The sequence below is a fragment of the Methylacidimicrobium sp. B4 genome, from assembly GCF_017310545.1.
In the GTDB taxonomy this organism is placed as follows: domain Bacteria; phylum Verrucomicrobiota; class Verrucomicrobiia; order Methylacidiphilales; family Methylacidiphilaceae; genus Methylacidimicrobium.
Genome location: NZ_CP066203.1, coordinates 784,725 through 839,744 on the forward strand (window position 1 = coordinate 784,725; position 55,020 = coordinate 839,744).

Here is a 55,020-nt window from a genome sequence, read left to right on the forward strand (position 1 = left end):
CTGCTACCGGCCGGCAGGGATTCCGCAGCCCGGGAAGCCCGAGGATCGAGCGCACAGAACGCCAGGGCGACCAGCCCGAAAAGCCAAGCTCCTCTCTTCATCGTGGAAAGATGTACCATAGGCGGACGTCCGAAAACATGCCAATGATTCTCATAGTCGACTCCGATGAGCGTTGATCGATCCGAGCTCGAAAAGGCGGTGCGCGATTTCCCCCAGGCGCCCGGCGTCTACCTCTTTCGCGATCGGCTCGATCGCGTCATCTACGTGGGGAAGGCGCGCAACCTCCACAAGAGGGTAGCCCAATATTTTCATCCCTCCCGCAGCAGCGCGGCCAACCGGAAGATCCGGGCCATGGTGGACGTTGCCCGTCGCATCGAGTTCCACACGGTCCGCTCGGAAGCCGAGGCGATCCTGCTCGAGGGCAAGCTCATCAAGGACTATCGCCCACGCTACAACGTCAGCTTCCGGGACGATAAGCGCTTCCTCCTGGTGAAGACCAACCTTCGGGAGCCTTTTCCGCGCTTCCAGATCACCCGCCTGCGCAAGGAGGACGGCTGCCGCTACTTCGGCCCCTTTGCCTCCTCGGGAGCGCTACGGACCACGATCAACTGGATGAAGAAGATCTTTGGCCTCCGGTCGTGCGCCCCCCTCGTGCCCGGCGAGCGGGACTACAAGCACTGCCTCGACCGGATCATCAAGAACTGCTGCGCTCCCTGCCTCGGGACGCAGACGCAGGAAGAGTATCGCCGACGGGTCGAGGCCGCCTGCGCCTTCCTCGAGGGCAAATCCCGGGAGATGGCCGAGGAGATCCGCAAGAAGATGGAAGAGGCGGCCGCCCGGTTGGAGTTCGAACGGGCGGCCGACTTGCGGAACCTCTGGGAGGACCTGCGACAGACGACCCGGCCGGTCAAGCGCTTCCTGCGGGCCTACGAGCCCGCCCTCTCTCCCAGCCGGGATTTGGAAGAGCTCGCGGCGGCTCTGGGGCTCACCACTCCCCCGCCCGTCATGGAGTGCTTCGATATCTCGAACATCTCGACCCTCCATAAGGTCGCCTCCATGGTCGTCTTCGAGCAGGGGAAGCCCGCGCGGGGGGGCTATCGGCGCTACCGGATCCGCACCGTGGCCGGCCAAGACGACTTCGCGAGCATCGCCGAAGCGGTGCGCCGGCGCTATCGGCGGGTTTTGACGGAGGGGACGCGCCGCCCCGACCTGATCGTCGTCGACGGAGGAGCGGGCCAACTCTCTTCCGCCCGCCGCGAGCTTCTCGCCCTCGGCTTGACCGACATCCCCCTCATCGGCCTGGCCAAGGAAAACGAGGAGATCTACCGGCCGGATCAGCCGCTCCCGCTCCAGCTTCCGAAGGAATCGGGAGCGATCCGCCTCCTGCAGCGGTTGCGCGACGAAGCGCACCGCTTCGCCAACGCCTACCATCAGCTCCTGCTCCGCCAGCGGGTGCGCGAGAGCCGGCTCGACGACTGCCCCGGAATCAGCCGCAATCGCAAGCGTCTCCTTCTCCAGACCTTTGGCTCGGTCGATCGCCTTCGAAAGGCCTCCGTCGACGAAATCGCCCGAGTGAAGGGCATTGGCCGGAAGCTCGCGGAATCGGTGAGTCGCTACCTCGCCGACGATCGCCCGTCCGGCTAAGGTCGGATGCGGGAGAGCCGGAGCTCCCGGATTCGCCCGATCGAGGAAGAGAAGCGCGTCCTTCTGACCAGAGAATGCGGCATCTTTTGCATTGACGTTATGAAAACCGTACATTTAATATGCCGCGAACAAATATATGTTTGCAAACCTTACCTTCCGGGCGGCGGGGTCGCTCGCGCGCTGCGGCGGCTTCCGTCTCCTCTCCCTCGCCGTTCTCTTTGGATCGCTCGGGCCCCTCGCGGAGGCCAAGACCTTCCCGGTCCCCGCGGCGCCTGCCTTGCGCACGAAGGGGATTGCTTCCTGGTACGCCGAGTCACGCTTCACCTCCACCGGGGAGCGCTACCGGCCGGGTGCCATGACGGCCGCCCATCCGACCCTTCCCTTCGGCACCCTGGTGGCGGTCCGCAACCTGAAGAACGGGAAGATCGCGCTGGTCCGCATCAATGACCGGGGTCCCTACAAAAAGGGTCGGATCATCGACCTCTCCCGCGCCGCGGCCGACCGCCTCGGCATGCTTTCCGATGGCTTGGCCCTGGTGGAGCTCCGGATCGTCCGCTCCACTCCTCGGCTTTTTTCTTCCGCAACCGGCACCCTCCGCCCGGTTTCGAGGCGGGGGCCGGTTCCGTTCTGAGATCCTTCTTCCCGAAGGATCGAGAGCCGGGTCGCCCCTCCCCCCTTCTCCTCCGCGCCTTCCGAGCGCCCCTCCCGATCGGGCCTGCCTCGACTTTCGCGCGCGAAGAAAAAATCCTTTTTCCTCGCAAAGCGGGGTGAGTATGCTTAACCACTCATCGAATTGACCCCGCAACCTACCCATCTCGTTCCGAACGGCCGGCGCCGTCCGGCCCGGTGATTCTGTCGTCGTCCAACTCATGAAGAATGTCCTCTTTGTCTGCACGGGAAATGTCTGTCGGAGCCCCATGGCGCAAGGCTTGTTCCAGGACCTGGTGCAGGGTCGCCAGGATATCCGGGTCGAGTCCGCGGGCATTGGAGCGGTGAGCGGGATCATCCCGAGCGAACAGGCGATCGACGTCATGCAGGAGATCGGCATCGACATCTCGGCAATCCGCAGCAAGCCGCTCTCGGCGGAGCTCGTGCGCCGGGCCGACTTCATCTTCTGCATGAGCTATGCCCATCTCGACTCGATTCTCCTGCTCTATCCCTCGGCCGCCGAGAAGACCTATCTCCTCCTCGAGTTCGATTCCGATCTGCCCCTCTCCTCCCGCGAGATTCCCGATCCGATCGGCAGCCCCATCGAAATCTACCGGGTCTGCCGGGACCAGATGCGCCAAGCGATGCCGAAGATCCTCTCTTTCGTGCTCGAATCGGAGCGCACCACCCACCCGGAAGCGGGCGAGAGCCTGCGGATCGCCTTGGGCTCCGACCACTTCGGCTTGTCCCTGAAGCAGGCGGCGCGCGATTGGCTCAAGGGGAGCCAGCTCGCCTTCGAAGACTATGGCACGATGAACGAGCTTCCCGTCGACTACCCCGACTACGCGGAACGGGTCGCCCGAGCTCTCCTTCAAGGCAAGTCCTCCCGGGGCCTCCTCTTCTGCCAAGATGGGATGGGCATGGAGATCGCGGCCAACCGGATCCCCGGCATCCGGGCAGTGCGCGTTGCCCTCCCGGAGGAAGCGGCTGCCGCTCGGGTCCGCTACTCGGCCAACATCCTCTGCCTGGGGTCCAACACCGTCCATGCCGCCGAGCTCCCGGCCATTCTTCATGCATGGCTCGCCGCCCAACCCGACCCATCGGGACACGACCGGCCGCTTCGGAAGATCGAGCTATTGAGCAAGGTCCCGGCCCGTTCGTCCCTCTCGGCTCCGCCCTCATCGCTGCCGGCCATCGACCCGGAGATCCACGCGCTCATCGAACGGGAGAGCCGAAGGCAGAGCGAGAATCTCGAGCTGATCGCATCCGAGAACTTTACCAGCCGCGCCGTCAGGGAAGCTCAGGGGAGCTGCCTGACCAACAAGTATGCCGAAGGCTATCCCGGCCGGAGATGGTACGGCGGATGCGAGAACATGGACGAGATCGAACGGCTGGCCATCGAACGGGCCAAGGAGCTCTTCGGGGCCGAGCATGCCAACGTCCAACCCCACTCGGGGAGCCAGGCCAACATGGCCGTCTACTTCTCCTGCCTTCAGCCAGGAGACAAGGTCCTGAGCATGGACCTGGCCCACGGCGGGCACCTCACCCACGGCTTCAAGATGAACTTCTCGGGGCGATTCTTCCACGTCGCTCACTATGGGGTCAGCCCGGAGGACGAGCGGATCGACTACGACGGGCTCGCCAAGACTGCGGCGGTCCATCGACCGCGGATGCTCGTCGCCGGGGCCTCTTCCTATCCTGCGATCATCGACTTCGCGGCCCTCCGACAGATCGCCGATTCGGTGGGAGCCCTTCTCTTCGTCGACATGGCCCACGTGGCCGGGCTGGTCGCCGCCGGCCTCCACCCCTCCCCGGTCCCCTACGCCGACTTCGTCACCACGACTACGCACAAGACGCTCCGGGGGCCTCGGGGCGGCATGATCCTCTGCCGGGCACCCTACGCCAAGGAGATCGATTCCCAGATCTTTCCGGGCATCCAGGGTGGGCCCCTCATGCATGTGGTGGCGGCGAAGGCGGTCTGCCTCAAAGAGGCCCTCCAGCCCGAGTTTCGGAGCTACCAGAACCAGGTGTTGCGCAATGCGAGGGCCCTGGCCGAGTCGCTCAAGCGCCATGGCTACCGCCTCGTCACAGGCACCACCGAGAACCATCTTCTCCTGGTCGACCTCCGCCCACAAGGGATGTCGGGGAAGGAGGCCCAGGAGCTGCTCGATCGCGTCGGGATCACCGTGAACAAGAATGCGATCCCCTTCGACACCCTCCCGCCCTACCAGGCGGGCGGCATCCGCCTCGGAACCCCGGCGGTGACCACCCGCGGCATGCGGGAAAACGAGATGTTCGACATCGGCGAATGGATCCACCGCGCGCTCGCCCAGCGGCACGATCCGACCGCCCTCGAGAAGATTCGCGAAGAGGTCTTGTCCTCCACCCTGGAGTTTCCGCTCCCGGGATAGCCGGGATCGCTGCAAACTTTCCTCTCCCCTCGAGAGTCGGTTGACAAGATGAGGGCGGAAAGGCTTAATCGAGGGACTCATTCGCAAAACCCTTATGGATCCCGCCAGAAAACTCCCCTTCTCGCGTCTCTTCCTCTTGACTCTCGGCCTGCTGACCGTAGTGGCCATCACCGGCTGCGACTTTTACGCCAAGAAGAAGGAGAGCCAGCCGCAATCCCAATCGGAGACGAAGAAGGACGCGGCCGATGGACCGGATGCGGAGGCCGGGCTGGAAGAGGGAGCCCCTCCCGCTCCGGAACCGCCGAGCGCCGGCACGCCTTCGACGACCGCCCCTTCTGGGGAGGGAGCCCAACCAAACCCGAACGCTGCGCCCTCCGTCAGCCCCTCCACCGGAGGAGAGCTTCCGCCTCCGGCTTCCTCCGGCACCCCTGCCGCTGGGGGAGACGCCTCCGCTCCGACCCCCCCGGCTCCTCCGTCTCAGGCTTCCTCGGCCGAGCCTACCGCACCGAGCGAGAGCTCTGGCCAGGATGCGACCGCGCCGAAGCCGGCTCCGGAGAATCCGTAAGCACCGAGTCCTCGGTGCGGCGACCGGGCGGATGCCGCCACCTCTTCGCCCGCGCACAAGGGAATAGGTTGCATCCGTTCCCGGACCGCCTAAGATCAAGCTCGCCAGGGGCGGCGGAGCTGCCGGCAGGGTAACCCCGCCAGGTCCGAAAGGAAGCACCGGTAACTTGACCGCGGTTGTCGCTGCTCCTGGTGCTCCCTCCACCGGAGCGACACGACTCATGGCCTACGAAGTCTTTGCCAGGAAGTACCGGCCGCGCAGCTTTGCGGAGATCATCGGTCAGCCGCACATCGTGCGGACGCTCGCCGGAGCGATCCGGCAGGGGCGCGTCGCCCAGGCTTATCTGTTCGCCGGACCCCGGGGGACCGGCAAGACCTCGACCGCTCGCATCCTCGCAAAAGCCCTCGAGTGCACGGGCGGTCCGCGCGTCGATTTCGATCCCTCCGATCCGATCTGCTTGGAGATCGATGCCGGCCGCTCCCTCGATGTCCTCGAGATCGACGGAGCCTCCAACAACGGGGTCGAGCAGGTGCGCGAGCTCCGGGAGAGCGCCCGTTTCGCCCCCGCCCAGTGCCGGTTCAAGATCTACGTCATCGACGAGGTCCACATGCTCACCCAGGCGGCGTTCAATGCCCTCCTCAAGACCCTCGAGGAACCGCCGGCCCACGTGAAGTTCATCTTTGCCACGACCGAGCCGCAAAAGGTTCCGGCCACCGTTCTCTCCCGATGCCAGCGGTTCGATTTCCGACGGATTTCCGAAAGGGAGATCGCCGGCCATTTGTCCTCGCTCTGTGCCGCCGAGGGCCTCACCGCGGATCCAAAGGCGCTCGCCCTGCTCGCGAGGAACGCGGAGGGCTCTCTCCGAGATGCGGAAGGATCCCTTGACCAGCTCGTCGGCTTTTACGGCGGCGAGCTTTCCGAGAAGGTCGTCCTCGAAATGTTCGGCATGGCCGGAACCGGCCCGATCTCGAAGCTTGCCCAACGGATCACCGAAGGGGCAGCCGGTGAAGCGCTCCGGCTGCTGCGCGGGCTGCTCGAATCCGGGAAGGAGGCGATGGTCCTCTCCCGGGAGCTCGTCCACCTCTTCCGGAACGTCGCCGTCTACCAGGCTGCACCTGCCCTCATCCAGGAAGAGCTTCCGGCCTCGGAGCTCGCGGAGGTCGAAGCATTGGCCAGGACCATTTCCCCCGACATGACGCTCTCCCTTCTGGAAGACCTCACCCAATGGGAAGGGCGCCTGCGCTCGGCGGCCAATCGCAACCTCCTGCTGGAAATCGGCGTCCTCGAGCTGACCCATCACAAGGAGAAGGTTTCCCTCGAACGGCTTCTTCGCGAGCTCTCCCCTTCCACTCCCCGGTCGGCCCCCGCCGATCTCGCGAAAGTCCCCTCCGCCCCGAAGGGATGCGCACCCGTTTCCCCAGAGCCGACTCTTCCGCCCGCTCTCTCCGCTGTTCCGACCCCGAAAGCGGAGGCCCTCGTGGAACCCGGGTCTCCGGGAGCGGCCTCGGCTCTCCCGGCATCGGCTGCCACCCCCGCCCCCCCGGAGGAAGCGTGGCGGCAGGCGGTCGACCGTTTCGTCCAGAAACGGCCCCTGGAGGCGGAATCGATCCAGAAGAGCCGTTTCCTCGAGAAACGGGGAGCGATCATCGAGATCGCCCTTCCCAAGGACTTCCGCCAGAAGGCCTCGTACTTCACCGATCCCCAGAACCTTCCGATCCTGGAAGATTCCCTCCGGGAGCTCCTTGGTGAACCGGTGACCGTCGAGTTCCTGCTGATCGATCCTCCGGTTGTGCCGGAACAGAAGAAGCGCCCGGAGCCGTCGGCAAAGAAGGAGAAGAGCGTCGGTCCGCAGGAGCCGGTCACCGAGGAAGCATTTCGCAACGACCCGCTCATTCAGGAGGCGCTGCGGGTCTTTGAAGCACGGATCGTTTCCGCAACCCCCCCTCAACCCAAGACGATATGAACCTGAACAAGATGCTCAAGCAGGCCCGAGAGCTACAGGAGCGGGCCCAGAAGTTGCAGGAAGATCTCGCCTCCCGGCGCTTCGCCGTCGAGGGAGCCGGCGGAAAGCTCCGCGCGGTCGCCAGCGGCGGAGGCGAGCTCCTTGATCTCTCGATCGCTCCTGAGCTCGTCGCCGAAGGGGATGCCCAGATGCTCTCCGAGCTCATCCTGGCCACCGTCCGGGAGGCTCTCGACCAAGCTCGCCAGGCGAGCGCATCGGAAATGCAAAAGCTGGGAGCCGGCTTCGGCATGCCGGGCATGCCCTGAGCCAAACCGAGCGCCCTCCCATGGCCGATTATCCCCCGACCGTTCGCGAGCTGCTGGCCGCCTTGCGCGAGCTGCCCTCGATCGGTCCTCGTTCCGCAGAGCGGCTCGTCCTCTTCCTGCTGGAAGAGACCAAGGGGACCAAGGAGCGTCTCGCTCGCACCCTCCAGGCGGCGGGGACGCGGGTGCATCCCTGCGCGCGATGCGGCTTTTATGCGGAGGAAGAGCTCTGCGAGCTCTGCCGCGACCCGATCCGCGATCCGCTACTCTGGTGCGTGGTCGCCTCCGCTGGGGATGTCCTTCGCATCGAGCGGGCCTCGGCCTTCCGCGGCCTCTACCACGTCCTCGGCCGCAAGCTTTCCCCACTGGAAGGGATTGGGCCCGAAGAGCTCCCGACCAGCCATCTTCTGGCCCGCATCGAGCGGGAACATCCCCGGGAGATCATCCTCGCCCTCGGCACCGACGCCGAAGGAGAGGCGACGGCGCTTTACCTGGGTCAGATCCTCAAGAAGACGGGCGCCCGAATTTCGAGCCTGGCCACAGGCCTCCCCGCCGGAGGCGGACTCGAGTTTGCCGACAGCGTCACGCTCAGCTACGCGCTGGCGGGACGTCGCGAGTTGTAGCCGGATCGGCCATCGTCCCGGCCTTGTCGCGCGATTCCGCACCGGCCTGAGCCGTGCCCACCGACCGCGGCACCCGCGCGATCAGGACAGCGCAAGCCGCCTCTTCGCTGACGCGAGCCGCGACGCTGCCGAGAGCCCTCCCCCAGGCCCCGAAGTGGCCGCTGTGGCCGAGAACGATCAGCTCGAACCCTTTTTCCTCCGCAAACCGGACGATCTCGAACGCGGGGCTCCCGGTCTTTCGGGCAAGGGTCGCGGAATGCCCCCATCGCCGAGAGGCCGATTCGACATCCTTCTCGATCTCGGCGAGGAAAGCCTCCTCCCGCTCCTGCTGCATCTCGATCTCGCGGCCGATGTCGAAGAAGAAATAAGGCACGGGAGGAACGACCCAGAGCACCCCGCACTCGCTGCCGAGCGAGCGCGCCAAGCAGAGCCCCTCGTCGAGGGCGGTCCTTCCCCCTTCGGAACGGTCGTAGGCGACCAGGATTTTCTTGTACATGGCTCCTCCGCTCTTCCTAGTCGAGCGGGAGTCGGCTCGCAAAAAAGATCTTCCCCGCTCGCCCTATCCGAGCGACCCCGGGAAGAGCGCCGCCCAGGCAGCAGGCGGTCGGGCTCCCCGATCCACCGGCCCGGATCAAGGCCGCGGCCTCCTTGCTCTCTCCAGGAGTCGCTTGCGCCAGAAGCGATAGCCGAGAAATCCGAGGATGATCACCGCCACGACCTCCCCGATGCCGAGCGAGGCGAAGCTCTTTGGAGAAGGCATGCCGACGGCGATGGGAAACCGGAGCACGACTGGCTGGCTCGCACCATTCACAACCCCTTGGGGCTTGACCTCCAGGATATAGCGTCCCGGGTTTGAGAAATAGACCCGAAAGGAAGCGATTCCTTCTCGATAGACATGCGCCGGCGCCTCCGCCACCACCTCCCGGCTCGCCTCCCGGACCAGCGTCAGGACGATCGGCATCTTCCAGAGCGGGTGGCTGATGAGATCGAGCACCAGGGTCACCTCGCCGGTCTTGGGAACGTTCTCGCAATAGCTCTCGTACATCTTCATCGGCTCGTACTTGCAGATGTCGAGATGGGCGGTGTAGCCAGCTTCGCTGACGATCCCGCAATCGATCGGTCCCTTCGGACGGTGGCGGTGGGCAAAGGAGGAAGTCGGAAGAAGGAGAGAGGCAGCCAGGAGGCAGAACGCGAGCCGAAGCAGCCAGCCGGAAATTTCCCGACCTCGTCTCCCGCCCGCACTGCCTGGGAGGCTTTCCGGCGCTGTGGATCCGTTGCTCACGTTCTCTCGTCAAGCCTACTCGGGAGCGAAGAACGGGGCAAAAGGAAAAAACGAAAATCCCCGGCAGAAGCCGGGAGGCCCTAGGATCATGCAGGGAAGACCCCCGTCCAGAAACCGCCATCTCTCGCGGCGCCCGGATTCCTTTGCGCAGAAGGGGCAAAAAGGGAGAGCGGCCCTCGACGCAGCGGTCTTCCCACTCTCGCCCGCGGCGGCGAAAGCCAGGAAGCGCGTGGCTTCCCAGGCGGAAGGGAGATGGTTCGCGCATCGGGGAATCTCCTAGGCCAGACGCCATGAAAAGCCGGGAGACTTTCTTCTTGCCGCGACGGCGAAAGTGCTAGTAATTGGTGCATTAGGCTCAAATATTGTCCCGTTCGCCTCTCACGCGGAGCAGGGATCAGCAAAAGGAGAACTCGATGCGGAAGAAATGGCTCACCTTGGGACGGATCCTGGGGATTTCCCTCGCCCTTGCCTGGGGCGCTCAACCGCGCTTGGCCTGGGCGCACGGCGGAGGAAGCGGCGGGCTCGAATGCGGCATGATGCAGCAGGGGGGGTACGCGATTCACATGGATGTCTATGTCTACGGCCACGGCGGCATGGCCGGCATGGGCGGCATGGGGAACTTCAAGACCTATTGCCGGAACGTCCCGACAACCGGGAAGATGAGCCTCGTGCTCGATCTGGTGACCCCGCAGCTTCGGAAGATCCCGATCGAGTGCAAGGTGCTCTCTTCCGACGGCCAGGTGGCCGCCCACTTCCCCGCCCAGATCTACTCGAGCGGAGTCGCCTCCTTGGACCTTGATTTGCCGAACCGAGGGCGATACATGGTGGAGCTCACGCTGGTCGACAAGGCCGGACCCGATGGCAAGCCGCTGGTCTTCCGCTTCCCGATCACGATTGGAATGGGCGTTGTCTGGATGGGGCTTGGGGCTGCGGGGCTGCTCGTGGTGGCAGGAGCTGGTATCCTCGTCTATCGCCGGATGGCGCGCCGGACGAGGCTCGCCGGACCTCCCGGCATCGAGGCGAGCGCCTCCTGAGGCTCCCCTGGCGCGATCGGGCATCTTCGGCTATTGTGAATCAAAAGGATAGAATCCTTCCACCAGTGAACAAGGGGAAAGAGATGCTGCAACCCGTAGGAAGAACGAAGAGGTCGGCTTGGCTGCTCCTGCTCGCCGCAGCGGTCGTCGCCGCCGCCGGGAGCCTGCTGCTTCTCCAGAAACGTGGCGCCGGCCCATCCGGGCATTACGACTTCTCGGTCGATCCCGACGCCTATCCGGGCACGAAGCCTTCTGAGGTGGTCCACCTGAAGGATGGGGAGAGCTTCTCGCTTTCGGCCGTCAAGGTGCAGGAGACGATCGCGGGAGCGAAGGTCAAGCAGCTCGCCTACAACGGCTCGGTTCCTGGTCCCTTCTTCTGGATTCCGCAGGGGGCTCATATCACCGTCTCTTTCGCCAACCAGACCGGGATCGCGACCACGATCCACTCCCACGGGGTGCGCCAGGACAACGCGCAGGATGGCGTTCCGGATGTGACCCAGCCGGCGATCGCTCCGGGAGCCAGCTACGTCTACCATTTCCGCTTCCCAGACCCCGGAGTCTACTGGTACCACCCCCATTTCCGGGATGATTTCGAGCAGGAGCTCGGCCTCTTCGGGGTCTACATGGTCGAGCCCACCGAGAAGGATTATTGGGGTCCGGCCAACCGAGAAGTTCCGCTGGTCCTCTCCGACATCCTGATCAAGGACGGCGTGGTCCCCGAATATCATGCCGACTATATCAACTTCGCGTTCATGGGAAGGTACGGGAACATCCCGCTCGTCAACGGGAAAACGCATGCCGTGATCGACGTCAAGAAGGGAGAGGTCCTTCGCCTCTACCTGGTTGACAGCGCCTCGGCCCGCCCCTTCCGGATCCAGACGCCCGGTGTCCAGATGAAGCTCGTCGGTACGGATGGGGGACGCTACGAGCGCGAGCAGTGGGTCGACGCCGTGGTCGTCTCTCCCTCGGAGCGGCAGATCGTCGAGTGCTACTTCCCGAAGGAGGGGGAGTACAAGCTCATCCACCACGCCGTCGACCCGCTGGTCGGCGCGCGGACCTACGAGCTCGTGACCTTCCGCGTCGGCTCGGAAGAGGAGAGCCAGTCCTACGCCAAGGAGTTCGCAACTCTGCGGGAGAACAAGGCGACCATCGACGAGACGGAGGCGCTGGCTACCCGCTTTCGCGACACGCCTCCGGACAAGACGATCCGCTTTCTCGTCTCGGTCTCAAAGCAGGCCGCCAAGGGGCTCGAGGAGCCGGGGAGCGCCCCTTCTGGCGCTCCAAAGCCGGGTGCCGCCTTTCCCGGGCTCCTGACGATCCTGGCCAAGACCGGAGCCAAGGTCGAATGGGAAGACCACATGTACAATCAGAACAAGGCATCGACCTCGCGCGAGGTACACTGGCAGATCGTCGATCTCGATACCGGCAAGGTCCTGGGACAGAAGATGGAAAAAGGCATGGGCGACATGGGGGGCAACATCGACTGGACCTTCAAGCAGGGAAGCTTCGCCAAGATCCGGATCATCAACGACATCCATTCCCTCCACCCGATGCAGCATCCCTTTCACATCCATGGACAGCGTTTTCTGGTCCTCAACACCAACGGAGAGGATAACCCGAACAAGGCTTGGAAGGACACGGTGCTCGTCGGCGCGGGCGACACGATGGATATCCTGGTCGAGATGAGCAATCCCGGAACCTGGATGGCCCACTGCCATATCCTGGAGCATCTCCATAGCGGGATGATGTTTTCCTTCGCTGTCACACCTTAGCACGTAGCCATCCTATTGCTTCGTGCGATTCCTGCCGTTATGCTCTCTTGGGTAGTCTCGGGAAGAGGAGAGCGCTATCGCTATCGCCCGCTAGGGCTACGAATCGCGATCTGACGAGGATGGAGAGCGCAGAGGAAGAGGAGCCTATGAGAGGAAGTCAGCGAGTCCTGGCGATTGTCTGGATCATAGCCGCTTGGGCATCGGCGGCCGTTGCCGCGCCCCTTCCTCCCGACCTCGACGCGGTGATGCCCCCCTACCTCGCGATGGGAAAGGCGCTCGCGGAAGACTCGCTCAAAGGAATTCCCTCCCAGGCGACTGCGATGAAAGGCCTCGTCGAGCGCGCAGGAAGCGGCTTCTTCCCGAAGGAGCTGCCCCAAGATCTCGATCGACTCGCCAAAGCGGGCGATCTCGATGCCGCCCGTCTCGCATACAAGGACGTCAGCGACCGGCTGATCACCCTCTTCCGGGAGCACAAGGTCCAGACGGGCCGCTACTTCGTCTGCACCTGCCCGATGGCGCAGGCGAGCTGGATTCAAGCCGACAAGGAGATCAAGAATCCCTATTACGGCTCGGCCATGCTTCTCTGCGGCGATGTGACGGAAACTTTTTAGCTTGGCCGCTTTCCGTTACCGCAGGAAAAGCGGCAGGCCCCGCAAACGGATCCGAAGAGAAAAGCCGCTGGGCTGCTGAAGCTCCGTTCGTGAACCGAACTGAGCCGACGGACTAGAACCCCCCCGCTGAGAGGTACGTCGGACCGTGAGCGAGCGTCCTGGATTTGGCTACCCTCGCTCTCGGTAGTCGCTTGCCTTGCTCACTACCCTGCCTGCAGGCCGGCTGCCCGTTTCCGTCCCATTTCTCGGTCGATCCGGGCAGACCGCCTGCAAAATCGTTCCGACTTGTGCGAAGGTGGTTAGCCCTTGATCGCAAAAGCCGCGACGAAAATCAGCATCCAACAAAGGACGAGCCAGATTGCACCCATATATCTCTCCTCCTCTCCCTGCAGCGGGCCACCCGCTTTTCCTCCCACTTCTGGTGGGCGGTGCCGCAGCCCGCTCCGATGCTCCCAACTTTGCCCAACGGACGCGAGGCGCGCAAGAAATTTGTGCTCTTGAACTGCAACGAAGGGAATGGGCCGAATCGACCTTCCGAAAGGTCCGGGAGAACGAGATCGCATTTCCGGAAAACCGCCTTTGTGGCAGGAGACTTTTCCCGAGACGGCTCCGCTCTCATGCGGAAACCGTCCGCAAGGCCAACTTTCTTCTCCGTCTGCATCATTCTTGCATTTCCAAGCCCGGAAACTTTGCTAGGTTAGTCCTTATGGTTGCCAATCCCAAATGGCCGCCCCCGGGAGGAGACGGAAGCGATACGAATTTTCGCAACCTCTTGATCTTTCTTTTCGTCGTGATCACCCTCACCGTCATTCGATTTGCCTACGAGTTGACGGGCGGATTGGGATTTTTTTCGCCCGCCCAGTGGTAGTTCAGCAGCTCCACCGGCGAAGTCCGGAGCGCCTCGCTCCCGCCGCAGGCAATTATGGGCGGTGGCTTCGCGCAAGGAAGGCGAGCACGGCCAGCAGAAAGCAAAGCCCAAGGACCACTGCGAGATCGCCGCGAAGCCGTGCCGGATCGCGCTTCCAACTATAGGCCGCCCGTAGTCCGTAGGCGGCCAAGAGAAAGAGCAGGAGGCCGCCGGCCCCACTGAGGAGCAGACGCCACAGCCTTTCGCTCATCGGTGCTCCCGCGGCCTGCGCGGCAAACCGGGCCCGGCGAACCTACTTCGCCTCATTTCGGGCCGCAATCGGCCCTTTCTTCGCGGAGCCATCCGCTCCGACCGTAAGCTCCTCTCCACCATGGAGCCCATATTGCTCCTTCTTCGCCCCGACCGTCACCGCCGCCTCTCCCGTAACGACCTCCACGACCTCCTTCCCCTCCTTGAGCGCGATCGAGTAGCTTCCCGCCTGCTTGCTCGTCGTCGTCGACTGAGGGGTAGCCACCTCCACATCCTTGCCGGTAAAGCGCATCTTGCCCGCAACGAGCCGGAAGCGCATCGGATTTTCTCCTACCAGCTCGGCGTTGCTCGACGGCTCGACGACAACCTTGTCCGGGCTGCCCGCCCAACCGAGCGTGCAGGTGGCAAAGCTGTTCGTCCGGATGACCCGGCCCGCATCCAGGGTATCCCCCTCGCTGAGCTGGACCGCATAGTTTGACGTCGCCAAGCCGGTCCCCTCGATGGAAAGTACCTGCGCCCCAAAGGTGGCGCAAGGAGCAAGCAGCAGCGCAAGCATTCCCGCCACCGGCAGGCGAGGCGCCCGTCTCCCACTCGTTCGGCCCGACGGAGGATTCCTCTCTCCGCTTCTCTTTCCCATCCTACGCTCCCATTCCATCACACATCCTCCTTTATTTCTTTCCGGTGCCCGCCTCAGCCCTAGACTAGATTGCCCGATCGGGCCGATCCCAGACTCCATTCCGGGAACGTTCCTAATGCATTTGCACGCAACATAGCAATCACGACGTGCACCCTTTGCGCTCTTTCCGGGTGCCCGCCACGGCAGCGCTCTTTGTTCTTTGTGCGCTCCCGCCGATCGGAGTGCGCATTCCGAGGCGGATCAAAAAGAGGCGCGCCCCACCCTCCCCTTCGGGGGGAGGCGCAGGGCGCGCCTGACGCAACTCTTTCGCTGCGGTCGAGCCGTCCTACATCTGCGTCACGCCGAACTTCGGAATCACGAGCTGATCGGCGACGGCGATGATGCTCCGCGCCCCGGTCGGGTCGCTGAAGAAGAGCAGGCCGCCGAACCGATTGGTCGTCTCGTGGTACATCGTCAGCCGCTGGTTCTCCCACTCCGCACTCGCCATCACCACTTCGAGCACCTTGGTCTCTCCGGGCGCAACCGGCTCGGAGGGAGTGATCTTCATCGCACCCCCGTAGACCTCGGGGAAGTCCGGATTCCAGGCATTCCCCGGAACCTGCTCGTTGAGGAAGCGAACGTTGGCGGTGGTGAACTCCTTGAGCACCAACGGGCGATCCCCAGTATTGTGCACCTCGAGCCGGAAGGCGAGCGTACGACTCGGCACATCGTAGGTCGCATCCAGCACCTTCGCCTCCACGCGGGAGGGCTCAGGAGGAAGCGGCTCGTTCCGGATGATCGTCTCCTGAATCGGGATCGTATGCGGGAACTGCGATGCCGTCATCACGTTCGCCACCACGATCAAGCCGATCGTGCCCAGCGCGAAGATGACCGCGACGGTCTTATCCGCACCGCTGATCAGCTCCTTCGCCCGCCCAGCCGCGACCACGCCCAACCGCGTGGTAAAGGGCCTTCCCAGCCAGAACCCGAGCCAGGCGATCCCAATCAGGGTGGTCACCAGGGTCCACATGAGCATCCGGCTCTCTCCATAGTCCTCCAGGTTGACCGTGTTGCCCAAGAGCGTCTTGATCGGGTTGGTGAAGCCCTCGTGGCTGCCATCCACGTCGACGTAGATGGACGGCCCGATGAGCGGACCCGCATCCTTCATGCTCAGCATCACCCCAACCGGCCAGTGACCCGGATACCGCGCCCGGGTGATCGTCTTGTACTCATAGGTGCCGCCAAGCTCCAGCAACTGCGAGCAGGACATGAACCGACCGTTGATCCAGCTGCCCACCCGCAGGAACTGAGGCCCGGGAACGAAGAAGTTGAGCCAGGAAATGCCCGTGAAGGCGATCTCCTTCGGCCAGATCGGCAGAAGCTGAAACTTCCCCGTCACCGTCATCTCGTCCCCAACCTTGAACTTCCGTCCGGAAAACTGGGTGTCATAGAAGATCACCGTCCGCATCCGGAGGAAGGCCTCCTGCGACTTCTCGCCCAGAGCCCAGAGGCGATTCGTCGGTCCTGCCAGGATCATCCCCAGCAGGGCCAAGGCGCCCGCCCGCCCCATCATCCGCATTACTCTCTTTCTCATCGTCTTCCTTCCTCCCCTCAGGCGTTCTTCACCTCGGCAGTAGCCGACTCGTAGTTCTTGAAGAACTTCGTGCTGCCGAAGAAATGAGCACCCATGAGCCACCAGGGCACGTACATGCAGACCGAGCAGAAGGCCGAGAAGAAGGCGGCCACACCGGTCACCCCTCCCGCGAAGCTTCGCATCGTTCCCGTCTCCACGATCCGGAGATACTCCGGCGTCGAGGTGCGGACATACATGTAGTTGATCACATCCGCGATGCTCATCAATGAGCCCTGATACTCGACCGGCACGTGGAATGGCGCAACCATCACCCAGTTGGTCGGATAGAAGAGCCAGCCCCAGAGCTCGCCCCCCACCAGAGCGGTCACAATCCAGTTGCCGGTCAGCATCAACACGATGTCGAGCACGACCGCCGCCGGAATGAAGGTCTCCGGAAAGACGAAGTTGAGCGGATAGTGGGTCCATCCCCAGAAGTTGATGTACCGGTTCATCCACTCCCCAAAGAGCAGCCCCAGGCAGCAGAACGTCGCCCCGATCGGCATCCGGAACTTCGTCCAGAGAACCGCCTGCACCGCCGCCGGGAAGGTGATCTCCAGGACCGGAGCCACAATCGGCCACCAGTTCCGATCTTTCCAGTCGATCCAGAACGACCAGTCTCCCGCCACCAGCATCTGGTGGACATGGAAGCCCGCGATGAGGACCAGGAAGGTCGACATGATGACGACCAGGTCGAACTTGCGTGCGACCGCCTTCGCCTCCGCGTCTACTTGCGAATATTGCATTGGTTACTTTCCCCCTCTGCAAGAGTGGGGGCGGGGTGGCACCCCGCCCCTCCTCTTGCTTTCGTGTTTTCTTCTTTTTCCGATTCTCTCGGTCCCTGATCGGTCCGCTTATGCGCGCCTAGAGCACGCAGGCAACGCAAGCAGCGGGATCGCACGAGCTTTGCGGATCCCTCATCACCTCGGCCGGGCTCTGAATCGGCTTGCCATAGTAGATGTGGTTGATCAGCGCCAAGACCCGCGGGCAGACCTGCAACCAGGTTCCGAGGATCGCCAGCGCACCCCAGCCGAACGTCACGAAGCCCCAGTGGAGCGGAGCCACGAAGAGCTCCTCCATGAACCACCGGGTGTGGCCGAACTCGTTGAGTCCGACGTTCGGGAAGATCATCAACGGAGCGCCCACCAGTACCGCGTAGGGCAACGAAAATGCCTTGGCGAACTGGGGCAACCGGGTCATCGCGTAGACCAGCGAGCCCACACCGAAGATGATGTAGATGGGATAGCTCTGATAGAACTCGATCACATGGCTCGGGGTGAAGTCGGTATCCCGAATCACGGTCTGGTGCCAGGTGCCGTCCTGCTCCGTGAAGTAGCTGGCACCCGCATATGCCGCATAGGTATAGGTCAGGACAAAAAGTCCCAAGGCCCAATACCGCTTGAGCTCTTCCGCCGGAGAGAGGCGCTCGAGCGCCCGATCCCGCGTCATCCAGAGCCAGCCCCAGAGCGCACCCGCCGTGACCGCTTCCATGACCAGCTCCGCAAAGAGCATGCTCATCCAGTAAGTCGTATAATCCGCCGACGTGTAGTCGAGCCCTTTTGCCAGGGCGTAGAGCCTCTCGTACACGTTGATCAGGACGTCAAAGACGATCAACGCGCCAATCGCAACGACCGCACTCTTCCAGGAAAAGGCGGTGAGCGGCGGACGCGCGACAGCCGTTGCCGTCGTTTGTGTCTGTGCCATACGTTTGATTTCTCCCTTTCTACCACTCTGCTTCTCTGCGCCCCGGATACACCTTCCAAGGCGCGACCGCCAACCTCCGGGGAGGGCGATCAAAAACCGCGTGACCTTTCGCCAAACGGTGTTTCGCAAGCAACCGTAACGCAAGACCATGGGTTGGCAAGAAAATTTGCGTATGAAACGTATAACGTAGTGCCTACCAATATACTACGAATATCATTCTTCTTCGTGCGTGCTCTCGCTTGGCGCGCTCGTATTAAGGAGTTTCCATTAGCATCATTAAGGCACTTGCCCGATCCTCGATTACGTTTTTCCCTGATGGTACGTTTCGGAAAAAGCACGCGCCCTTCGTCCCCCGGAAAGGGAGGCGAAGGGCGCGCTCGTTTTGGTTCTTTTGAATGAACCGGAGGAACTTACATCTGCGTCACGCCGAACTTCGGAATCACGAGCTGATCGGCGACGGCGATGATGCTCCGCGCCCCGGTCGGGTCGCTGAAGAAGAGCAGGCCGCCGAACCGATTGGTCGTCTCGTGGTACATCGTCAGCCGCTGGTTCTCCCACTCCGCACTCGCCATCACCACTTCGAGCACCTTGGTCTCTCCGGGCGCAACCGGCTCGGAGGGAGTGATCTTCATCGCACCCCCGTAGACCTCGGGGAAGTCCGGATTCCAGGCATTCCCCGGAACCTGCTCGTTGAGGAAGCGAACGTTGGCGGTGGTGAACTCCTTGAGCACCAACGGGCGATCCCCAGTATTGTGCACCTCGAGCCGGAAGGCGAGCGTACGACTCGGCACATCGTAGGTCGCATCCAGCACCTTCGCCTCCACGCGGGAGGGCTCAGGAGGAAGCGGCTGGTTCCGGATGATCGTCTCCTGAATCGGGATCGTATGCGGGAACTGCGATGCCGTCATCACGTTCGCCACCGCGACCAAGCCGATCGTGCCCAGCGCGAAGAAGACTGCGACGGTCTTATCCGCACCGCTGATCAGCTCCTTCGCCCGCCCAGCCGCGACCACGCCCAACCGCGTGGTAAAGGGCCTTCCCAGCCAGAACCCGAGCCAGGCGATCCCAATCAGGGTGGTCACCAGGGTCCACATGAGCATCCGGCTCTCTCCATAGTCCTCCAGGTTGACCGTGTTGCCCAAGAGCGTCTTGATCGGGTTGGTGAAGCCCTCGTGGCTGCCATCCACGTCGACGTAGATGGACGGCCCGATGAGCGGACCCGCATCCTTCATGCTCAGCATCACCCCAACCGGCCAGTGACCCGGATACCGCGCCCGGGTGATCGTCTTGTACTCATAGGTGCCGCCAAGCTCCAGCAACTGCGAGCAGGACATGAACCGACCGTTGATCCAGCTGCCCACCCGCAGGAACTGAGGCCCGGGAACGAAGAAGTTGAGCCAGGAAATGCCCGTGAAGGCGATCTCCTTCGGCCAGATCGGCAGAAGCTGAAACTTCCCCGTCACCGTCATCTCGTCCCCAACCTTGAACTTCCGTCCGGAAAACTGGGTGTCATAGAAGATCACCGTCCGCATCCGGAGGAAGGCCTCCTGCGACTTCTCGCCCAGAGCCCAGAGGCGATTCGTCGGTCCTGCCAGGATCATCCCCAGCAGGGCCAAGGCGCCCGCCCGCCCCATCATCCGCATTACTCTCTTTCTCATCGTCTTCCTTCCTCCCCTCAGGCGTTCTTCACCTCGGCAGTAGCCGACTCGTAGTTCTTGAAGAACTTCGTGCTGCCGAAGAAATGAGCACCCATGAGCCACCAGGGCACGTACATGCAGACCGAGCAGAAGGCCGAGAAGAAGGCGGCCACACCGGTCACCCCTCCCGCGAAGCTTCGCATCGTTCCCGTCTCCACGATCCGGAGATACTCCGGCGTCGAGGTGCGGACATACATGTAGTTGATCACATCCGCGATGCTCATCAATGAGCCCTGATACTCGACCGGCACGTGGAATGGCGCAACCATCACCCAGTTGGTCGGATAGAAGAGCCAGCCCCAGAGCTCGCCCCCCACCAGAGCGGTCACAATCCAGTTGCCGGTCAGCATCAACACGATGTCGAGCACGACCGCCGCCGGAATGAAGGTCTCCGGAAAGACGAAGTTGAGCGGATAGTGGGTCCATCCCCAGAAGTTGATGTACCGGTTCATCCACTCCCCAAAGAGCAGCCCCAGGCAGCAGAACGTCGCCCCGATCGGCATCCGGAACTTCGTCCAGAGAACCGCCTGCACCGCCGCCGGGAAGGTGATCTCCAGGACCGGAGCCACAATCGGCCACCAGTTCCGATCTTTCCAGTCGATCCAGAACGACCAGTCTCCCGCCACCAGCATCTGGTGGACATGGAAGCCCGCGATGAGGACCAGGAAGGTCGACATGATGACGACCAGGTCGAACTTGCGTGCGACCGCCTTCGCCTCCGCGTCTACTTGCGAATATTGCATTGGTTACTTTCCCCCTCTGCAAGAGTGGGGGCGGGGTGGCACCCCGCCCCTCTCCTTGCTTTTCGTGTTTTCTTCTTTCCGATTCTCTCGGTCCCTGATGCGGGCCTACATCGCGCAGGCAGCGCACGCAGCGGGATTCACCGAGCTCTGCGGATCCTTCATCACCTCGGCCGGGCTCTGAATCGGCTTGCCGTAGTAGATGTGGTTGATCAGCGCCAAGACCCGCGGGCAGACCTGCAACCAGGTTCCGAGGATCGCCAGCGCACCCCAGCCGAACGTCACGAAGCCCCAGTGGAGCGGAGCCACGAAGAGCTCCTCCATGAACCACCGGGTGTGGCCGAACTCGTTGAGTCCGACGTTCGGGAAGATCATCAACGGAGCGCCCACCAGTACCGCGTAGGGCAACGAAAATGCCTTGGCGAACTGGGGCAACCGGGTCATCGCGTAGACCAGCGAGCCCACACCGAAGATGATGTAGATGGGATAGCTCTGATAGAACTCGATCACATGGCTCGGGGTGAAGTCGTTATCCCGAATCACCGTCTGGTGCCAAGTGCCGTCCTGCTCCGTGAAGTAGCTCGCGCCGGCATATGCCGCATAGGTATAGGTCAGGACAAAAAGTCCCAAGGCCCAATACCGCTTGAGCTCTTCCGCCGGAGAGAGGCGCTCGAGCGCCCGATCCCGCGTCATCCAGAGCCAGCCCCACAGCGCACCCGCCGTGACCGCTTCCAGGACGAGCTCCGCGAAGAGCATACCCAGCCAGTAGGTATTGTAATCCGCCGACGTGTAGTCGAGGCCCTTCGAAAAGGCGTAGAGCCTCTCGTACACGTTGATCAGGACGTCAAAGACGATCAACGCGCCAATCGCAACGACCGCACTCTTCCAGGAAAAGGCGGTGAGCGGCGGACGCGCGACAGCCGTTGCCGTCGTTTGTGTCTGTGCCATACGTTTGATTTCTCCCTTTCTACCACTCTGCTTCTCTGCGCCCCGGATGCACCCTCCGAGACGCGACCGCCAACCTCCGGGGAAGGCAGCCAAAAGACCGAACGGATTTACTCGAAACGGCCTTTTAGCAGTGATCGTAGTCCAAAGGATAGGGATGGCAAGTAGATTTACGGCCCTTTTTCTAAGGCGTTCCCCTACGTAATCTTCGGTGCTCTTCCCTCGCGATGGATCGAGATCATCCAGGAAGGCGCGGGCGTCCCGGAGGGAGAGAGGATGCGTAGATCGCCAGCATTTCTCTGAACCTGGACGGGGATAGTTCTGGACAGGACGCTCCGCCGTTGCTGCAATTCCTGCCATGGAGGAAATCCAATCATCGGCGCGCTACTTCGAGGAAGTCGCTGCGGAATGGGATACGCTCCGGAAGGGGTTTTTTCGAGACGCGGTTCGGGAAAAGGCGCTCGATCTGGCAAAGGTCCAGGCGGGCGAACGAGCGGCGGATATCGGGGCGGGGACGGGTTTTCTGACCGAAGCCCTCCTCAAGCGGGGCCTGGAGGTCGTCGCCGTCGACCGTTCCCCCGCCATGCTTGCGGAGCTGACGAGGAAGTTCGGCGGTCGATCCGGCTTCCGGTGCATGCCAGGCGAGACCGATGCGCTGCCGCTCGAGGCGTCCGCCGTGGACTGCTGCTTTGCCAACATGGTGCTCCACCATGTCGAGAGCCCGGAAGCGATGATCCGCGAGCTCTTTCGAATTCTCAAGCCCGGCGGCCGGGCGGTCCTCACCGATTTCGAGCGGCATGGCTTCGATTTCTTCCTGAGCGAGTACTACGACCGCTGGCCGGGATTCCCTCCGCCCGAGGTGGCTTCCCTCTTCCGGGAGGCAGGCTTCGCCACCGTGGAGGCAGGCCCCCTTGGCGAAGTCTGCCAGGCGGAAAGCTCCACCGGCATCCGGGGGATTGTGCCAATCTTCTTTGTCCGGGCGGTGCGATAACCCCTTGGTGATCGGGCTTCGACCGAAAAAGGCATTTGCGGACAACGCGTCCGGGTTTTATACTATTTTCCGATGGAGAACAGCCAGCCTCCTGAAGGACAGGGCGAGGAGAAGGACAACAAGACCCCAAGCTCCCAACCCAGTCCAGAACCAACTCCAAAAGAAGGGAAGCCGACCGACAAGACCTTCTATTGGGTCGTCGCGTTGGCTTCTCTCTTTTTCCTCTATCTCTTCTATTCGGTTCTCTTTCACGACACCGTCAATATTCACGGCCACTGACCTTGGTGCGCGTCAAGCCCCGTCCTCCAGGGCGGGCAAGGAGGGCGCGGCCGTCTTTGGCCTTGGCTGGGTGTCTGTTGCTGGGTGGAGTCGCCGCCGGACATTCCACAGAGACCAAAAAAATGGACGTTTGCATCGATCATAATACGCCCGTATGATTGAGCACAATGCGGCGGCTCCAAGCGTTCAAGTTTGAGCTCAGGCCGGATGGCCGCCAGGAGCGGCGGATGCGTCGTTTTGCCGGAGCATGCCGCTTCGTATTCAACGAGGCGCTGGCGTTGCAGAAGAGGCGTCAGGAGCAGGGTGGGAAGAGGCTTGGCTACGCCGGGCTCTGCAAGCTGCTTACCGGCTGGCGCAACGGATCTCCGTTGCCGAGCGGGGGTGTCGCGGCATGGCTGGCCGATGCGCCTGTTCATCCCTTGCAACAGACGCTCAAGGATCTGGAGCGGGCCTATGCCAACTTCTTCGCCAAACGCGCCGACTTCCCGCGCTTCAAGAAGAAGGGCTGGTCCGCGAGCTTCCGCTATCCCGATCCGAAGCAGATCAAGCTCGACCAGGACAACAGCCGCGTCTTTCTGCCGAAGCTCGGCTGGTTGCGCGATCGCAACAGCCGGGGCGTGTTGGGAGAAGGGAAGAGCGTCACGGTGAGCCTGTCGGGCGGCAGGTGGCGTGCGAGCATCCAGACCGAGCGGGAAGTGGCGCAGCCCATCCCGCGGGGTGAGGGGGTCGGCATCGACATGGGCATCGCCCGTTTCGCGACACTTTCGGATGGCACGTTCTATGCGCCGCTCAAGAGTTTCAGGCGGCATGAGGCGGCGTTGCGCAAAGCGCAGCAGTCGATGAGCCGCAAGGTGAAATGCAGCAATCACTGGAAGAAGGCGAGAGCACGAGTTGAGAGGATTCCTTGTTGCATTGGCAACGCTCGGCGCGACTACCTGCACAAGGCTACGACCACGATCAGCAAGAACCACGCGATCGTGTTCATGGAGGACCTGCAGGTGGGGAACATGTCCCAGTCGGCGTCTGGCACGGTTGAGAATCCAGGAAGGAATGTTCGGGCCAAGTCTGGCCTGAACAAGTCGATTCTCGACCAGGGATGGTCCGAGTTCCGGCGGCAGCTGGAGTACAAGATGGAGTGGAGAGGCGGCTGGCTCCCTGTCGTGCCGCCGCGGAACACGAGCCGGACCTGTCCGTGTTGCGGCCATGTGTCGGCAGCCCATCGGCAGACGCAAGCCCGGTTCGAGTGTGTGGAGTGCGGTTTTGAGGAAAACGCCGACGTGGTCGGCGCGATCCATGCCCTAAGGGTGGGACACGCCCGGATCGCCTGTGAAGTGGGCGGCACCGAGTCGCCCGCAGCCGCCCGCCGAAGCGGCTCATTCCGGTGCAAGCCCGGATTGAGCGCCGTAGGAATCTCCGGACTTTACGCCGGGGAGGATCTCAACGCTCCCCGAGCCTCGGGCCCGGCGGGACGAAGTGCGAGTGGGTATTGCGCCGGGCCGGGCTAGGCTTATATTGCGTTGTAGAGCAATGGGGAGGGCAGAGCAAAAGGAGGCCCTATGGCCAGCGCGCTTGGTGATTGCCCGGTGCTAAGACGGTTCCGTCTGGGGCGGGCGAGAATGCTCCTTGCGATCCTCTGCCTGAGTGGGGCCGCTTCCTGGACGCAGGCGGCTGCTGGCCCACCTCCCGCATCCGGCGCCTCTCCGGAAGCCGAGATCCGGGCCCTGATCGGGAAAGATCTCTATCCTGGAGAAAAGATCGAAGGGCTGATGGTCGTCCCGGAGCCGGAGCAGTCCCGCATCGCGGCGCGTTGGGAAGCTCACCTGATCGATGATGGGAAGCACTTCCATCCCCTCTTTCATCCCCCCACGATCATTCTTTTTGAGGCTCTGCCCGGAGAGGCCCACTTTCCCGCTCATGGGACCGCACTCGCGGAAAACGCCGCCTCCGCGCCGGAATTCCAGACTTGGCAGAAGAAGTTGGCGTTGACTCGAAGCTTGATGCGCCAAGTCGTCGTGCTCCGCTGCATGCTCTACTGCCGCCACCAGATGGACACGCTCGACCAGGACAACCTGAAGGCGGCCGAGCAAGAACTCTCGGAGCTCACCGCAAAGCATCCGCAGCCGTGAGAGGGTGGACCTCCGCCTTTCCCAATCCAGCTGCGGACTCGATGGTTCCGCGCCGAAGCCTGCTCTGCATTCGGACAATCCCGCCCTTCCCTTCCCATTTTACGGCGGCTGCCGGAAGGGAAAGGGCTCGAGCGCCGACGGTGATCGGCAAGGCGCTCGACGCCCCTTCTCTCCCTCCCCCAACCGTCGCCATCATTTGATCGAGTGCATTTCCTCCAGCCGATCAATGTAGGCCAGCGCCGCCTCCGCTAACTTATGGGTGTAGGTCATCTCCTTGCTTTCCCCCGCTCCCTTTTCGTGGAGCTCCGTCATCGCCTTGCTCTGTAACACGCTCTTTACAAGCCCCTTCCCTTCTCGAATCATCCCTTTTCCATGCTCGACGGCCTGCTCGTCGATGCCGGGAGCCATGTTCATCTCACCGAGCATGGCGAGGCTGCTGCCCTCGGCCGCCATTTGCACCGCATGGTTGATCACCAGATGCATGTGATGGAGCTCCATCGAGGCCCCGTGATGCTCTTGCGCGTTGAGAGGACGGACGCCCGATCCGATGCCCAGGAGCGCAATCGCAGCCACGAGTAGCGTCATTCTTTTCATTCTTTCTCCCTCCATTGAGTGGTTGGTATCTCTCCCTTCCGCTTGGAAAGGAAGGACTTGGTTATCACTGTAACACAACTCTTTATCTTACAAAGAAAAAGTTGTAAACGCTTCCCATCTTCCGGGAGGCCGCTGATTTGCGGCGATCGGGCCCGAAGCGTTTCGAGGCGGACGGTCGCTCGGTTCCCACCTGCCGGCTGTGGCCATCCTGTGGCCATAAAGACCAAGCCTGGGGAAGGACTTGACAGCGCGGGCCTCTTTCGCTTCCCTCATGCTTCGGAAGAATCGCCCACGCGAGAGGAGGACATGACATTCACAAGACCGCATTGGCTCCTTGCCGGCTGCTTTTGCTCCCTCCTGTTCGCCCTCCCTCTCTTGGCGGAGAACCTCTCGCCAGCGCCGGGCCTTCCGCTTCCGGCCTCCGCCCGGCTCGTCTGGGTGGCCCACGCGACCGGATTTCAGATTTACAAGGCGCAGGCGTCGACAGGCTCCCCGGCCCCGCTCCGCTGGGTCTTCCAGGAGCCGGAAGCAACCCTCCATGATGCGGCAGGAACCAAGGTGGGCCGCCATTTTCGCGGCCCATGCTGGGAAGCGGCGGATGGAAGCCGGATCGAGGGATCGGTCCCTCCGCTGGCCCAAGCGCCCGGCCGCGCCCCGGCGGACGTCCCTTGGCTGGTGATCTCGGTCCATAGCACCGGAACCGCCGGGGTCCTGGCCTCCGTGACCCATGTCCTCCGGATCGACACCCTGGGCGGTGCCGCGCCCGTAACGCCACCTTCCCGAGCGGGCCAGACCGTTCGCATTCCCTACCGGGCCATCTACCTCTTCCTGGCTCCGAGCACCGAATCGACCCCTTCCCCGCGCTGAGGAAGATTCCGCAACTATCGTTCCCTCCGCCCGGCGAGGAAGAAGGCGTCAACCCGGTAATGGGGCTTTGCCGGACCGAACTCCTCCATCGGGCGCCAGCCGCGCATCCCGGAGGAGAGCGGAATGTCCCTCGGGTTGCCCGCGCTGCCGAGATAGGTGAGGTTCCGGTTGATCAACACCAGGGTGTCGCAGCCATGCTCCTTGGCCATCGCGCAGAGGCGGCCTCGTCCCAACGGGGACGCCCAGGCCTCGGTTTGCCCCTGGTAGTAGAGCCTTCCCAGGACCTTCCAGCGGAAGGAGGGCGCGGCCCCATAGAAGGAGACTCCCTCATGTTTCTCGAAGGAGCTGGCTGGCGGGCCCACGGTAATGACTGGACCGGAAAAGGGCTCCTTTTCGGCCACCCAGCGCACGCTCCCCGCCCGGGCCTCAAAGGCAACGCCCGCAAGGATGGAAGCGAGGACCGCCAGCCAGAGCGCCGCCCGTTGCCTCCGCCCCATCCCTCTACCGGGCCTTTCCTTCGTGGATGATCGAGGGATCGAGGGGGCCCTCGACCACGAGGCTCCCTCCCAGGCCTCTCTCCTGCTTGGCGAAAAAGTGGTCGACGAGCGGATAGCTTCCAGGAACCCTCGGAACGAACTCGACGAATCCCGCGCCCCCGGCCGGGACGAAAATCGAGCAGCTATTCTCCATGGGGGGAGTCGCCAGGCTTCCATCCTCGTAGATCCGTTCGAAGATCGCGCCGAGGGCGTGAAGGTTGGAGGAATCGTTGGGGCCCGCGTTCCCGAAGAAGATCCGGACAGCCTGGCCGACGCGGGCTTGCAGGGGGTGGCGAATCAGAGAGCCGACCGAGCCGTTGAAGACGTAGTAATCGGGCTTTCTCTCGAGGACCTTCGCGAGGTCCGGCTCCTGGGGGCCGGCTGCGCCGAAGGGGCCGGACGTGTAGATCTCCCCCTCCATGAAATAGAACTCCTTGTCCACCTTCGGAAGTCCCCCGGGCGGCTCCACGAGGATCAGGCCGTACATTCCGTTGGCAATGTGCTGGGCGATCACAGGCGTCCCGCAGTGGTAGAGGTAGAGGCCCGGGTTGAGCGCGCGAAAGGTAAATCCCCTCTCCCCGCCTGGAATGGTCTGGCTGAGCATCGCCCCACCCGAATACCCCCACGCCGCATGGAGGTCGACGGAGTGGACCATCCGGCTGCTCGGGTCGTTGCGGAGGCGAACTTCGACCGTGTCGCCCACCCGGACACGCAGGAAGGGACCCGGAACCTTCCCATTGAACGTCCAGTAGTGGAAGGTAGCCGCGTCGCTCAGCCGCCCCTCGAGTTCCCGGGCCACTAGCTCAATCTTGACGAGCTTGGGGGCGCGTCGGGGCAGAGGACCGGGGAGGTCGGTAGGCTCCCGGCTGATGTCGGGGACTCCGCCCTCCGCAGCCCGGCAGGCAACAGGACGATTGCCGGAAATAAGGCCGAGGAGCAGGAGGAGAATCCCGGCGACCCACCAGGAAGAGGCCGGGGGCCGCCAGCCTTCCTTCATGCGTCCGAGCATAGCTTGGCCAAGAGACCGCGCAAGCCCGAATGGCGGCATCCGCCGCTTCCCGGCAGAAAGTCCCCGCCACCCGCCCGCTATTCCGGCTCGCTCTTCGCCGTCGGCTCGCCTGCCTGAGGCTCATCCCGCTCCTCGGCCTGCGGGCAAAGGACGAAGGGGAGCACGACAACCGCCCAGAGGGCCAGGGCTCCCATCCAGAGAAGGGCCGAAAGGGAAAGGAGTGGGGACCGCCAGCTGGAGAGGTGGTCGGCCCCGATCCTCAGGATCATCGCCACCATCACTCCGCCGATGGCAAACTCGAAAGGAATGAAGCGGAAGCGAAGCAGGAAGCCTCTCCCGCTCAGGCCGTAGACGACCCGAGCGCCCACCGAGAGGATCATCAGCCCGATCCCGCCGAGGAAGAAGAGGTGGAGAGAGCCGGCCGGAGCGAGGAAGGAGGCGAGCAGCAACCCCAGGAGCGAGAACGCAAGAGCGAGACGGGAAGCGGCTGCAACGGTACCCCGGGCCAAGAGCTCCGGGGAGGCGGGCAAGGTTAGCGCCAGATAGCCGGCGGACGTAGCCACCTTGAGCAGCCCCCCCAGGAGCCGCTGGCCGCTCGCCTCGAGAAAGAAGCTGGCGAGGATCAGCACTCCCGCTCCCGTGGCCACAAGAGCAGACCCGCTCCCTTTTCCGGAGGGATGGCCTACCGCCGGCGGAGCCTCCGCACTCTCGCTTTCGTAGAGCCGCGGGAGGAAGAACGCAGCCAACCCGAGCAGCGGAAGGAGGGGCAGCCCCTGAAAGAGCAGAAGCGAGCTGAGCTGCTGAACCAGAGGGCTCATTCGGCTTCCGGCCGTCTTCTCCGCTTGCAGGAAGGCGCCCACCACCGCTCCCACCACTCCTAGCAGGACGAGAATGAAGCTGGGAGGCGCATTGTCCTTGCGGTGTCGAAAGCGCAAGGTAAAAAAAACCAGGGGCAGGAGAAGAGCAAAGCTAAAGAGCAGGTCGCCCGCCCACTGCCCTCCCAGAAGCTGGAGTATGCCGCCGGTCAAGAGGCTGACGGAGAGGAGAAGGAGCAGGTTTCCGCTGAGCGGCTTGATCCCGAGAAGGCGCGGCAGGGAGGTCCCGAGGAAGCCGAGGAGAAAGGAGCCGACGAAGCCTTCGATCATCAGCCGGGGATGGCTCTGGGCCGGCGCACAGGGAGCCCATCCCAGGGACGCCAGAGGCCAGACGACGACCCCCAGGAACCCGAGGACCGTGCCCAAGGGAAAGAGGATCCGGTAGGGCTCGCCCGCACAGCGGCGCAGGTAGGCGCCCGGCGGGAGCGGCCCGGTCAGCTCAGGCGTCGTGTCCATTTCCATGATCCACTTTGGTGGCGGGCTTCTGCTGCGGATCGTCCTTATACCATGCCCTTCGGGCTGCGATCCTCCTTTTTCTCCGAGTCTTGCAGAATTTGCCAAGCGCCTGCTCCGACCGGATTTCCCACCTTTGCACACGAAGGCGGGCAAAAGGGCGCTTCCTCGGGTCCCCGCGCACCGGTTGTCGAGCCGCGGTCTCTTTCCCATTTTGCCAATTTGTTGCCTCGACTGCGGGGCCGCATTCGCTCCATGCTTGTGCTCCGCCCGCCACGGGAGGCGAGCAAGCCGGCAGGTCGTGCCGCTCTACGCCCCACGTTGCGGGGAGGCCACCGGGCCTTGTCCCGTGAACGGATGGGGATCGTGATGCTGCGGAGCTTCGGTTTTCTGCTGATCGGCGGACTCGCCCTCATTGGCGTGCTGACCCTGGTTGGGGTCGTTCTCTCCATCCGCCAGGGGTTCGGCTCCCGCGAAGCGCCTCCTGCCTGGGAAGCCTTCGTCGCCAAACGGATCTACCGGCTCTCGATCCCCGAGGAGGCGCGCCTTCAGCAGAATCCCTTTCCGCCGAGCCGCGACTGGCTCCAGCAGGGGATGGAGCACTACGCCGACCATTGCGCCCAGTGCCACGCAAACAACGGAAGCGGGGAGACCGAGATGGGCAAGAACCTCTACCCGCGGCCCCCGGACATGCGGAAGCCCGAAACCCAGCGCCTCACCGACGGAGAGCTCTACTACATCATCCATAACGGCATCCGGCTCACGGGAATGCCCGCCTGGGGGGAAAACGGCCACGATGCGGAGAGCTGGAAGCTCGTCCTCTTTCTCCGCCACCTGCCCAAGCTCACCCGCGAAGAGGAGCTCCAGATGGAGCAGCTCAACCCGAAGGGGCCGAAGGAGCGGGCCGAGGAGCAGGAGGAGGAGCACTTCCTGGAAGGAGAGGACAAAAGCTCTCCTTGAACGAGCGCCTGGGAGCCGATAGGCTGGTGATCGAGGTCTGCTTTCCGCAACGTCGGGGAAGCGAGGCCAGAGGGCGGAAAATTTGAAAATCGGAGGGAATACGATGCGTAGCGGGGTTGGAGCTCTGCTTTCCTGCTTGCTCTTCAGTTTCAGTGCGCTTTCGACCTTTGCGCATGGCAATGAGATCCATGTCATCGGGGAGGTCGCTTCCGTGGAAGGGAACGTGCTCACGGTCAAGTCGCGGGAGGGCAAGTCGGTCCCGGTCGAGCTGACCGACCGTTCGCAAATTTCCAAGGGGAAGACAAAGGAACGCGCTACGGTCGCCGATCTCCTTCCCGGGGAGCGCGTCGTGATCCATGCCCGCAAGGCGGGCGACAAGCTCCAGGCCAATACGGTACAGATCGGGAAAGGCAAAGCGGGCACAGAGAAGGCCAATACGCAGCCTTGACGGTGCCTCGAGCTTAGCCGGAGGCGAGCCAAGGCTTCCGGATTCCTGCGGGTCGCCCTCGCGCCCTCAAGCCCGCGCCAGGTCGAAGCGGTCGAGGTTCATCACCTTGTTCCAGGCGGCGATGAAGTCCTCCACGAACTTCCCTTGCGCATCGGCACTCCCGTAAACCTCGGCCAGCGCGCGCAGCTCCGAGTTGGAGCCGAAGATCAGGTCGACCCGGGTGGCGGTCCACCGGAGCGCCCCGGTCTTCCGGTCCCTTCCCTCGAAGAGCTCCTCTCGCTCGTCCACGGCCTTCCACTCGGTGCCCATGTCGAGCAGATGGACGAAAAAGTCGTTGGAGAGCGCCCCCGGTCGATCCGTGAAGACCCCGTGTCGGCTCCGGCCGACGTTGGCATCCATGGCGCGCATGCCGCCAACGAGCACCGTCATCTCCGGTGCGCTGAGCATCAGGAGCTGCGCCTTGTCGACCAGAAGAGCTTCGGCGGGCACGCTGCACTCCTCCTTGCGGAAGTTCCGAAAGCCGTCGGCCCAGGGCTCGAGCACGGCGAACGACTCCACGTCGGTCTGCTCCGCCGAAGCATCGGTACGACCCGGGACGAAGGGCACGGTCACCGAGCGTCCTCCGTTCCTCGCCGCCTGCTCCACCCCAGCGCAGCCCGCGAGCACGATCAGGTCGGCCATCGACACCCTCTTGCCGCCGTCGGCTCGTGCGTTGAACTCCTCCCGGATCCCCTCGAGCCGCGCGAGCACCCTGGCGAGCTGGGAGGGCTCGTTCGCTGGCCAATCCTTCTGCGGGCTCAGGCGGATCCGGGCACCGTTGGCCCCGCCCCGCTTGTCCGAGCCGCGGAAGGTAGAGGCCGATCCCCAGGCGGTCGAGACGAGCTCCGGGACCGTCAACCCCGATGCCAGAACCTTGGCCTTGAGCGCCGCGACATCATCCGCTTCGATGAGGGGATGATCGACGGCGGGGATCGGGTCCTGCCAGAGAAGATCCTCCTTCGGAACCTCGGGGCCGAGGTAACGGGCGCGCGGGCCCATGTCCCGGTGGACGAGCTTGAACCAGGCGCGGGCGAAGGCGTCGGCAAAGAGATCCGGATGCTCGTAGTAGCTGCGTGAGATCTTCTCGTAGGCCGGGTCGAAGCGGAGCGAGAGATCGGTGGTCAGCATGGTCGGGCGGCGCTTTTTGCCGGAGTCGAACGGATCGGGCACGATCTCGGGGGCATCCTTGGCCACCCACTGCCAGGCGCCCGCAGGGCTCTTGATCAGCTCCCACTCGTACTCGAAGAGAAACCGGAAGAAATCGTTGCTCCACCGCGTCGGCGTCCTGCTCCAGACGACTTCCAAGCCGCTGCCGATCGCATCGCCTCCCTTGCCGCTGCGGAAGGTGCTGCGCCAGCCGAGGCCCTGCTCGGCGATGCCCGCCGCCTCTGGCTCGGGGCCCACGAACGAAGCGGGACCGGCTCCGTGCGCCTTGCCGAAGGTGTGGCCGCCGGCGATCAAGGCTACCGTCTCCTCGTCGTTCATCGCCATCCGGGCGAAGGTCTCGCGGATGTCGACCGCCGCCGCCACGGGGTCCGGATTGCCATTGGGGCCTTCCGGATTGACGTAGATGAGGCCCATCTGCACCGCAGCCAGAGGCCGCTCGAGGTCGCGCTTGCCCGAGTAGCGCTTGTCCTCGAGCCACTTGCCTTCCGACCCCCAGTAGATCGACTCGTCGGGCTCCCAGGAATCGACCCGCCCGCCGCCAAAGCCGAAGGTCTTGAGGCCCATCGACTCGAGCGCCACGTTGCCGGCGAGGATGATCAGGTCGGCCCAGGAGATCTTGCGCCCATGCTTCTGCTTGATTGGCCAGAGGAGCCGGCGCGCCTTGTCGAGGAGCACGTTGTCGGGCCAGCTGTTGAGCGGGGCAAAGCGCTGCTGCCCGCTCCCGGCTCCTCCCCGGCCATCGCCCACGCGATAGGTGCCCGCGCTATGCCAGGCCATCCGGATGAAGAGCGGGCCGTAATGGCCGAAGTCGGCCGGCCACCACTCCTGCGAGTCGGTCATCAGCGCATGCAGCTCCCGCTTCACCGCATCGAGGTCGAGGCTGCGGAATTCCTTCGCGTAATCGAAGTCGGGACCCATCGGGTTCGAGAGCGGCGAGTTCTGACGAAGGACCTTGAGATGGATTCGGTTGGGCCACCAGTCCTCGCTCGTCTTGACCCCGCCTGCAGCGGCGGTGTGGTGAAATGGACAGCTCGTTTCGTTCATCATTGGTGCTGGTTCCTTCCCTACGCAACTTCACGTTGCTTTTGCTAGGCTAGATTGTACTCGCGGATCCGTACAATCCATTTTTCGGGTGAATGGCCGATGCTCTGGTCATGAGTCCTTCGGCGCCCGTTCGCTCGAGCAAGCTGCGGATTGGGCAGCCCGCCCTCCTTCGAGGCTTTCGGTTGCCTTGGCAAAGGGAGAGGGGAGAGATACGATGTCATCTTCCGTGGACACCATCCCCGATTCGCATGGCCGGGACGGGCGCGGCCCGGGCGCGGGCTCCGGTGGGGAAGCCTCCGACCTCCCCGATCTCCAACCGAGCCACCTCGTGACCTTCGCGCTGGTGGCCGAGCTCGGCAGCGTAAGCCTGGCCGCCCGGCGCCTCCATGTCGTTCAAGCGGCGGTCTCGGCACAGCTGCGCCGCCTGCGGGAGGCGGTCGGAGATCCCCTCTGCCATTTCGAGCAGGGCCATGTCCATCTCACCCCCGCTGGGGAGGAGCTCCGGAAGCATGCCCTCCGCGTGGCCGAAGGGGTCGCCGCCGCCCGAGAATTCGCCTGGAGGCTGCAAAAGCGGATCGAAGGCCGGCTCCGGATCGCCCTGACCGTCACGATCGGGAGCTACTACCTCCCCTGCCCTTTGGTCGCTTTTCAGGATCGCTATCCGGGCATCCGGGTCGAGATCGAGACCGGATCCTCCCGAGAGATCGTCGGGCGTGCAGAGGATTTTGACCTCGTCTTCGTCGAGGAGCCGCTGGAGGGGCGCCCTCCGCCCGATTACGTCCGCAAGCCTTGGATCGAGGAAGAGATTCTGCTCGTGACCCCTCGGGAGAGCCGCCTCGCGCGCGACTTTCCCAAGGGGGTGGCGCTCGGTCACCTGCCAGGGGAGAAGGTTCTCTGGCGGGAAGCCGATTCCGGTGTCCGCCGAGCGGTCGAGAGAGCCTTCAGCGCGCTGCGGATCGCGCCTCCGGGCCATGTCGAGCTGCCGAGTGCTCAGGGAGTCATCGAGGCCGCCCGGGCCGGGCTCGGGATCGGCTTCATTGCGACCAGCGTGCTGCCGGAGGAGGATCCCGGGCTAGCCGCGCTGCGGATCAACCCTCCCGAGGGGCTCTGGTGGAGCCTCGCCATCCTCGCCCCCCCTCTGGCGCAACGCTCCGCCGGCGCCGCCGCGTTCCTGGCCCTGCTCGAGCAAAGCCCCGGCAGGATGGTCCGCGGCGGCATCCCGGCTCCGAAAGGCGGCTAGACGCTGTACGAGTGGGCACCCACGCCGGCCAGCCTGCCCCCTTCGACGATCAAGTACTCCTTGCGGATCGGCTTGCCCGCGAACCAGCACTCGAGGATCTCCCGGACTCCCGCCGCATAGCGCGCCTGGGCCGAGAGGGTCGTTCCCGAGATGTGGGGAGTCATCCCCTCATGGGGCATCGTCCTCCAGGGATGATCCTTGGGAGCCGGCTGCGGGAACCAGACATCCCCGGCATAGCCGGCGAGCTGGCCACTTTCCAGGGCCCGGACGATCGCGTCCCGGTCACAGATCTTCGCGCGGGCCGTGTTCACCAGGTAAGTACCCCGCTTCATCTTGGCCAAGAGCGCCTCATTGAAGAGATGCTCGGTCTCGGGATGGAGGGGACAGTTGATCGTGACGACATCGCAGTGCGGGACCATCGAGGCCGAGTCGGGATGGTAGGTGAGGCCCAGCTCCGCCTCGACCTCCGAAGGCAGGCGATGCCGATCGGTGTAATGGAGGCCGACATCGAACGGCTTGAGCCGCCGCAAGACGGCAAGGCCGATCCGGCCCGCCGCCACGGTTCCTACTTGCATCCCTTCGAGGTCGTAGGCCCGCTCCACGCAGTCGGCGATGTTCCACCCTCCCCGCCGCGCCCAGTCATGGGAGGGGAGATAGTTTCGGACGAGGGAGAGGATCATCATGACCACATGCTCGGCCACGCTGATGCTGTTGCAGTAGGTCACCTCCGCCACCGTGATGTTCCGCTCGGTCGCCGCTTTCAGGTCGACATGATCCGATCCGATGCCGGCGGTGATCGCCAGCTTGAGCTTCGGCGCCTTGGCGATCCGCTCGCGGGTCAGGTAGGCCGGCCAGAAGGGCTGCGAAATCACCACGTCGCTATCCGGCAGCTCCTGCTCGAAGCGCGACTTCGGACCTTCCTTGTCGGAGATCACGACGAGGGTGTGTCCCCGCTCCTCGAGAAAGCGCCGCAGGCCCAGCTCCCCGGAAACGCTGCCCAGGAGCTCGCCGGGCCGAAAGTCGATTCGCTCGGGATTGGGGACCGTCTGCCCATCCGGGTAGCGCTCGATCACCGGGATCGAATCCCGGGCATAGGAAGGGGGATATCCCTTCACCGGATCATCGTAGAGAACGCACAGGATCTTCATCTTCTTTTTTCCTCTTCATCATCATTTCGCAGAAAAGGCCGCTCTCCCATCCGGGACGACCTCTTATCAAACGTAAGCGCTTAAACGGTGATGATGGAAATAATCCTTTCTTATGATCCGATCGCGTTTCGTTATGTGGCAAGGGGCGGCAGGAGCTTTTCGACGAGCAGGTAGACGGTTGAGCCAGGGATCCGGGGCCAGTCTGTGCAGGGCGGAGAATTCCGCTTCTTCGCCCGGTTGACCGCGTCGCGGATTTGTTCTTCGCTGAACGCCGAGGCGCGGATTCCTTTGTCGTAGCCGGGAAGATGCTTTTTTAGTCGCCGCAGGCAATCCTTAGCCTCTCCGTCCTCGAAGTGGAGCAGGAGCCAATACTCAAAGTTGGGATTGCTGAGGGCGACACAGTAATGACAAGCCTCTTTGGTCCATTGAAACAGCGGAGCCAACTCTTCATCGCTCCGCTGATCGTGATCGACCACCAGCCACGCTTCGTCGGAGTCCTGCAATGCTTCTTTCCGTAGATGATTGCTCATCCGCTCCAGCACCTGAGCTGGCGAGCTTCGGCGACCGGGTGGGAGCAGCTTCAGATAATACTCCAGTTGCCGATTCCTAAAGAGGGCGAGGGAGAAATAGTCCGGCTCGGTCTTGGCCCCTTCCGTGGCAATGACATAAAGCTTGCGGTAGCGCCGTTTTCCCTGGGGTGGGCGGAAGCTGCGCCTCTTAGAGCCCATCCTTCCCTTTCTCTTCTCCTTCCTGCTCCGCGGAGAGAGAACGGCTCGCCAAAGCTCCGCACCAGAGGATCCGGGGGATCCCTCCCAATCGCCCCTGGAGGTAGCTCTTGCGGATGTCCTTGTCATACCGGACATCCTCATACTCGCTGAAGGAGAAAAGGTCCGAGGCTCCGGAGCCGTCTCTCTCGGTCACCCAGATCTCATCGCGACGGAGGAGCTCCTGATCCATGAGCAGCAGGTCATGGGTCGTCAGGAGGAGCTGCGCCCGGCTCTGGGTCGAGCAGCTGCCCAGATAGGCTTCGAGCAGCCTCCGGGTAAGCAAGGGATGCAAGCTCCGGTCGAGCTCATCGATCACAAAGACCCTCCGGGAGCCTTCGCCCGAGAGATCCAGAAATGCCGGCAAAAGGTCGACGACCCGCTGCGATCCGGCCGACTCCTCCATCAGCTTGAACTTCACCTCGTTGCCATCCGCCCTGGGATGGTAGGTGACCAATCTCTTGGCCACGAACTTGCCCCCTTCGAAGCTCACCAGGGTGCGATCCGGCAATCGAACCGTCTCCCCCCCTTTCGCTTTTTCTTCTACCATCCGCTTGAATTCAGGGGCCATTGGATAGCTTTGGAACTCTTCCTCCTCCCATTCCAGGCGGGCGATCCCCGTGTCGAGCCGCGATAGCCACTCCTCCAGGATCGACAAGCGGGGATCCTCTCCGTCGAAGTACTTGCCCCATCCCGTAAACCCGGTTTCGGGTCCAACGAGGGTCAGCTGCTTGGCGAACCAGTCATAGACTGGCCGGAAATGCTCCACCTTCTGGGAGACGGAGTTGGTGAGGAAGAGCTGGTTGTCCCGAGTTCCCCGAAATGCGAAGTCGAGGAAGCGATCTTTCTCTTTTTCCTTTAGCGTTAGCGGCGGGTAAAAGTCGATCTTCCTATCCCGCCGGTCGTAGAGGACCGTCTCCGTCGTTGCACCAATCTTGACGAGCTTCTCCTCCAGCACCTTGTCGCTGGTCACCGCAAAGCTCAGCTCATAGATCGTTTCGTCGATCAGAAGCTCGAAGCAAAAGCGCGACGGTTGCCTTTCCTGGTTGGGATCGAGGCGAAACGGCTCCACGGGAATCTCTTGGTCCGGTCGTGTGCCTTCCACCACTAACCGCTCGGCAAAGCGGAGAGCTTCGAAGAAGTTGCTCTTTCCCGATGCATTGCCCCCGTAGAGCACCGCAATCGGGAGAACCCTTGTCCGGTACTTCGTCAGTTTTGGAACCCGTTCTCCATGCTGGCGTTCCCGGCTGGCAACCATCGAAAGCGTCGCCTGGTTGCGGAAGGACTTCCAGTTCTCCACCGAAAACTTTACGATCATGGCTCACCCATTTTCCGCACGAATCGCCTCGCTTGGTGAGACAATATAGCTGTATTTCGGAGAAAACCTATCCTGGAACGAGACAATTTCTCATAACAGGCGGATTCGCGGATCCGGGGCGAAGCAAGGGCATTGTCCTTGCAGCCGTCGATTGCACTGGAGCCTCAACGAGGCGTCCAACGAGGAAGAGGGAAGAGAAAAACCTCGCCGGGAAGGCTTACGCTTCCCGAGCGAGAAGAGCGGAGGACCTCTGGTGCTCAGCGCGAGCGGTGCGGGATCCGGGTCCCCGTTCGATCCAGGGAGCGCGTGGGCCGGCTTGCCCAGCCCACGCTCAAGCAATCTAGAATCACTCCGATCAGGAACAGTCGCAGTCCTTGTGCTTGTGGACCGCGCACTCCTTCTTCTTCGCGCACTGATCGGCGCAGGAGCACGCGGGCTTCTTCTTGGCCAGGTAGGCCGACTCAGCGTGCAGCGGCGTTCCGACGGCGAACAGGAATAGAGAGAAGACAGGAAGCAACAGCAATTTTTTCATGATGCCCGCTCTTAGCAAGCAGGGGCATTTGTGGGCAAGCGGTTTTTTTGGTGCACGGGGTGCATCCGCGCCTAGACAGCCAGAAGACCCGGAACGGGAACGGGCCAGGGGCCGACAACCGGGAATCCGGTGGCCCCTGATTTTTGGTTCAGGCCTTCTGGCTCAGCTCTCCTCCAGCTGAACCGGAGCGCCCCTCCAGACCCAGCCTTCGGAGAGGACCTTCGCGTAGACCCCGACCTCGGCGTGGTTGTGGCGCGCCGCCGTCCGGAGAATGCCCGGATCTTGGGGAAGATCCCCCTGCGGAAGGGTCGTCATGACACAGCGACCGCAGCCCATCGTGATCTCCAGCCGAAGCGAGTCGCCGATCCGGAGCCGCTTCCCGACCCACCCATTCTCGACGAAGCCACGCTCCCCCTCCGGCAGGGCGATCACGAAGTTGGGCCGGAACCGGCGCGCCTCGAAAAGGCCCTCGGGATAGAGCTCCCGCAGCGTTCGGAGGGTGGCGGTCGTGACGAGATGGATCGGGGCTGCGTCGAAGAAGGTCCCCGGGGGCATCTTCTCGTCGGTCGTCGCCTCGCGGTGGGCGAGCCCTTCGATATCGGGCCAGTACTCCTCGAGGCTGACCGTGTCCAGGGCGGAGGAGAGCAAGGAGACCTTCCGGCCGAAGAGAGCGCCCAGCGGCTCGGCCGCCGACGGATCATCGCTCCGCCGCCACTCCCCTCCCGGAAGCTGGAAGCGGACGACCGGCTCCTTCGACTCCTCCGGGGAGCGAACCCAGGAAACCGGCAGGCTGAAGATCTTGCCCCACTTCGCCGGATACTTGGCGCTGACGATCTTTCCGGTTTCGGCGTCCCGGAAGGCGAAGTGGCGGTCGCCGACCACTCCCTGCGAGCCCACTCGGACCGCGGTGAGCTCCTCACCTCCCATCGACTTGACGGGATAGCGGCGAAGAGAGATGACCTCGCCCTCTTTTTTTCCTTCGGTGCTCATCGGATGCTCCCCTTGATTGCCCCCATTGCCATCCTGGCAACAAGGCTATCCCCAAGACGGAAAGGCCGGCAAGGAAAACCGCCTTCGGGAATCGATTCGAAAAAGGTTTGTCCGCCTGGGCTCGCCTCCTACAATTTCCCCATGGCCGCCACATCCTTGATGACCCCGCTGGGAACCCAAGCCCCTCCCTTCTCGCTTCCGGACCCTTCCGGGAAGCGGGTCTCGCTTTCCGACTTCGCCGGAGCTCCGGCGCTGCTCGTGATCTTCCTTTGCAACCACTGCCCCTATGTGAAACATCTGCAACATCATCTCGCGAAGCTGATCGCCGACTATCAGCGCCGAGGGCTTGCGGCGGTGGGGATCAGCGCCAACGATCCGGTCCGCTACCCCGATGACTCGCCCGAGCGGATGGCCGAGGTCGCCAAGGAGGTCGGCTACACCTTCCCCTACCTCTTCGACGAAACCCAGGCGGTCGCCAAGGCCTATCGGGCGGCCTGCACTCCGGATTTCTTCCTCTTCGATCGGGATCAGCGCCTGGCCTACCGCGGCCAGTACGATGCGAGCCGGCCAGGGCATCCAATGCCCGTCACAGGGGCCGACCTCCGGGCGGCCATCGATGCGGTCCTCGCGGGGAAGCCGGCTCCCGCCGAGCAGCGACCGAGCATCGGCTGTAGCATCAAATGGAAGACCGGCAACGAACCTGAGTATTGAGGCAGCGCCCCGGAAGCCCGGAACTTCCAAAGCCGCGGTTTCTTGTTGCATTATATACTAACTCTATGGAGTAATGTACATATGTCCTCAAGCCCGGTCGAACAGATCAAGGAAGAGAGCCGCCAACTACGCGGGACCCTCGCCGCAGGGCTCCGCGACGCCACTTCCCCCCACTTCTCTGATACCGATGCGCAGATTCTCAAGTTTCACGGCAGCTACCAGCAGGACGATCGGGACCGGAGGGCCGAGCGGCGGAAGGCGGGCCTCGACAAGGACTGGATCTTCATGATCCGGACCAAGACCCCGGGCGGACGGCTGAGCGCCGCGCAGTACCTTGCGCTCGATCGGCTGGCAGAGACGGTCGGCAATGGCACCCTGCGGATCACGACCCGTCAGGGGATCCAGCTCCACGGTGTTCGGAAGCTCGACCTTCGCCGAGCCGTCGCGGAGATCATCTCCTCGGGGATCCTCACCTGGGGCGCTTGCGGCGACGTGGTGCGGAACACCCTGGCCACGCCCGTTCCGGCCGCGGGTTCGATCCACCGGGAGCTCCAGGAGCTCGCCGCGGAGCTCAGCCAGATCTTCCTTTCCCGCAGCCGAGCCTACAGCGAGGTCTGGATCGACGGGGAGCCGCTCCCGCTCGGAGACGGCGGCCCCGCGGAGGATGAGCCGATCTACGGAGCGACCTATCTTCCCCGGAAGTTCAAGATCGCGATCGCCCTTCCCCCGCGCAACGACGTGGATGTCTTCTCCAACGACCTCGGCCTCGTCGCCCACGCGAGCGGCCAAGAAGTGGAGGGCTATACGCTCCTGGTCGGCGGCGGCCATGGGATGACGCACGGCCTCCGCCAGACGCAGCCCCACCTGGCCGAAGCCCTCTTCTACGTTCCCAAGGAGCGGGTGCGGGAAGCGGCGGTCGCGGTGGTCACCGCCCAGCGGGACTACGGGAACCGGGAAGACCGGAAGCGCTCCCGGCTCAAGTATCTTCTGCTCGATCGGGGGATCGACTGGCTGCGCCAAGAGGTCGCCTCGCGCCTCTCCTTCGCTCCGGAGCCGCCCCGCCCGTTTTCCTTTACCACGGTCGCCGATCCCCTGGGCTGGCACGAGCAGGGAGACGGCAAGCTCTTTCTCGGGCTCTTCGTTCAGAACGGCCGCATCCTCGACCGGGAAGAAGGGCCGCGGCTCCGCCAGGCACTCCGGCAGGCCGCGATCGATCTGGGCCTCCCCATCCGGCTGACGGCCAACGGAAACCTCTTTCTGGCCGATGTCGGGCGGGAGCGAAAGGCTCAGCTCGAGGAGCTTTTCGCCAAGCACGGAGTCTCCACCGCTCCCCCAAGGACGGCGACGCGCGCCATCTGCCATGCCTGCGTCGCCCTGCCGACCTGCGGGCTTGCGCTCGCGGAGAGCGAGCGGGTCTTTCCCTCCATGATGGAGCAGATCGATCGGAGCCTGGAGGAGCTTGGCTTGCGGGAGGAGCCCATCCTGATCCGGATGAGTGGTTGCCCCAACGGCTGCTCCCGGCCCTACAACGCCGACCTCTCCTTCGTCGGCCGCTCTCCGGGCAAATATGCCTTCTATGCGGGCGGGAGCGTCGCCGGAGACCGCCTCGCCGGCCTGGAAAGACGGAGTGTCGGCTTCGAGGAGATTCCCGAGCTGGTCCGCAGCTACCTGGCGGCCTTCGCCCGAGATCGTCTCCCCGAGGAGAGCTTCAGCCAGTACTGGGCCCGGACCCGACCGCGCGGCCCTCTGCCCTCCCCCGACCAGTTCCACGAGGAAGCGGCGGCGGCAAAGCCGGGAACGCCGGCCTGATCCGCAGCGGCGGGCTCAGGCAGAAACGCCCGGCTTCTTGGACCGGAAGAGCCGTCCGTCCAGGCCCCAAGAACGGCCCGCGTCGGCGCATCCGAGCACCAGGAAAAGGATCAGGAGCAAAAGATCCAGGTTTCGCTGGCAGAGGCCCATCCAGAAATTGGCCAGGAAGTAGTTGCCCGTCAGGAAGGCGCCGGCGAAGGACGCAAAGCGGGTCAGGAGACCGATCCCGAGCGAGAGGCCGATCAGGAGCTCTCCCCAAGCCACCAGGGAGGCGAAGAGCCGCGCGTGGGGAATCCCCACGTGGTAGAGAAAGGAGCGATACCAGGACAGAGGATTCTTCTCGGCGAACTCCAGGAGCCGCCGCGGCAACGACTGCTGCCAGCGCTCGGAAAGGGCGGGAATCGGCAGCCCGGCTGCGCGTTCGCCCCAGCTCAGCTTGTGAATCCCGCTCTCCAAGAAGAGGAGGCCGACCGCGATCCGCACTACCGCCATCCAGCGGCCCGCAACCGTCATCCCTCCCTGCCCCCTCCGCCCCCCTCGGGTCCGCCCTGGCTCCCACTGCCTCTCTCGTGCATCTGCGGAAAGACGGGGGCAAAGCTCCGCAGCGGCATCCCCACCGGCACCACCCCCCCCTCGTGCCGGCTCGCCCTTTCGAGCTCCACCTCGTAGGCGACCCGGTCGGAACGATAGTAGCGCTTCTGGAAGTAGATCGGCTTGTTCCCCGTTGTATAGGTAAGGCGGCTGATCCGGAGCACGGGCTGGTGCGCTCCGATCCCCAGGGCCTTGGCCACCTCGGGCTCGGCTTCGACCGCCTCGATCCGGTAGTGCCCGCGCAGGACCGGGATCCCGTGCTCGGCTCCGAGGATCCGGTAGATCGTCTCCTCCGTCAGATCCCGCCCTTCGAGCCTTCGGCCATACTCGGTCGGCAACCAGGTCTGATCGAGCGCGATCGGCTGCCCATCCCCCAGCCGCAATCGATCGAGCCGGATGCAGGCTGCCCCTTCTGCGAGACCCAGGCAGCTGGCGATCGGGGCGCTGGCCCCCTCCCGGCCGTGAAAGAGGATGCGCGAGCTCGGCTTGAGCCCGGCCTGCACCATGTCCTCCGCAAAGTCGGTCAGCCGGACCAGCCCTTGTCGGAGCCGGCCCTTCGCCGCGAAAGATCCCACTCCCTGCCGCCGAAAGACCAAGCCGTCGGCCTCGAGCGTCTGGAGGGCTCGCCGCACGGTGATCCGGCTCACCCGGAACCGCTCCTGGAGCTCCTTTTCCGAAGGGAGCCGGTCCCCGTGTGCGTAGCAGCGCGATTCAATCTGATCGCGCAGCCAGAGGGTCACCTCCTCGTGGCGCGGGAGCCTACGCCCCGCCGCGGGCCCTCGCCGCACCCGCTTCTTCTCCTTGGCCGACGCCCTCCTGGCCATCCTTCTCATCCTGCCGCCCCCATTTCCAGACCGCAAATCTTGACATTCCTGGATGTGATTACAATATTTTTCGTCATGACGGCGGCGGCAAAACCCTTATCCCTCCTCAGTCTTTCCCTTATCTCCCTTCTCCTGGGCATTCTCCTATCCTTCGGGGGACGGGCGACCGCGCAGGAAGAGGAGGAGCTCTTTACCCAAAAGGAGGTCGAGACGGAAGCCCGCCGTTACATTGACCAGAAGAGTCAAGAGCACCAGGGCGTCTTCCTCTTCCAGGATCCCGTCGAAAACCAAGCCATTCCCCTCCTCTTCGATCGGATCCGCCTCGTCCGGACGATCGCGGGCTACGGCTACTTCGCGGCGGTCGACTTCCGGGAAAAGGGGTTCGAGCCGCCGAAGCCCTATGAGCTCGACTTCTGGTTCAAGCCGCGTGGCAAGAAGCTGATCCTCATGGATATCCGGATTCACAAGGTTCCACGGAAGGAGGGGAGCGAGTGGGTGCTGGTGAGCCGCCTTCCGGTCCCCTGGTGGTGGTTGCCAGTGAGCGAGCATCCCGGCCACACCGAGTACAAGCGGGCCTGGGAGGTCAAGGCCGCCATCCACGAGTACCTCGCCGACAAGATTCGCGAAGGGGGCGGGGTCCTCCGGATCAAGGACGAGAAGACCGGAGAGGAGATCCCCTTGGAGTTCGTAGAGATCCACAACCCGGTCCGCCGCATTCCCGACAAGGACTACTTCGCCTGCACCGACTTCCGGGAGAAGGGCGAGCCCGAAAAGATCTACGACATCGACTTCTGGCTTGCGGAAAAGGACGGCAAGCTGGTCGTCGACCAGGTGAAGATCCACAAGGCTCCCGAAAAGGAGGACGGCCGCTGGATCCAGGTCGAGCGGTACTCCTTCGAAGCGGACAAGCCCGTGATCGTGCCTTAGGCTCCCGGCATGTCCGAGGAACGCTCCGCTGCGACGCCCGCCGATCGTCTGGTTCCGGAGCTCGCCGCGTTCTCCTTCGATCTCCCCGAGGAGCGGATTGCGCTCTTCCCCACGCCCGACCGGGCCGATGCGAGGCTGATGCTCGTCGATCGCCAGAGCGGCGCGATCGCCCACCACCGTATCCGCGATCTCCCTGGGCTCCTCGCCCCAGGCGACCTGCTGGTGCTCAACGATTCCCGCGTGATTCCGGCCTTCCTTCCCTGCGCGGAGCCCCCTCTCTCCCTCCTCCTCCTGGAGGAGCGGGAGCCCCTTCTCTGGAAGGCACTCGCCGAACCCGCCCGAAGAGCCCCTCTCGGACGGTCGCTCCTCTTCGTCGCCGATCCCGGAAGGCCCGGGGAAAAGCGGCTGGAAGCGGAAGTGGTCGGGGTCGGCCCCCGCGGAGAGCGCCTCCTGCGCTTCGCGCAGCCCTTTTCGCTCGAGCGGTTCGGCCGCCCGCCCCTCCCCCCCTATATCCGCAAGCGGCGTTCGGGCTCCTCCCCGCCCCCGCTCTCCGACCGGGAACGCTACCAGACGGTTTTCGCCCGCAGCCCGGGATCGGTGGCCGCCCCGACCGCGGGCCTCCACTTCACCCCGGAGCTCCTCGCCCACCTTCCCCACGTGTTCGTCACCCTCCACGTGGGCCCCGGAACCTTTCGCCCGATCGGTCCCGAGGAGTGGCAGGCCGGACGCCTCCACCCGGAACGCTTCGCCATCCCCGCGGGGCTCGAGGAAGTGGTGCAGAATGCCCGCCGGCTCGTGGCCGTCGGCACGACGGTCGCCCGCGTTCTCGAGAGCGTCCCCGACCTCCGGCCGCGGAGCGGGACGACCGACCTCTTCCTCCGCCCCCCCTGCGCCTTTCGTCGCACGGGATCTCTCCTCACCAACTTCCACCTCCCCCGGTCGAGCCTCTTCCTGCTCGTCTGCGCCTTTGCCGGCCTCGACCTGATCCAGGAGGCCTACCGGGAGGCCGTCGCGGACGGCTACCGCTTCTACAGCTACGGCGACGCGATGCTCATTCTTTGACCAGCGAGGAGGTCTCCCGAAGCCCGCACGCCTTCCGGAGCCGCGGCAGCAGCCGGGAAAAACGGCGCTCGATCCGGTCGTTCTGGATCGCCGCGGCCAGCGCCCGCCATTGCCCGACCAGGACGGCCAGCCGCCTGGCGCGGGTCAGGGCCGTGTAGACGAGGTTTCGCTGGAGCAGCAGGTACTGCTGCATCGCCAGCGGCACGACCACGGCGGGAAATTCCGACCCCTGGGACTTGTGGATCGTAACCGCGTAGGCGGGGGCGAGATCATCGAGCTCGCCAAACTCGTAGCCGACCTCCCGCCCCTCGAAGCGGACCCGCACCAGCTGCTCCTCCGCATCGATCCCCACGACCTCGCCGATGTCGCCGTTGAAGACCTCCTTCTGGTAGTTGTTCTTGGTCTGGAGGACCTTGTCGCGGCGACGGAAGCGCCAGCCGAAGCGCTCGATCTCTCCCTCGCCGGGTCGCAGCGGGTTGAGCTCCTCCTGGAGCCGGGCATTGAGCGCGAAAACGCCCAGGCTGCCCCGATTCATCGGGCAGAGCACCTGGATGTCACGCAGCGGATCAAGCCCGAACTTCTTCGGAATCCGGCTCCTCACCATCTCCACCACAACCTCGGCGATCCGCTCGGGCTCCTCCCGCAACACGAAATAGAAGTCCGACTCCTCTCCGTGCGATCGCTCCGGCAAAAGCCCCTGCCGCATCCGGTGCGCGGTGGCGATGATCCGGCTCCCCGCCGCCTGCCGGAAGACCTCGGTGAGCTCGGCCACCGGGACCACCCCGCTCCCGATCAGGTCGCGGAGCACCATTCCCGGCCCCACCGAGGGGAGCTGGTCGGCATCGCCCACGACGAGCAGGCCGGCCTCCCGGGGAAGCGCCCGGAGAAGGTGCGCAAAGAGGGGGATGTCGACCATCGAGCACTCGTCGACCACGAGCAGATCGCACTCGAGAGGCCGGTGTTCGTCTCGAGCAAAGCGTCCCGTCCCCGGCTGGACCTCGAGCAGCCGGTGAATCGTCTTGGCCTCCCTTCCCGTCGCTTCCGCCAGCCGCTTGGCCGCCCGCCCCGTCGGCGCACAGAGGAGGAGGCGCACGCCCTTGGCCGCCAAAATCAGGAGGAGGGTACGCAAGAAGGTCGTCTTTCCGACCCCGGGACCCCCGGTCACCACGAGCATCCGGCTCTCCCGCGCCCGCTGGAGCGCCGCCTGCTGGCTCGCCGAAAGAGCCTTCCCGGTCCGCTCCTGCGCCCAGGCGAGAGCCTTGGTCCAGTCGATCGGGGGATAGCCGGGCGGCGCGGAAAGCAGGGAGGCGATCCGCTCGGCGATCCGCTGCTCGGCCCGCTGGAGATACGGGAGAAAGGCCCAGGTCTCCCCCTCTCTCTCCTCGAGGACCAGCTCCCCCTGCGCCGCCGATCGCCCGAGCGCCTCCCGCAACCGCGCCTCCGGGAGCTCGAGCAGCTTCTCCGCCCCTTCGAGCAGGAGCGGGAGGGGCAGCGCGCAGTGGCCCGATTCGGTCGCCTCCAGGAGAAGGTGGGCGAGCCCGGCACAGGCGCGGTCGAGCGAATCGCTGGCGATGCCGACCCGCTGAGCGATCTGGTCCGCAGTCTGAAAGCCGATCCCCGGGATCTCCCGGGCGAGCCGGTAGGGCTGGGCGCGGACGGTCTCCACGGCCTCGGGGCCGTAGGTCTTGTAGATCCGCAGCGCCCGGCTCGTTCCCACCCCGTGGGAGTGGAGGAAGAGCATGATCTCCCGGACCGCCTTCTGCTCGTTCCAGGCCTCCTTGATCCTCCCTCTCCGCGTCGGGCCGATGCCGTCGACCTCCTCGAGGCGGGCCGACTCCTTCTCGATGATCTCGAGGATCTTCTCCCCGAACCGCTCGACGAGCTTCTTGGCGTAGACGGGGCCGATCCCCTTGACCATCCCGCTCCCCAAGTATCGTTCGATCCCTTCCACGGTGGTCGGCGGGCTCGTTCGGAGCGACTCGGCCCGGAACTGGAGCCCATGCTCCCGCTCCCGCACCCAGCGGCCCCGAGCCGTGACCCACTCCCCGGCCGCGACCGAGGGAAGCGAGCCGACCACGGGAACCAGGTCCCTCCGGCCCGCCACCTTCACCTTGAGCACGCAGAACCCGGTCTCCTCGCTGAAGAAGGTGACGCGCTCGATCAGGCCGGAGAGGCTTTCGGGGGACGGAAGGGAAGCGGCCACGGGACTCCTGCCGGAAAAGCTTGTGGCCGATCCTTTCGAAAACCAACCCTTTTTCATGCAGCCGCCTCCCGGTCACCCGCATCGTGGTCGCAACCGTGGCATCCCGGGTGATGCGGCTCTTCCATGCGGAGCCCGCGGCCGATCGCGGATCGGCGGACGATCACATCAGGAACCGCCAGAACGAGGCGAAGAACTCGTTCGCCCGCTCCCGGAAGCTCCGGTGGCGCCAGGCGCCGAGCGTGATCTCCCGCGACCGGGCGATGTTCTGCTCGATGATGGCGCGGGCGGCTGCGGCGGTCTTCCCGCCGAAGACGATCGCATCGACCTCGTCGTTGTAGACCACGCTTCTCCGATCCATGTTCGAGGATCCGACCGCGGTCCAGGCCCCGTCGATCGTCGCAAACTTCGCGTGGAGCACGGCTCCCTCCACCTCCCAGATCTTCACTCCGGCTTCGAGCAGCTGTCCGTAGTCGGCCCGTCCCGCCGCGCGCACCTCCCGGTCGTAGACCGGCGAGGGCAAAACCAGCCGGACGGCGACGCCCCTCCGGGCCGCCCGGGCGAGCTCCTCGATCTCCTGCCGGGTGGGCACGAAAAAGCCGGTGGAGAGATCGACGCTTTGGCGCGCGATGTGGACCGCTTCGAGGAAGCTCCCATAGTAGAGCGCCTCGCCCCGTCCCGGCCCGCTTCCGATCACCCGGACCCGTTCGCTCCCCGCCTCCTTCGGATTGGGGAAATCGGTTCTCTGCTCCACGATCGGCCCGTGTTGGCTCGACCAGGTCGCAAAGAAGAGGCGCTCGAGCTCGGTCGCCGCCGGCCCCTCGATCCGGGCGGCGATATCGCTCCAGTAGGCGTGGCGAAAATCGCCCCGCGCGGCCGCCCGGGGATCGGAGTGGTTCTCGTAGACCCGGGCAAGGTTCACCCCCCCGACGAAGCCGACCTTCCCGTCGACCACCAGGATCTTCCGGTGGTCGCGATCGTTCGCCTTGGTCATCTCGAGCATCGTCTCCGGCGTGAGCGGGTGGAAGACGAGGATCCGCGCCCCCGCCCGGCGCAGCCGGTCCAGAAACGCGCGGCTGGTCCGATAGGAGCCGTAGCCATCCAGGATGATGTTCACCGCCACGCCCGCGTGGAGCTTTTCCCGCAAAAGGCGGCCCAGGCTTCTCCCCCCGGCATGGACATCCTCGAAGATGTAGTATTCGAGGTTGATGTGGTCTTGGGCCCCCTCCATCGCCGCGAACATCGCCTCGAAGGCTCGCATCCCGTCAGGAAGGAGGGTGACTCGGTTCCCCGGCGCGACCGGCATCGTGTACAAGGCCGCATCGGCGGCCAGGTTCTGCGCAAGCGCATCCCCGGGCGGATCGCCCCCGAGGTCGATCGTAGGCGTCCGGGCACAGCCGGCCACCGCCAGGAGGACGAGGGCGAGGACCGCCAAGCGAAGACCCGTGTTCCCTTTGGTCCGGCTCATCGTGCTGGCCATGCTACAGAAGGACGCGCCAGAATGAAGCGAAGAGCTCGCCCACCCGCTCGAGGAAGGCGCGCCGACGCCAATCCCGAAGGGTGATCTCCCGGCATCGGGAGATTTCGTCTTCCAGGATCGCCCCGGCCGCCGACGCGGTCTTCCTCCCCCGGACGATCGCATCGACTTCCTGATTGAAACGGATGCTCCGCTCGTCGAGGTTCGACGATCCGACGGCCGTCCAAGCTCCGTCGATCCGGGCGAGCTTGGCGTGGAGCACCTCCCCGGGCATCTCCCAAATCCGCACCCCCGCTCGCAAGAGCTCGCCATAATCGGCGCTCCCGGCGATCTCGATCACCGGATGGTAGAGGGCCGAAGGCAGGACGAGCCGCACGGCCACGCCCCTCCGGGCCGCCCGAACGAGCTCCTCGACCAGTTGAGGAGCAGGCACAAAGGAGCCGGTACAGAGGTCGACCCTCCGCCGAGCCGCATGGATCTCTTCCAAAAGCGCCGTGTAGAAGAGCGCTCGGCTCCCCTTGGGCCCGCTTCCCATCACGCGCACCCGTTCCGCTCCCACCGGCGCGATCTGCGGAAAATAGGCCTTCGGCTCGACCGGCGGCCCCTTCTGGCTTGACCAGGTTGCAAAGAAGAGCCGCTGGAGATCCGCCACCGCAGGACCTTCGATCCGTGCCACCAGATCGTTCCAGAGCACATGATGAAAATCCCGTCGCTGGACGGCTCCAGGCTCCGCATGGTTCTGGTAGACGGGGTAGAGGTTGATCCCGCCCACGAAGCCCACCTTGCCGTCGACGACCAGGATCTTCCGGTGGTCGCGCTCGTTGAGCGCGTCGATCCGCAGGATCGCCCCGCCGCTCACCGGATGAAAGATGAGGACTCTCGCCCCTTCCTCTCGCAAGCGCTCCAGAAGAGCGTGGTCGGTCTTGTGGGAGCCGTAGCCATCCAGGATCAGGTTCACCGCGACACCCGAGCGGAGCTTCCCGGTCAGGAGATCTTCGAGGCTCCGTCCCCGGACCGAGAGATTCTCCAGGATGTAGAACTCGAGGTTGATGTGGTCTCGGGCCCCCTCCATCGCCGCGAAGAGGGTCTCCAGCCACTCGGGTCCCTTCGCCAGGAGCAGCACCCGGTTCCCCACGGTCTCCGGGACCGCTCCGCCGCCGGCGGCTCCCTGCCGCGGGAGCGGATCGCCCGGAGGATCCTCGCCGAGAGGAATCCTCGGTACGCCCGCGCAGCCCGCCAGGACCAACAGGAACAAACCAAGACCCGCCCAGCCGTCGTGCCTCCTCCGGTGCGTCGCTCCCATACCGCAAAGCGACGGGATCATTCGGCCCCGCGCCGAGGGGAGCAAGTGATTTCTGCTCCCGCTCCGGTTTCCGAAGGCTCCCTCCCGCACGCGAGCCTTGTTCCCGCCGCCGGCTTCCCCTAAGCTTTCAGCAGGATGCGGGCGAGCTCGGTCGCCTCCGCAAGGCCTCGCCTCCGAAGCCACGGTCCCGTAGCTCAGCAGGACAGAGCAGCGCTTTCCTAAAGCGTTGGTCGGCCGTTCGAATCGGCCCGGGACCAGCCTGTTCATCCTGGAGCGGCAACAAGGCCCTTGACGCATCCGGGGCTCCGCCCAGGGTCGACGCCCTTCGCTTTCTTGACGGATCGCACTCTTTTGGCTAGTCCTTGCTACCCCAAGAGAGGGAGGGGAAGCCCACCTCCTCGAACGGCCGCCACAGCGGCACGAGAAGAAGACCATGTTTCCTCCGGGCGAGCGATTGTGGTTCTGTTTGCGTGCGCAGCCGAAGCGCGAGCGCATCGCCCAGGAATCGCTCCTCCGGCTCGACGGGGTGGAGGCCCTCCTTCCCTTGATCCGCTATGGCCGCTTGCGTCAGGGCAAGCGCGTCTGCACGACCGAGCCGCTCTTTCCCGGCTACCTCTTCGCCCGCTTCGAGCCGCTGGTGCACCTCAACGCGGTCCGCTATGCCCAAGGGGTTGCGAAGATCGTCCAGTTCGGAGGCCGGTATCCCCACATCCCTAGCTCCGCGGCCGATCATCTCCGCGAGATCCTGGGTCCCGAGAACCTCCTGACCCTCGAATGCCGGATCGAGCCGGGCATGGAGGTCAAGATCGGGGCGGGACCGTTCAGCGGCATCGGCGCCGTCGTCCGGGAATACCTTCCCGGCAAGGAACGCGTCCGCATCCTCCTCGACTGGCTCGGCCGGCAGCTCGAAACCGAAATCCCCGCCGCAGTCGTGGTCCTTCCCGATTCCCGGCTTCCGCGCATGCTGGCGATGGGAGCGCCGGAGCCTCCCAAGAAGGAGAATCCCGCCTCGTGAGCCTCCCCTCCCCGCAGCGGAAGGCTGCGCACCGGCGCCGCCTCCGCTGGATCGCCTTTGCGGCCTATGCCCTTCTCCTGCTTGCCCTTTCCAGCATCCCAGGGCGGAGCTTGCCGCAGGAGCTGAGCCGGGTGAACGACAAGCTGCTCCACGGCATCGCCTATTCGGGAGCCGGCCTGCTCGCCCGTCTCGCCACCGGAAGCACGCCCGCGGCTACCGCCGCCGTCGCGGCCCTGGGTGCCATCGACGAGAACTACCAGCGGCTCATTCCGGGACGGACCCCCGATCCGCGCGACTGGGCCGCCGACCTGGTCGGTGGATTCCTGGGCGCCCTCCTCGCAGCCGCTGGTACTCGATACCGGAGCCGGAGGCCCCCGCCGCGTTCGGCTTCGCCCGCCCGTGCCGACCTGTCGAAAGAAGAGGAAATCCGGGAAGAAGGATAGGTTTTCCCTCCTCCTATTTTCCCTCCCGAACCCCGCTCCGCCTGGCTCGAGACGCCCCGTCCCTTCGTCCTTCCAAAAAGAAAACGTGCATTGGCGTCCGCTCCACCCTATCTTTGGCAGCTTTATGTCGTTTCGTAACCTCGTTCTCTGTTCTCCCATTCTCGAAGCCATCCGCGAAGCCGGATACACGGAGCCGACCCCGATCCAAACGGCGGCGATTCCACCGATCCTGGCGGGCCACGACCTCATCGGCATCGCACAGACCGGCACCGGCAAGACCGCGGCTTTCGCCTGGCCCATCCTGACCAAGCTTTCCGAGCAGGCGACGCCAGCGGGCCGTCGGGCACCACAGGCCCTCATCCTCGCGCCGACTCGGGAGCTGGCCGCCCAGATCCAGGAGAACCTCCGCACCTACGGAAAGCACCTTCCCCTGCGGGTCGCCTCGATCTACGGCGGTGTCCGCGAGCGGCCGCAGATCGAGGCGCTCCGCTCGGGCGTCGACATCCTGGTCGCCTGCCCGGGTCGGCTCCTCGATCTCCATGGGCAAGGCTACGGCGATCTTTCGGCGATCCGGTATCTCGTCCTCGACGAGGCCGACCGGATGCTCGACATGGGCTTCCTGCCCGCCATCCGGCAGATTCTCCGGAAGCTGCCGCGGGAACGCCAGACGCTCCTCTTTTCGGCTACCCTCTGCCCCGAGATCGAAGTACTGACCCGAGAGTTCCTCCGCTCCCCCAAGTCGGTCGAGATCGGCCGCCGAGCAAACCCGGCCGAGACGGTCACCCAGTTCGTCTACGAGGTTGCCCCCCACCTCAAGACGGCCCTCCTCCTCCATCTCCTCCAGGATCCAAAGCTCGACATGGTCTTGGCCTTTGCCCGGACCAAGCACCGGGCCGACCGCTTGGCCCGCCAGCTCGAACGGAGCGGGGTCAAGACGGCCACCCTCCACTCCAACCGCTCCCAGAGCCAGCGGATGCGGGCTCTCCGGGATTTCAAGGCGGGGGCCGCCCGCGTGCTCGTGGCGACCGACATCGCTGCCCGCGGGATCGACGTCGACGGGATCTCGCACGTAATCAATTTCGACCTTCCCCAGAACCCCGAGGACTACGTCCACCGGATTGGCCGGACCGGCCGTGCCCAGGCGATCGGCGATGCGATCAGCTTCGTGTCGCCAGAGGAGCGAGGCCCGCTCCGCTCGCTCGAGCGCTTTCTCGGCCGCGGCATCCCCCGCAAGCGGGCCGAGGGCTTCAACCACGACCTCCCCGCACCCGAGCCCTCCGACGCCGGAGAAGCGCCGGCCCGTCCCGTGCGCCCGATCCAACCGCGCCGCGCTCCCCGCTCCTGGAGCAGAGCTCCCCGGGCCCGCCGTTCCCCAGTGTGACCGGCCTTGGGGGAGCTAGCGCCCCGCAGGGTTCCGCTCGCTCTTGTCCTGGAGAACGACCTTCTCCTTGCGGATGATCTCGCGGAATGCCTCGCTCGCCTCGGTCCAGTCGAGCAGGTCGACCTTCCACGGCAGATCCGATTCCGAGAAGGCTTCCGCAAGCTCTGCCATCCGGGCCATTCCGATCGGCCCTTCGCCCAGGATCACCAGGTCCAGGTCGGAGCAGGCCCGGGACGAGCGCTTGGCTCGCGAGCCGAAGGCCCAGACCGTACATTCCGGGAGAGGGTACTATCGCGTTGACTCAGGCAGCCACAAGGGCTGGAGTATCGGGCGATTTCATGGACGCCTCGCGGCGTTCGGATGACCTCACCACGGTCGACGGCACTCCACCGAAGTAGGGATTGGTGGATCGTGGGTCGGCGGGGGCACCCCGGCTCCCGGTTCTGCCCAGGCCCAGCGCCCGGACAGGTCGCTCCCCGAACTCGCGCACGAGCTCGGCAAGGACCGCAGCCTTCCCCTGGAAGAGCCAACCATTGGGGCGCGCACGGCGCGCTTCGATGTTGGCCGCCGCATTGAGGTCGGCGTGCATGTGGTGACCGCACCAAAGGCAGACGAAGGTCTTCTGGTCGCGGCGGTTCCGCTTGTCCACATAGCCGCAACTCGAACATGCCTGAGAGGTGTATGCGGCGTTGACCTCGGCGGAGGGGATTCCGAACCGCTCCTCCAGGTCGCGCAACTTCTCCTGGACGATCGAGCGTCCGCAGTTGCGCAGGATCGCGTTGAGCCGCCTTGAGAGGTCGGAGTGGCGGAAGTCGAGCCGCTCCAGCACCAACTCCTTGGGCTTGCCCTGCTCGACAAGGCGGTTGAGCACGCGGCCAACCTCGGTGCGAAGGAAGCCGCGCACATCCTCCACTAGCGCCCGATACCGCTGGCTCTCCCGCGGCCTGCGTCCGGCACGCTGCTGGCTGGCCGCGATCAAGGCAAGCAGCGCGTCGTACCGCTTGAGCCGCTTGAGCCAGCCCTGGCCGAGCAGCCGGCCATCGGATGTGGCCAAGAGCGTGGACAGCCCAAAATCAAGCGCCAGCGCGCCGTGGCCGTCGTAGGCGGCGCGGCTTTTGGCGCAGACCTCGCCCATGTCGGTCACCACGCCGAAGCTCAGGCGACCCTCGCGCTCGTTCACCTGGATGCCGTTGGTCACGCGGCCAGGGCGCTTGGCATGGTAGTCGTAGGTGAGCAGCGGGATGGCGATCTTGCGCCCCTTCTCGAGCGTGGAGAGGCTCACCCACCAGCCGACCCTGCCGCGCTGCGTCGCCTGGATGGGGCGGGCGATGCTCCCCGCGCGGTGGTCGAGGCGCATGGAGATGCGCGAGAGGTCCGGGCGGCGATGCCGCGCCATGCAGTGGCGCATCATGGCGCGCGCCAGCCGTCGCACGGAGACCGGAATCACCTCGCCCGTCTCTCTCCTCGCCACCTCGCCGCGCCAGAACCACGCGCCCAGGCCGTTGATGGCGTGGAGCATCTGCTTGGTGGCGCGTGGCAGCGTGCTGTGGTTGACCAGGTCTCGAAACTCATTGGCCCGGTTGCGGATCCAGCCCTGGAGCTGCCCGACGACCTGCCAGCGGGCCATCTGGACGCGGTTGGCCGCGCCGATGACGGCAGCGAAGGTGACCTTGTCCACGTCGTGGTTCTTCTCCAAGCGGCCCGTCTCGAAGAAGAGCCGCCACTCTTCCCGGCCCAGCAGCACCGCGCCCCGGCGGTAGGCTCTGAGCAGCGCGCGCACGGCCGCCTCTTTGCTGGCCGTCAGGTTCGACGGCAGCAGGTCGGTCCGATGGACGGGCGGATGCTCGGGCTTGGTGCGGGCCATCAGGCGGTTCCCGTGAGAAAGCGGTAAGGCAGCGTGCGCCCAACGCCGCCCCGGACCAGCATCGCCATGCGCTCCCGGCAGGCGTCGGCCTTGCGGTTCCAGCGGAAGGCGGCTTCGCCAGCGTAGCGTCCGAGATGCTTGGGCGAGACGAAATGGAAGACGCCGACCACCGCGCGTCCCAGGAACCCGTTGAAGGATTCGACGCGGTGGCGGGTCGCGGAGTCGGTGCGGGCGTACTCCCGTTGGCTCTGGTTGACGGATAAGTGGGTGCGTTCCGCGCCCAGGTGCCTGTAGGCCGGGAGACCATCGGTCATCGCCCGCGCATCGGCGGAGAGCACGCCGTCCAGAGCCTGGGCGACGGGGGCCTTGCCGTGGGTTGGAATGACCTTGGTTGCCACCTCGCCGCCACGCTCTGCGGCGACCAGCAGCAGCGGACGTTTGGTGCCGCGCCCCTCGGGGTTGGGCGGAGGCGGGTCGCAGTCGTCGTCCGCGCGTTCCGGCTTGGCGCGCTTGCGCGGCGTCGCTTCGGCATGGGTCTTGTCGATCTCGGCGAGGTTGGACAGCAATGGGCTATCCTCGGCCATCATGGCACGGATGCGGTGGCGGAGGTACCACGCCGTCTGGTAGGATACGCCCAGGATCTCCGAGAGCTTCACGGCGGAGATGCCCTTGCTCGACGTGACGATCTGGTAGATGGCCTGCGCCCAGGTGAGCATCGGCAGGTGGGTG

General features: G+C 64.5%; 55 protein-coding genes, 1 tRNA gene and 1 other RNA gene (2 of these 57 running past the window's edge). 27 read left to right on the plus strand and 30 right to left on the minus strand.

Translation table 11 applies throughout. The annotated features are described in order from the left end of the window. Positions 1-119, minus strand: the 5' portion of a protein-coding gene (locus tag MacB4_RS03810) for a protein-disulfide reductase DsbD (RefSeq protein ID WP_242529316.1). 2,059 nt of this gene lie to the left of the window's left edge; the window shows 119 of its 2,178 coding nt (coding positions 1-119); its start codon is at positions 117-119; its stop codon lies beyond the left edge, outside the window. A 46-nt stretch (positions 120-165) separates the two neighbouring features. Between MacB4_RS03810 and MacB4_RS03815 the strand changes: the two genes are divergently transcribed. From MacB4_RS03815 to recR, 8 genes are all read left to right on the plus strand, one after another. Continuing rightward, entirely contained in the window at positions 166-1,644 is a 1,479-nt protein-coding gene (locus MacB4_RS03815) for an excinuclease ABC subunit UvrC (protein WP_206864521.1), read from the plus strand. A 136-nt stretch (positions 1,645-1,780) separates the two neighbouring features. Continuing rightward, positions 1,781-2,275, plus strand: coding sequence for a septal ring lytic transglycosylase RlpA family protein (locus MacB4_RS03820; protein ID WP_206864522.1), 495 nt, complete (start codon positions 1,781-1,783; stop codon positions 2,273-2,275). Positions 2,276-2,513: 238 nt separating this feature from the next. After that, positions 2,514-4,703: a serine hydroxymethyltransferase gene (locus tag MacB4_RS03825; RefSeq protein WP_206864523.1), complete on the plus strand. Its 2,190-nt coding sequence runs from the start codon at positions 2,514-2,516 to the stop codon at positions 4,701-4,703. 94 nt (positions 4,704-4,797) lie between these two features. Then, on the plus strand, positions 4,798-5,268 hold the full coding sequence (locus MacB4_RS03830; RefSeq protein WP_206864524.1) for a hypothetical protein: 471 nt from the start codon (positions 4,798-4,800) through the stop codon (positions 5,266-5,268). A gap of 103 nt (positions 5,269-5,371) precedes the next feature. After that, an RNA gene (ffs, locus tag MacB4_RS03835) (signal recognition particle sRNA small type) lies at positions 5,372-5,464 on the plus strand. A 24-nt stretch (positions 5,465-5,488) separates the two neighbouring features. Further along, positions 5,489-7,231, plus strand: coding sequence for a DNA polymerase III subunit gamma/tau (gene dnaX / locus MacB4_RS03840; protein ID WP_206864525.1), 1,743 nt, complete (start codon positions 5,489-5,491; stop codon positions 7,229-7,231). Next, the gene (locus tag MacB4_RS03845) at positions 7,228-7,536 is read left to right on the plus strand and encodes a YbaB/EbfC family nucleoid-associated protein (RefSeq protein ID WP_206864526.1); all 309 of its coding nucleotides are present in this window, start codon (positions 7,228-7,230) and stop codon (positions 7,534-7,536) included. The genes dnaX and MacB4_RS03845 overlap by 4 nt, the downstream gene beginning before the upstream one ends. 20 nt (positions 7,537-7,556) lie before the next feature. Next, positions 7,557-8,156: a recombination mediator RecR gene (gene recR, locus MacB4_RS03850; protein ID WP_206864527.1), complete on the plus strand. Its 600-nt coding sequence runs from the start codon at positions 7,557-7,559 to the stop codon at positions 8,154-8,156. On the opposite strand, the gene MacB4_RS03855 is transcribed toward recR, so the two are convergent. Both MacB4_RS03855 and MacB4_RS03860 read right to left on the minus strand, forming a co-directional pair. Further along, a complete protein-coding gene (locus MacB4_RS03855) occupies positions 8,122-8,652 on the minus strand; it encodes a universal stress protein (RefSeq protein WP_242529317.1) in 531 nt (176 codons plus the stop codon). The genes recR and MacB4_RS03855 overlap by 35 nt on opposite strands. Positions 8,653-8,787: 135 nt before the next feature. Then, positions 8,788-9,438: a hypothetical protein gene (locus MacB4_RS03860; RefSeq protein ID WP_206864528.1), complete on the minus strand. Its 651-nt coding sequence runs from the start codon at positions 9,436-9,438 to the stop codon at positions 8,788-8,790. A 413-nt stretch (positions 9,439-9,851) separates the two neighbouring features. Here MacB4_RS03860 and MacB4_RS03865 point away from each other — a divergent pair, with 413 nt between their 5' ends. The 3 genes from MacB4_RS03865 (at position 9,852) to MacB4_RS03875 (ending at position 12,855) form a co-directional block, all read left to right on the plus strand. Beyond that, on the plus strand, positions 9,852-10,472 hold the full coding sequence (locus MacB4_RS03865; protein ID WP_206864529.1) for a hypothetical protein: 621 nt from the start codon (positions 9,852-9,854) through the stop codon (positions 10,470-10,472). An 83-nt stretch (positions 10,473-10,555) separates the two neighbouring features. After that, the gene (locus MacB4_RS03870; protein WP_206864530.1) at positions 10,556-12,244 is read left to right on the plus strand and encodes a multicopper oxidase family protein; all 1,689 of its coding nucleotides are present in this window, start codon (positions 10,556-10,558) and stop codon (positions 12,242-12,244) included. A gap of 146 nt (positions 12,245-12,390) precedes the next feature. Continuing rightward, positions 12,391-12,855 carry a DUF3347 domain-containing protein gene (locus MacB4_RS03875; protein WP_242529318.1) on the plus strand — a complete coding sequence of 155 codons (465 nt, stop codon included), beginning with the start codon at positions 12,391-12,393 and terminating at the stop codon, positions 12,853-12,855. A 920-nt stretch (positions 12,856-13,775) separates the two neighbouring features. Here MacB4_RS03875 and MacB4_RS03880 read toward each other — a convergent pair. The 8 genes from MacB4_RS03880 to MacB4_RS03915 all read right to left on the minus strand — a co-directional run bounded on the left by MacB4_RS03880 (position 13,776) and on the right by MacB4_RS03915 (position 21,307). Beyond that, entirely contained in the window at positions 13,776-13,973 is a 198-nt protein-coding gene (locus tag MacB4_RS03880; RefSeq protein WP_206864532.1) for a hypothetical protein, read from the minus strand. Positions 13,974-14,015: 42 nt separating this feature from the next. Further along, complete coding sequence (locus MacB4_RS03885) at positions 14,016-14,609, minus strand: hypothetical protein (RefSeq protein WP_206864533.1); 594 nt, start codon at positions 14,607-14,609, stop codon at positions 14,016-14,018. A gap of 325 nt (positions 14,610-14,934) precedes the next feature. Further along, positions 14,935-16,182, minus strand: coding sequence for a bacterial ammonia monooxygenase, subunit AmoB (gene amoB, locus MacB4_RS03890; RefSeq protein WP_206864534.1), 1,248 nt, complete (start codon positions 16,180-16,182; stop codon positions 14,935-14,937). A 17-nt stretch (positions 16,183-16,199) separates the two neighbouring features. Continuing rightward, positions 16,200-16,964 carry a bacterial ammonia monooxygenase, subunit AmoA gene (gene amoA, locus MacB4_RS03895; RefSeq protein WP_206864535.1) on the minus strand — a complete coding sequence of 255 codons (765 nt, stop codon included), beginning with the start codon at positions 16,962-16,964 and terminating at the stop codon, positions 16,200-16,202. Positions 16,965-17,082: 118 nt separating this feature from the next. After that, positions 17,083-17,922, minus strand: coding sequence for a methane monooxygenase/ammonia monooxygenase subunit C (locus MacB4_RS03900; RefSeq protein WP_206864536.1), 840 nt, complete (start codon positions 17,920-17,922; stop codon positions 17,083-17,085). Between the two features lie 410 nt (positions 17,923-18,332). Continuing rightward, a complete protein-coding gene (gene amoB, locus MacB4_RS03905) occupies positions 18,333-19,580 on the minus strand; it encodes a bacterial ammonia monooxygenase, subunit AmoB (RefSeq protein ID WP_206864537.1) in 1,248 nt (415 codons plus the stop codon). Positions 19,581-19,597: 17 nt separating this feature from the next. Continuing rightward, positions 19,598-20,362 carry a bacterial ammonia monooxygenase, subunit AmoA gene (gene amoA, locus MacB4_RS03910; RefSeq protein ID WP_206864535.1) on the minus strand — a complete coding sequence of 255 codons (765 nt, stop codon included), beginning with the start codon at positions 20,360-20,362 and terminating at the stop codon, positions 19,598-19,600. Positions 20,363-20,467: 105 nt separating this feature from the next. Then, positions 20,468-21,307 (minus strand): methane monooxygenase/ammonia monooxygenase subunit C, encoded by an 840-nt coding sequence (locus tag MacB4_RS03915; RefSeq protein WP_206864538.1) that lies wholly within the window; start codon positions 21,305-21,307, stop codon positions 20,468-20,470. Positions 21,308-21,662: 355 nt separating this feature from the next. On the opposite strand from MacB4_RS03915, the gene MacB4_RS03920 reads away from it, so the two are divergent. The 4 genes from MacB4_RS03920 to MacB4_RS03935 all read left to right on the plus strand — a co-directional run bounded on the left by MacB4_RS03920 (position 21,663) and on the right by MacB4_RS03935 (position 24,700). After that, positions 21,663-22,295, plus strand: a complete 633-nt coding sequence (locus MacB4_RS03920; protein ID WP_206864539.1) for a class I SAM-dependent methyltransferase — start codon at positions 21,663-21,665, stop codon at positions 22,293-22,295. Between the two features lie 72 nt (positions 22,296-22,367). After that, on the plus strand, positions 22,368-22,574 hold the full coding sequence (locus MacB4_RS03925; RefSeq protein WP_206864540.1) for a hypothetical protein: 207 nt from the start codon (positions 22,368-22,370) through the stop codon (positions 22,572-22,574). Between the two features lie 167 nt (positions 22,575-22,741). After that, positions 22,742-24,079, plus strand: a complete 1,338-nt coding sequence (locus tag MacB4_RS03930; RefSeq protein ID WP_242529319.1) for a transposase — start codon at positions 22,742-22,744, stop codon at positions 24,077-24,079. Positions 24,080-24,130: 51 nt separating this feature from the next. Continuing rightward, the gene (locus MacB4_RS03935) at positions 24,131-24,700 is read left to right on the plus strand and encodes a hypothetical protein (protein WP_206864541.1); all 570 of its coding nucleotides are present in this window, start codon (positions 24,131-24,133) and stop codon (positions 24,698-24,700) included. A 192-nt stretch (positions 24,701-24,892) separates the two neighbouring features. On the opposite strand, the gene MacB4_RS03940 is transcribed toward MacB4_RS03935, so the two are convergent. Further along, complete coding sequence (locus tag MacB4_RS03940) at positions 24,893-25,294, minus strand: hypothetical protein (RefSeq protein ID WP_206864542.1); 402 nt, start codon at positions 25,292-25,294, stop codon at positions 24,893-24,895. A 306-nt stretch (positions 25,295-25,600) separates the two neighbouring features. Here MacB4_RS03940 and MacB4_RS03945 point away from each other — a divergent pair, with 306 nt between their 5' ends. Beyond that, positions 25,601-26,161 carry a DUF3455 domain-containing protein gene (locus MacB4_RS03945; RefSeq protein ID WP_206864543.1) on the plus strand — a complete coding sequence of 187 codons (561 nt, stop codon included), beginning with the start codon at positions 25,601-25,603 and terminating at the stop codon, positions 26,159-26,161. 14 nt (positions 26,162-26,175) lie between these two features. Here MacB4_RS03945 and MacB4_RS03950 read toward each other — a convergent pair whose 3' ends face one another. The 3 genes from MacB4_RS03950 to MacB4_RS03960 form a co-directional block, all read right to left on the minus strand. Continuing rightward, on the minus strand, positions 26,176-26,658 hold the full coding sequence (locus MacB4_RS03950) for a hypothetical protein (protein ID WP_206864544.1): 483 nt from the start codon (positions 26,656-26,658) through the stop codon (positions 26,176-26,178). Between the two features lie 4 nt (positions 26,659-26,662). Then, positions 26,663-27,694, minus strand: coding sequence for a multicopper oxidase domain-containing protein (locus tag MacB4_RS03955; RefSeq protein ID WP_242529320.1), 1,032 nt, complete (start codon positions 27,692-27,694; stop codon positions 26,663-26,665). Positions 27,695-27,783: 89 nt separating this feature from the next. After that, positions 27,784-29,043, minus strand: a complete 1,260-nt coding sequence (locus MacB4_RS03960) for an NnrS family protein (protein WP_206864546.1) — start codon at positions 29,041-29,043, stop codon at positions 27,784-27,786. Positions 29,044-29,376: 333 nt separating this feature from the next. Between MacB4_RS03960 and MacB4_RS03965 the strand changes: the two genes are divergently transcribed. Then, positions 29,377-29,994 (plus strand): c-type cytochrome, encoded by a 618-nt coding sequence (locus tag MacB4_RS03965; RefSeq protein ID WP_242529321.1) that lies wholly within the window; start codon positions 29,377-29,379, stop codon positions 29,992-29,994. A 103-nt stretch (positions 29,995-30,097) separates the two neighbouring features. After that, positions 30,098-30,442, plus strand: coding sequence for a hypothetical protein (locus MacB4_RS03970; protein ID WP_206864547.1), 345 nt, complete (start codon positions 30,098-30,100; stop codon positions 30,440-30,442). 66 nt (positions 30,443-30,508) lie between these two features. On the opposite strand, the gene katG is transcribed toward MacB4_RS03970, so the two are convergent. Beyond that, positions 30,509-32,695, minus strand: coding sequence for a catalase/peroxidase HPI (gene katG, locus MacB4_RS03975; RefSeq protein WP_206864548.1), 2,187 nt, complete (start codon positions 32,693-32,695; stop codon positions 30,509-30,511). A 211-nt stretch (positions 32,696-32,906) separates the two neighbouring features. Between katG and MacB4_RS03980 the strand changes: the two genes are divergently transcribed. After that, complete coding sequence (locus tag MacB4_RS03980) at positions 32,907-33,932, plus strand: LysR family transcriptional regulator (protein WP_206864549.1); 1,026 nt, start codon at positions 32,907-32,909, stop codon at positions 33,930-33,932. On the opposite strand, the gene MacB4_RS03985 is transcribed toward MacB4_RS03980, so the two are convergent. The 5 genes from MacB4_RS03985 to MacB4_RS04005 all read right to left on the minus strand — a co-directional run bounded on the left by MacB4_RS03985 (position 33,929) and on the right by MacB4_RS04005 (position 38,684). After that, entirely contained in the window at positions 33,929-35,080 is a 1,152-nt protein-coding gene (locus MacB4_RS03985; RefSeq protein ID WP_206864550.1) for an NAD-dependent formate dehydrogenase, read from the minus strand. The genes MacB4_RS03980 and MacB4_RS03985 overlap by 4 nt on opposite strands. Before the next feature lie 131 nt (positions 35,081-35,211). Next, the gene (locus MacB4_RS03990) at positions 35,212-35,808 is read right to left on the minus strand and encodes an RloB family protein (protein WP_206864551.1); all 597 of its coding nucleotides are present in this window, start codon (positions 35,806-35,808) and stop codon (positions 35,212-35,214) included. Beyond that, complete coding sequence (locus tag MacB4_RS03995; protein ID WP_206864552.1) at positions 35,798-37,162, minus strand: ATP/GTP-binding protein; 1,365 nt, start codon at positions 37,160-37,162, stop codon at positions 35,798-35,800. Before MacB4_RS03995 ends, MacB4_RS03990 begins: the two co-directional genes overlap by 11 nt. A 355-nt stretch (positions 37,163-37,517) precedes the next feature. Beyond that, positions 37,518-37,694: a hypothetical protein gene (locus MacB4_RS04000; RefSeq protein ID WP_206864553.1), complete on the minus strand. Its 177-nt coding sequence runs from the start codon at positions 37,692-37,694 to the stop codon at positions 37,518-37,520. A 162-nt stretch (positions 37,695-37,856) separates the two neighbouring features. Next, on the minus strand, positions 37,857-38,684 hold the full coding sequence (locus tag MacB4_RS04005; RefSeq protein WP_206864554.1) for an MOSC domain-containing protein: 828 nt from the start codon (positions 38,682-38,684) through the stop codon (positions 37,857-37,859). A gap of 141 nt (positions 38,685-38,825) precedes the next feature. On the opposite strand from MacB4_RS04005, the gene MacB4_RS04010 reads away from it, so the two are divergent. Then, positions 38,826-39,395 (plus strand): thioredoxin family protein, encoded by a 570-nt coding sequence (locus MacB4_RS04010; RefSeq protein WP_206864555.1) that lies wholly within the window; start codon positions 38,826-38,828, stop codon positions 39,393-39,395. Between the two features lie 81 nt (positions 39,396-39,476). After that, positions 39,477-41,204 (plus strand): NADPH-dependent assimilatory sulfite reductase hemoprotein subunit, encoded by a 1,728-nt coding sequence (locus MacB4_RS04015; RefSeq protein WP_206864556.1) that lies wholly within the window; start codon positions 39,477-39,479, stop codon positions 41,202-41,204. A 15-nt stretch (positions 41,205-41,219) separates the two neighbouring features. On the opposite strand, the gene MacB4_RS04020 is transcribed toward MacB4_RS04015, so the two are convergent. Genes MacB4_RS04020 through MacB4_RS11370 form a run of 3 tightly spaced genes read right to left on the minus strand, consistent with a single transcriptional unit; the run spans position 41,220 to position 42,665 of the window. Then, positions 41,220-41,717 carry a DoxX family protein gene (locus MacB4_RS04020; protein ID WP_206864557.1) on the minus strand — a complete coding sequence of 166 codons (498 nt, stop codon included), beginning with the start codon at positions 41,715-41,717 and terminating at the stop codon, positions 41,220-41,222. Continuing rightward, entirely contained in the window at positions 41,714-42,583 is an 870-nt protein-coding gene (locus MacB4_RS04025) for a GntR family transcriptional regulator (protein ID WP_370569402.1), read from the minus strand. The genes MacB4_RS04020 and MacB4_RS04025 overlap by 4 nt, the downstream gene beginning before the upstream one ends. Then, positions 42,555-42,665 carry a hypothetical protein gene (locus MacB4_RS11370; protein ID WP_370569403.1) on the minus strand — a complete coding sequence of 37 codons (111 nt, stop codon included), beginning with the start codon at positions 42,663-42,665 and terminating at the stop codon, positions 42,555-42,557. Before MacB4_RS11370 ends, MacB4_RS04025 begins: the two co-directional genes overlap by 29 nt. Positions 42,666-42,673: 8 nt before the next feature. Here MacB4_RS11370 and MacB4_RS04030 point away from each other — a divergent pair, with 8 nt between their 5' ends. Next, positions 42,674-43,546: a hypothetical protein gene (locus tag MacB4_RS04030; RefSeq protein ID WP_242529322.1), complete on the plus strand. Its 873-nt coding sequence runs from the start codon at positions 42,674-42,676 to the stop codon at positions 43,544-43,546. A gap of 9 nt (positions 43,547-43,555) precedes the next feature. Next, the gene (gene queA, locus MacB4_RS04035) at positions 43,556-44,608 is read left to right on the plus strand and encodes a tRNA preQ1(34) S-adenosylmethionine ribosyltransferase-isomerase QueA (protein ID WP_206864559.1); all 1,053 of its coding nucleotides are present in this window, start codon (positions 43,556-43,558) and stop codon (positions 44,606-44,608) included. Here queA and MacB4_RS04040 read toward each other — a convergent pair. The 3 genes from MacB4_RS04040 to MacB4_RS04050 form a co-directional block, all read right to left on the minus strand. Then, positions 44,598-46,868 (minus strand): ATP-dependent RecD-like DNA helicase, encoded by a 2,271-nt coding sequence (locus MacB4_RS04040; protein ID WP_206864560.1) that lies wholly within the window; start codon positions 46,866-46,868, stop codon positions 44,598-44,600. The genes queA and MacB4_RS04040 overlap by 11 nt on opposite strands. 103 nt (positions 46,869-46,971) lie before the next feature. Then, positions 46,972-48,276 (minus strand): phosphatidylserine/phosphatidylglycerophosphate/cardiolipin synthase family protein, encoded by a 1,305-nt coding sequence (locus tag MacB4_RS04045; protein ID WP_206864561.1) that lies wholly within the window; start codon positions 48,274-48,276, stop codon positions 46,972-46,974. A gap of 13 nt (positions 48,277-48,289) precedes the next feature. Beyond that, on the minus strand, positions 48,290-49,609 hold the full coding sequence (locus MacB4_RS04050; protein ID WP_206864562.1) for a phosphatidylserine/phosphatidylglycerophosphate/cardiolipin synthase family protein: 1,320 nt from the start codon (positions 49,607-49,609) through the stop codon (positions 48,290-48,292). A gap of 162 nt (positions 49,610-49,771) precedes the next feature. Here MacB4_RS04050 and MacB4_RS04055 point away from each other — a divergent pair. The 4 genes from MacB4_RS04055 to MacB4_RS04070 all read left to right on the plus strand — a co-directional run bounded on the left by MacB4_RS04055 (position 49,772) and on the right by MacB4_RS04070 (position 52,427). Then, a tRNA-Arg gene (locus MacB4_RS04055) sits at positions 49,772-49,845 on the plus strand. Positions 49,846-50,021: 176 nt separating this feature from the next. Further along, positions 50,022-50,603, plus strand: a complete 582-nt coding sequence (locus tag MacB4_RS04060; protein WP_206864563.1) for a transcription termination/antitermination protein NusG — start codon at positions 50,022-50,024, stop codon at positions 50,601-50,603. Beyond that, on the plus strand, positions 50,600-51,046 hold the full coding sequence (locus tag MacB4_RS04065) for a VanZ family protein (protein ID WP_206864564.1): 447 nt from the start codon (positions 50,600-50,602) through the stop codon (positions 51,044-51,046). The genes MacB4_RS04060 and MacB4_RS04065 overlap by 4 nt, the downstream gene beginning before the upstream one ends. 124 nt (positions 51,047-51,170) lie before the next feature. Beyond that, positions 51,171-52,427, plus strand: a complete 1,257-nt coding sequence (locus MacB4_RS04070) for a DEAD/DEAH box helicase (RefSeq protein ID WP_206864565.1) — start codon at positions 51,171-51,173, stop codon at positions 52,425-52,427. Positions 52,428-52,442: 15 nt separating this feature from the next. Here the strand turns inward: MacB4_RS04070 and MacB4_RS04075 are convergent, their stop codons facing one another. The 3 genes from MacB4_RS04075 to MacB4_RS04085 form a co-directional block, all read right to left on the minus strand. Then, complete coding sequence (locus MacB4_RS04075) at positions 52,443-52,634, minus strand: hypothetical protein (RefSeq protein WP_242529324.1); 192 nt, start codon at positions 52,632-52,634, stop codon at positions 52,443-52,445. A gap of 94 nt (positions 52,635-52,728) precedes the next feature. After that, positions 52,729-54,291: a zinc ribbon domain-containing protein gene (locus MacB4_RS04080; protein ID WP_206864566.1), complete on the minus strand. Its 1,563-nt coding sequence runs from the start codon at positions 54,289-54,291 to the stop codon at positions 52,729-52,731. Further along, a protein-coding gene (locus MacB4_RS04085) for an IS1595 family transposase (protein ID WP_206864567.1) crosses the window boundary here: on the minus strand, positions 54,291-55,020 show its 3' portion. Its footprint extends 218 nt past the window's final position; the window shows 730 of its 948 coding nt (coding positions 219-948); the start codon falls outside the window, past its right edge — the gene reads right to left on this strand; its stop codon occupies positions 54,291-54,293. The genes MacB4_RS04080 and MacB4_RS04085 overlap by 1 nt, the downstream gene beginning before the upstream one ends.

Bases quoted from the DNA above. Each gene is read 5' to 3' on its own strand.
- MacB4_RS04050 (WP_206864562.1), bottom strand. From the start codon at position 49,609: ATGATCCCGTCGCTTTGCGGTATGGGAGCGACGCACCGGAGGAGGCAC.
- MacB4_RS11370 (WP_370569403.1), bottom strand. From the start codon at position 42,665: ATGTCAAGATTTGCGGTCTGGAAATGGGGGCGGCAGGATGAGAAGGAT.
- MacB4_RS03985 (WP_206864550.1), bottom strand. From the start codon at position 35,080: ATGAAGATCCTGTGCGTTCTCTACGATGATCCGGTGAAGGGATATCCC.
- MacB4_RS04020 (WP_206864557.1), bottom strand. From the start codon at position 41,717: ATGACGGTTGCGGGCCGCTGGATGGCGGTAGTGCGGATCGCGGTCGGC.
- amoB (WP_206864534.1), bottom strand. From the start codon at position 16,182: ATGAGAAAGAGAGTAATGCGGATGATGGGGCGGGCGGGCGCCTTGGCC.
- recR (WP_206864527.1), top strand. From the start codon at position 7,557: ATGGCCGATTATCCCCCGACCGTTCGCGAGCTGCTGGCCGCCTTGCGC.
- amoA (WP_206864535.1), bottom strand. From the start codon at position 20,362: ATGCAATATTCGCAAGTAGACGCGGAGGCGAAGGCGGTCGCACGCAAG.
- MacB4_RS03880 (WP_206864532.1), bottom strand. From the start codon at position 13,973: ATGAGCGAAAGGCTGTGGCGTCTGCTCCTCAGTGGGGCCGGCGGCCTC.
- MacB4_RS04045 (WP_206864561.1), bottom strand. From the start codon at position 48,276: ATGAGCCGGACCAAAGGGAACACGGGTCTTCGCTTGGCGGTCCTCGCC.
- MacB4_RS04000 (WP_206864553.1), bottom strand. From the start codon at position 37,694: ATGAAAAAATTGCTGTTGCTTCCTGTCTTCTCTCTATTCCTGTTCGCC.
- amoA (WP_206864535.1), bottom strand. From the start codon at position 16,964: ATGCAATATTCGCAAGTAGACGCGGAGGCGAAGGCGGTCGCACGCAAG.
- queA (WP_206864559.1), top strand. From the start codon at position 43,556: ATGTCCGAGGAACGCTCCGCTGCGACGCCCGCCGATCGTCTGGTTCCG.
- MacB4_RS03955 (WP_242529320.1), bottom strand. From the start codon at position 27,694: ATGAAGGAAGGCTGGCGGCCCCCGGCCTCTTCCTGGTGGGTCGCCGGG.
- MacB4_RS03820 (WP_206864522.1), top strand. From the start codon at position 1,781: ATGTTTGCAAACCTTACCTTCCGGGCGGCGGGGTCGCTCGCGCGCTGC.
- MacB4_RS04005 (WP_206864554.1), bottom strand. From the start codon at position 38,684: ATGAGCACCGAAGGAAAAAAAGAGGGCGAGGTCATCTCTCTTCGCCGC.
- MacB4_RS03995 (WP_206864552.1), bottom strand. From the start codon at position 37,162: ATGATCGTAAAGTTTTCGGTGGAGAACTGGAAGTCCTTCCGCAACCAG.
- amoB (WP_206864537.1), bottom strand. From the start codon at position 19,580: ATGAGAAAGAGAGTAATGCGGATGATGGGGCGGGCGGGCGCCTTGGCC.
- MacB4_RS04070 (WP_206864565.1), top strand. From the start codon at position 51,171: ATGTCGTTTCGTAACCTCGTTCTCTGTTCTCCCATTCTCGAAGCCATC.
- MacB4_RS04015 (WP_206864556.1), top strand. From the start codon at position 39,477: ATGTCCTCAAGCCCGGTCGAACAGATCAAGGAAGAGAGCCGCCAACTA.
- MacB4_RS03980 (WP_206864549.1), top strand. From the start codon at position 32,907: ATGTCATCTTCCGTGGACACCATCCCCGATTCGCATGGCCGGGACGGG.
- MacB4_RS03945 (WP_206864543.1), top strand. From the start codon at position 25,601: ATGACATTCACAAGACCGCATTGGCTCCTTGCCGGCTGCTTTTGCTCC.
- MacB4_RS03885 (WP_206864533.1), bottom strand. From the start codon at position 14,609: ATGGGAAAGAGAAGCGGAGAGAGGAATCCTCCGTCGGGCCGAACGAGT.
- MacB4_RS03815 (WP_206864521.1), top strand. From the start codon at position 166: ATGAGCGTTGATCGATCCGAGCTCGAAAAGGCGGTGCGCGATTTCCCC.
- MacB4_RS03875 (WP_242529318.1), top strand. From the start codon at position 12,391: ATGAGAGGAAGTCAGCGAGTCCTGGCGATTGTCTGGATCATAGCCGCT.
- MacB4_RS03900 (WP_206864536.1), bottom strand. From the start codon at position 17,922: ATGGCACAGACACAAACGACGGCAACGGCTGTCGCGCGTCCGCCGCTC.
- MacB4_RS03920 (WP_206864539.1), top strand. From the start codon at position 21,663: ATGGAGGAAATCCAATCATCGGCGCGCTACTTCGAGGAAGTCGCTGCG.
- MacB4_RS03845 (WP_206864526.1), top strand. From the start codon at position 7,228: ATGAACCTGAACAAGATGCTCAAGCAGGCCCGAGAGCTACAGGAGCGG.
- MacB4_RS03970 (WP_206864547.1), top strand. From the start codon at position 30,098: ATGCGTAGCGGGGTTGGAGCTCTGCTTTCCTGCTTGCTCTTCAGTTTC.
- MacB4_RS04080 (WP_206864566.1), bottom strand. From the start codon at position 54,291: ATGGCCCGCACCAAGCCCGAGCATCCGCCCGTCCATCGGACCGACCTG.
- MacB4_RS03870 (WP_206864530.1), top strand. From the start codon at position 10,556: ATGCTGCAACCCGTAGGAAGAACGAAGAGGTCGGCTTGGCTGCTCCTG.
- MacB4_RS03855 (WP_242529317.1), bottom strand. From the start codon at position 8,652: ATGTACAAGAAAATCCTGGTCGCCTACGACCGTTCCGAAGGGGGAAGG.
- MacB4_RS03990 (WP_206864551.1), bottom strand. From the start codon at position 35,808: ATGGGCTCTAAGAGGCGCAGCTTCCGCCCACCCCAGGGAAAACGGCGC.
- MacB4_RS03825 (WP_206864523.1), top strand. From the start codon at position 2,514: ATGAAGAATGTCCTCTTTGTCTGCACGGGAAATGTCTGTCGGAGCCCC.
- MacB4_RS03830 (WP_206864524.1), top strand. From the start codon at position 4,798: ATGGATCCCGCCAGAAAACTCCCCTTCTCGCGTCTCTTCCTCTTGACT.
- dnaX (WP_206864525.1), top strand. From the start codon at position 5,489: ATGGCCTACGAAGTCTTTGCCAGGAAGTACCGGCCGCGCAGCTTTGCG.
- MacB4_RS03960 (WP_206864546.1), bottom strand. From the start codon at position 29,043: ATGGAAATGGACACGACGCCTGAGCTGACCGGGCCGCTCCCGCCGGGC.
- MacB4_RS03925 (WP_206864540.1), top strand. From the start codon at position 22,368: ATGGAGAACAGCCAGCCTCCTGAAGGACAGGGCGAGGAGAAGGACAAC.
- katG (WP_206864548.1), bottom strand. From the start codon at position 32,695: ATGATGAACGAAACGAGCTGTCCATTTCACCACACCGCCGCTGCAGGC.
- MacB4_RS03935 (WP_206864541.1), top strand. From the start codon at position 24,131: ATGGCCAGCGCGCTTGGTGATTGCCCGGTGCTAAGACGGTTCCGTCTG.
- MacB4_RS03940 (WP_206864542.1), bottom strand. From the start codon at position 25,294: ATGAAAAGAATGACGCTACTCGTGGCTGCGATTGCGCTCCTGGGCATC.
- MacB4_RS03865 (WP_206864529.1), top strand. From the start codon at position 9,852: ATGCGGAAGAAATGGCTCACCTTGGGACGGATCCTGGGGATTTCCCTC.
- MacB4_RS04010 (WP_206864555.1), top strand. From the start codon at position 38,826: ATGGCCGCCACATCCTTGATGACCCCGCTGGGAACCCAAGCCCCTCCC.
- MacB4_RS03915 (WP_206864538.1), bottom strand. From the start codon at position 21,307: ATGGCACAGACACAAACGACGGCAACGGCTGTCGCGCGTCCGCCGCTC.
- MacB4_RS04060 (WP_206864563.1), top strand. From the start codon at position 50,022: ATGTTTCCTCCGGGCGAGCGATTGTGGTTCTGTTTGCGTGCGCAGCCG.
- MacB4_RS04040 (WP_206864560.1), bottom strand. From the start codon at position 46,868: ATGAAAAAGGGTTGGTTTTCGAAAGGATCGGCCACAAGCTTTTCCGGC.
- MacB4_RS03930 (WP_242529319.1), top strand. From the start codon at position 22,742: ATGCGGCGGCTCCAAGCGTTCAAGTTTGAGCTCAGGCCGGATGGCCGC.
- MacB4_RS03950 (WP_206864544.1), bottom strand. From the start codon at position 26,658: ATGGGGCGGAGGCAACGGGCGGCGCTCTGGCTGGCGGTCCTCGCTTCC.